Raw genomic sequence first — 57,671 nt, 5'->3', positions numbered from 1 at the left:
CAATGCGCCTGCATCGTGGGCGATATCGGCCAAGGCCGGAATCGGGTCGACTCGTCCGTATTCGGTCGTCCCCGCAATTCCGACGACCAGCACCGTGTCCTCGTCCACCATTCCGGTTACCGAATCCGGGTTCGCCCGCCGGTTTGCATCTACCTCGGCGAGTCGCAGTTCAACCCCGAGCACGTCCGCCGCCTTCTGAAAGCTGAAATGCGCGCTTTTCGGCGCGACGACGTTCGGTGTGTCCGTTGTCGCAAGATTTCGCGCTGACCGAACCGCCTGAATGTTGGCTTCGGTGCCACCGCTGGCGATGTAGCCGTGTGGATTTTCCAATCCGGTCATCTCGCCCAGCATCCCGACTGCTTCGTCTTCCAGCGCGGAAACGGCCGGATATGTCGTCGGATCGCCCGGATTCGACGCCAGAAATCGTTCCGCGGCGTCACGTGCCGCCGGATGGGGTTCGGTACACATCGAGGAAAGGACCCGGCGGAATGATTGGGGCGCAGCCACCTGCATGTCCGAAAATTCGATGCGCCGGGTTTATCCGTTCCGTTCTACGACGACTCCGAGCTGCTGTCGGTTCCGTCGCTGTGACCGACACCCAAACCCATCGCAGTAACGGTGTTTCCGTTCGAATCGAGAACGGCCATCGAATACGACCCGTCGATACGTTCGACGGCTACAGCAGCCGGTTCGGCGGCGAGGACGGGAGCGCTACCGTCGGCTGGGTAGTATATGTACAACCGTTCTCCCGGTTTAAAGGGCCGGTCGAATTCGCGAACGTGCGTTTTGCCGTCGTGTTCGATCCGTACCGTCGAACCGGCGGAGAGCGTCTCCCCGCCAGCATGTTCGAGTTCGATGGCGTGCTTTGTGGTTTCGACCTCGATGTTCGCAGCGGTAGCGGCACGCGCTTTCTCAGCCCACTCCGGACGTTCGACGGAAGTAACTGCGGTGAGCGTTAGTTCGAAGTCCTGTTCGAGACGCATCCGGTCGGTTTCGACCGTTCGATGGAACTCGCGAACGCGACCGGAAGAATCGACAACGAGCGTCGCATCGAAGTTAGTCACGTTCTCGAACTGTGTCTCATCCGTGGGTTCAGTCGCACTGAGGGTGACGAGCGACTGACCATCGGAACGGTCCGTGTTCACGACTTCGAATTCACCCGAACCCAATATCGCCTCGAGTATCCGTGTCAACGTTCCGACCGAGGCAAGTTCGTGACGAAGCGGTTCGGTTTGCATTCGCTCGGTGTACCGGACCTGTTCATCGGTATCCTGTTTCGTGAGTAAGACCGTGTCGTTCGCCCAGAGATGTGCTTGATACCGTTTCTGCGATGAATCGCTCGCGTATTCGGCGTATCTCTCGAAGGACGTTCGACCCTCGGCGACGGTACCCCACTGGCTCACAACGGTGGCTTTCTCACCGTCAGTTTCGGAGACACTCCGGTACTCGAACTCGTACCCAGTCTTCGACAACGCTGGTTCGTGAGCGAAGAGGAGATTGCTCGAATTGATCTGTCCGTCGTCGGAGATACCGGACGGCAAGGTAGATTCTTGTTGCGTCGTAGTTTCGGTCAATGGCGTTCCGAATTCGGTCGTTCCCGTCGCCGGTGATGAAGTGCCGGTATTTTCGACCGGACTCCCAACGCACCCTGCGACGAGGAGCATCGCGGTGAGAAGGACAAAAGCTGGTCGGGGACTCATACACACATCTTTTATCAGATATTATTTATAAATTTACGTACCATCGGGGTACATCGGTCTGACGATAACGGAGGGTAGAAACAGCAAAAAAACGGAAGCCGAAGCGGTTATCGAACCGAATCGAGCATGAGTTTTTGCTCGACGCGCTTTACTTCGTGTTGCACGTCACGTACCGCGTCGATGTTCGCCGAAATGGACGAGACGCCGCGGTTGACCAGGAATCGAACCATCTCCGGTTTCGATCCGGCCTGGCCGCAGATGCTGGTGTTGATGTCGTGGTCACGACAGCAGTCGATGGTCTGGCCGATGAGTTCGAGAACGGCGGGGTGGAGTTCGTCGAATCGCCCCGCGACGTTCTCGTTGTTGCGGTCAACGGCGAGCGTGTACTGGGTGAGGTCGTTCGTGCCGAAACTGGCGAAGTCGATGCCCGCGTTAGCCATCTCGTCGATTTGAAGCGCGCTGGCAGGAGTCTCGATCATCACACCCCACGTGCGTTTGTCGGGGTCGATTCCCGACTCTGCCATCAACCCCTTGGCACGAAGCACGTCCTCCGCGTCGTTGACGAGGGGGAGCATGAGTTCGACGTTGTCGTAGCCCATCTCGTACAGTTCGCGGAAGGCGTCGAGTTCGTGCTGGAACACGTCCGGTTTGTCGAGGCTTCTGCGGATGCCCCGCCATCCGAGCATCGGGTTGTGCTCCTTCGGTTCGTTATCGCCACCTTGCAGTTGGCGGAACTCGTCGGTCGGTGCGTCGAGCGTTCGGACGCGAACCGGTCGCGGATAGAACTCCTCCGCGACGCCGCGGATGCCCTCCACGATTTCCTCGACGTAGGCATCGACGCCGTGGTCTTCGATGTATTTCGCGGGCGTCTTGTTGGTCGATAGGATCATGTGCTCCATTCGGAGCAGGCCGACACCGTCGGCACCGGTCGCGGCGGCGCGTTCCGCGGCTTCCGGAATGGAGACGTTGACTTTGACTTCCGTCGCCGTCATCGGTTTGACGGGCGTCTTCGGACGAGCGTCCTCGATAGGCTCGCGCTCTTGCCCTTGTTCCTTCTCGGGTTTGCCCTCGCGGACTGTCCCTTTGTCGCCGTCGAGCGTGACGACTTGGCCGTCTTCGAGTCGCTCGGTTGCGTTGCTGGAACCGACGACGGCGGGAACACCGAGTTCCCGCGAGACGATGGCGGCGTGGCTGGTCATCCCGCCTTCGTCCGTGATGATTCCTGCGGCGCGTTTCATCGCGGGCACCATGTCGGGCGTCGTCATTTCCGTGACGATGATGTCGCCGTCGCCGACCTTGTCGAGTTGGTCGAGTTTCGTGACGATTCGTGCCGGGCCGCTTGCGATACCAGGGCTTGCACCCAGTCCGTTCACGATGATTTCACGGCTGCTGCCCTTCTCGGTCTGTATCGCGCCGCTTCCGTCGGCAACACCCTCGGCGGTATCCGATTCGATGGATCCGTTGTCGTCGATGGTCGTGATGGGACGCGATTGCAGCATGAAAACGTCGGTACCGACGATCGCCCATTCGACGTCCTGTGGGGTACCGTAGTGGGACTCGACTTCCTCACCGAGTTCCACGAGTCGGTCGATGTCGTTCTCCGAGAGCACACGTGCGTTCCGTTTGTCGTCGGAAACGTCGCGTTCGACCGTTTCGCCGGTCTCCGCGTCCTTCGTGTGCATTATCTTCTTGTCGGCGATCGTGACGTCCTCCGTCGCGTTCGACGCGCGGTCGACGACGTAGTTGTCCGGGGAAACAGACCCCGACACGACGGCTTCACCGAGTCCCCATGCGGCCTCGATGATGATTTTCTTATCGCCGGTCGAGGGATGGCTCGTGAACATGACGCCACTCTTTTCGGCGTCCACCATGCGCTGCACCACGACCGCGATATCCACGATTTCGTGGTCGAACCCTTTCTCCTGCCGATAGTAGATCGCCCGCTGGGTGAACAGCGACGCCCAACACTGTTTCACGCGATCGACGAGGTCGTCGCGAGTAATGTTGAGAAACGTTTCCTGCTGCCCAGCGAACGACGCGTCGGGAAGGTCTTCGGCCGTCGCGGAGGAACGAACGGCAACGAACGCCTTTCCGTCGTCGAGATCGTCGTATGCATCGAGGATTCCCTGTCGGATGTCGTCGGGAATCTCCGTTCCGAGAATGAGTTCTTCCGCTCGCGATTCCGCTTCTGCCAGTGCTGCAGAATCCTCGGTATCGACATCGACAGCCTTGAACAACTCGTCCGCGATGCCGGTCTCCTCGATGAACTTCCGGTAGGTCCCGGCAGTCACGACGAATCCCGGCGGGACAGGCAGGTCCGCCCCGGTAAGCTCACCGAGCGACGCACCTTTGCCACCGACCAGTTCGAGGTCGTCTGCACTGATTTCATCCAGCCAGAGTACAACCATTGCGTATGGGTGGAGACAAGCACACACATAAAGAATGTTCCGACCAGTTCCTCGTGGAATAGTAACTCAGAGATGGAATATTCTTTCGAACGGTCGCAAAAGCCGATCCCGCTTCGATCATCGAAGGGTACGTTACAGTTCGATGATACCGTCGTCCGCCGCTTCGGGGACGACCAACCGACCGTCGAATGCCGTCGTTGCCCGGCCACCGACCCGTACACCGTTTTCGCTTACACGCACGCGGACGAGGCCCGGCCGGTCAACGAAATGGCCCTGTTCGAGTCTGAGTTCCTCGGGAAATTCGTCGAACGCGTCCGTCTCACGCAGATACGCACCGACCGCCCCGCTGGCGGTTCCGGTGACGGGATCTTCCGGAATCCCCGCCAGCGGGGCGAACATCCGTCCGTGGAGTGTCGTTTCGAGACCGATTGCGTCGAACGTGAAGGCGTAGAGTCCGACCGCACCGACTTCTTCACACAGGGTTTCGACTGCGGACATCTCCGGTGCCGCCGCGCTCACGTGTTCGAGGAAGTTGATGGGTACCATCAGGAAGGGGAGTCCGGTCGAAGCCACCGCCATCGGAATATCCGCACCGACATCCTGCAGGGCAGCCGGGTCGATCCCCAGCACATCGCCCAGCCGGTCGTACTCCAGCTCGACCGTCTCGATTTCCAGGTCATCTTGGGTCATCCAGACGGTGCCGTCGTCCTCCACGTCGATATCCAGTACGCCGACGTTCGTTTCGAGGGTATGCGTTCCGGGCGAGATGACCCCGTCATCGAACAGATGGACGTGCGAGGCGATGGTCGCGTGCCCACAGAGGTCCACCTCCGTCGTCGGGGTAAAGTACCGAACCTTGCGGTCCGCGTCGTCGCTCTCGGAGAAAAACGCCGTCTCGCTGACGGAGAGTTCGCGGGCGATAGCTTGCATCTGGTCGTCGGTCAGGCCGTCGGCGTCCGGGACGACTCCCGCCGCGTTACCGGCCAGCGGTTCGTCGGTGAACGCATCCACGAGGAGGGTTCGAAGCGTTTGCATACCGGGTTCGTTTCTCGCGGTCGGGTTTAACTCCCGGGTCGAAGCGCGCGGGATCGGTCGATGGCGATGTGGTGATTCTTGCGACCCAGCGCCGTGTTTCATCATCCAACCTCGAACGCCGCGTTTCAGCGACCCATTTCGAATCGTATCGAATCACGCCGCGAACTGAAAAACCAGAATCTCACCGATTACTCGTTCAGAACGTATCCACCTTCGACGTTTACATCGAAGGAATCACCGACCGATTCGGGAATCGTAACCGTCACGCGCACGTTTCGGACGAACCGATTTCCGCGGACGTGTGTTTCGCTCAGTTCGAACGTCGTCCGGTCACCGTCCACTGCGAGCCACGCAGTTCCCTTGGCGCTCCCGGACACCCGTGCGGTCGCCGATGCCTGCTGCCCCGACGTGGGCGACCCGGCCACGGAAAACGACACCAGCGAGAGCTGTGGACTGCCCACCGCGACGGAAACGGTTTCGGATAGCGTCTCACGATAGGTGAACGAACCATCTTCTCCGCCGTCGTCATCGTCCCTATCTCCGTCGTCTCCACCGCTTCCACCGTCTCCGCCTTCGCCCGACTCCTCGGCCAGCAGTTCGACGCCCAACTCCGATTCGACGTTGGCGATCTTGTTGAAGATCGTCTGGCGCGACGACCCTGCAAAGAGCAGACCGACGAGTTCACCGGACGAATCGAGGAAGACGGGCGACCCGCTATCGCCGCCTTTCGACATCGCACCCGCGATGCACTGGTCGCGGAGCGTCAGCGTCCCGGCGTCGCCGAACTTCACCCGGACGCTCGCACTGGTCGCCTTGACCTGACTCCGTGTGACCCCGGTCGTTCGTCCGGTTTTCGCGACCGTCTTTCCCTTCATCGAGCGATAGTCCTCGCGTCGAACGGTCGTGGGCCACGAATCGTCCAGTTCGTGGTACTCCGCCGAGTCCTGTTCCGGGTCGGCCGACCGGGCCGACACGTCAACCACCGCGCCGTCCTCGACGGTGACGTAGCCGAGCAGTTCGCCGGTCTTGTCGTCCGGGAGGCCCCCGCCGTCTCGCGGGGACGGTTGGACGATCGGTTCGCCGAACTCGGCGTCGTTGATTCGAGCGTAAACGTGGTTGTTCGAGAGCCGAACGAGGTCGCCCTCGGAAACGTCGGCGCTCCAGTTCGCCGTTTTCGTGTCCGTCACGCGGGCCGGATACGGTCCGGCGGTGGCCGCCGTCTCCTTCGCGTTTATTTCGCTGACACCAGCGACCACCGGACGGTGCCGGTCGTGACGGTTCGCCTGTGCTTCGGGGACGGGTTCGGCGTGCGAGAGCGCGTCGAACCCGTCGCGCTCCTCGTCGAACCCCGCGTCTTCGACCTCGAGGTTGACGTCGGTGACGCGCTTTTTTACGTTGTCCTCGTCGGCGAGTTCGCTGTCCGGAAGCTTTTGGGAGACGAAAACGGTGAGTGTGTTCGTCTCGTCGTCGTATTCGACGCCAAGGACGTTTTTGCAATCGAGAAGGTCTTCGAAGTCTTCAGTATGAGTCATGGCAGTCAGAGGGGGTGTTGTTTCACGGTCCGATACAGTAATAATAATACGAGAGCGGTAATAGCGTTGGTGGCCAGCATCGGCAGGAGGCAGTTTCGAAGCGGTTGAAACGCACCTGTAAACCGTTAAGTGGCACGCGCCGCGACTCTCGGGTAGAATGAGCGACCTGCCGGACGACTTCAAATGCACGATTACCAACTGGGACTACATCTACGGTCTCTGTCGCGACGTGAGCGAGCAGGTGAAAGTCTCCGACTTCGAACCGGACGTTATCGTCGCGCTCGCCCGCGGCGGTTGGTTCGCCGGACGGTGCATCTGTGACTTCCTCGGCCTGGACGACCTGACGAGCCTCAAGATGGAACATTACGTCGGGACGGCCCAGAAAACGGGGGAGCCCGAAGTCCGCTATCCGATGCCGGAAGGAAGCGTCGAGGGCAAAGACGTGCTCATCATCGACGACATCGCGGACACCGGAGGTTCCATCAAACACGCCGAGGAGTACGTGACTGACCGGGACGCCGGTGAAGTCAGGACGGCAACGCTACAACTGCTACAGACCAGCGAGTTCGAACCAGATTACGTCGGCGAGCAGCTCGAAGAGTGGGCCTGGATCGTCTATCCGTGGAACTTCATCGAGGACATGATAGACATCACCAGCGGTGCGCTGGACAGGGCGGACGAGGACGTGTTCTCGAAGGACGACGTTCGCCACTACCTCAGCGAATACCACGACGTCGAACGTATCCAGATGGAAATCGCGCAGCCTGATCGACTGGACGAGGTGCTCACGGAGATGGTTCGGCGCGGTCTGCTGTCGCGCAAAGACGGCGAATGGCGACTGCTGGAGAAAGCGACTGGCGGACAGTAGATGGTTCGAACGACGGGACGAACCCGCATCGTTTAGGTGACTCCCGAATCGATTTTTTCGTATGATCGGTTTCATCGGCGGAAGCGGCATCTACGAAGCACTCCCACTCGAAAATACCCGCGAAAAAGAAGTAACGACGCCGTTCGGCGAACCGAGCGCGCCGGTCACTATCGGCGAAATCGCCGGAAAGGAAGTCGCGTTTCTGCCCCGGCACGGCCCGAAACACCAGCGAACGCCCACGGAAGCACCGTATCGGGCGAACATCTACGCCTTGAAAGAACTCGGCGTTGAACGGATCCTGGCCAGCAACGCAGTCGGCAGCCTGCGCGAGGAACTGCCGCCACAGACCCTCGTGATTCCCGATCAGATTTTCGACCGGACGAAACACCGGACGCCGACGTTCTTCGGCAGCGGGATGGTCGTTCACATGCCCTTCGCGGACCCGTACTGCCCACACATGGTCGAACACCTCTCGGAATCGAGCGACGAAGCGACCGATGCGGACCACCACTCGGGTGGAACCTACGTCTGCATCGAGGGACCCCAGTACTCGACGCGTGCGGAGAGCGAGTTCTACCGCGACCAAGGCTTCGAGATCATCGGTATGACGGCGATTCCGGAGGCAAAACTCGCCCGCGAAGCGGAGATGTGCTACGCAACGGTGGCTGGCGTCACCGACTACGACGTGTGGAAATCGGACAGCGAAGTCACGTTGGAGGAAGTGCTCGAAAACGCCGCGGAGAACGAGGATGCCATCAAGGAAGTCGTCGAGCACGCGATTCGGGAGCTACCGGACGAGCGCGACTGTGACTGTGGCAACGCTCTGGAAGGCACCATCAACACCCCGACGGAAGCGATTCCGGAAGAGAAGCGTGAGGAAGTCGAACTGCTCGCCGGACAGTACCTCGACTGAACCAACGCGTCAGTTCGCGTCTTCGACCGTTTCCGCAGTCGCATCGGAATACGCGCCGCTCGATCCGTCGCGGAGGTCCGCCTCGATGGCTTCGAGCGAGCGACCCTTCGTCTCCGGTACTTTCGTGTAGACGAACAGCAACGCGAGGACGCTCAGTCCGGCGTAGAGGCCGAACGTTCCCGACTGGCCGACTGCACCGACGAGCGAAAGGAACGTGAAGGAAACGGCGAGATTCGACGCCCAGTTCGCCACAGTGACGACGCCCATCGCCGAGCCACGGACCTGCAAGGGGTAAATTTCGGAGATGAGCAACCAGAACACCGGTCCCATCCCGATGGCGAAAAAGCCGACGTAGAGCATCAAACTCCCGACCGCGACCCAACCGACGAGTCCGGAGAGGCCGGGAAGGACGAACGCCGCCGCGAGGCCGGTGAGTGCGAGCGTCATCCCGGTCAGGCCGACGAGGAGGAGCGGTCGTCGTCCAACCCTGTCGATGAGTAGAACTGCCACGATGGTCATCGTGACGTTGACCAGACCGACGCCGACCGTAGCCAGAATCGACGCCGAAGCTTCGAAACCGGTCGATTCGAAAATCGTGGGCGCGTAGTAGATGACGGTGTTGATACCCGTAATCTGTTGAAGGACAGCGAGTCCGACACCAACCACGAGCGCGGGACGAACCCACGACTGAAGAAGGGTCGAAAGGCCGTCCTCCTCGACCTCTTCGGTACGGCGAATGTCACGGAGTTCGCGTTCGATTTGTTCGTCCGTTCGCGTTCGCGAGAGCACGGAGCGCGCGTCTTCGTTTCTCCCCCGTTCGATGAGCCAGCGCGGACTTTCCGGCATAAACAGCATACCGACGCCGAGGACCATCGCCGGAACGACGCCCGCACCGAGCATCCACCGCCACCCGCCCGGTCCCGCGAAAGCGTAGTTGACGAGGTACGCGAGCAGGATGCCGGTCGTTACGGCGAGTTGGTTGAGAGAGACGAGCGAGCCGCGAATCTTCGGCGGCGCGATCTCCGAGATGTACAGCGGGCCAGCCATCGACGCGACGCCGATCGCCACGCCGACGACGAATCTTCCCGCGACGAGCCACGGGACATTCGGTGCGAGACCCATCAGTAATGATCCGACGAAGAAAACGCCCGCACCGGTAATCATGAGTCGTCTGCGACCCAATCTGTCGGCGAGTCGGCCACCGACCGCAGCCCCCAGAATCGCGCCGACGAGCGTCGCGCTGACGACGACTTCCTGCATGGCCGGTGAGAGCTCGAAAGTGCGTTTGATGTACAAGAGCGCTCCCGAGATGACGCCCGTATCGAAGCCGAACAACAACCCGTTCAATGCGGCGATAGTGGCGGTGATGTAGACGAACCGGTTCGTATTCGTGTTCGAATCCGTGCTAGTTTCCAACTGTATAGCCTCCGGACTAGATTCAACACGACCAAACGCAACATTCCTTCGGTTCAAACCCATTAATATCGACTATTATTATAGAATACTCCAAACAAATCCCGGGCAGGTCGATTTTAGATGGTGTGGTTCGAAGCCGTGGCAAACACGCACGGTACGAAGCCTCCATAGCATCGAATCCACCACAGGGGGATTTTTAGCCGAAGTCCGACCAAGAACAACCATGAACGACGGAACGTTGACGATGACGCCGGGACCGACCGCGGTTCCGGACGACGTTCGGGAGGCGATGGCGCGCCCACCGATGAACCCGGACGTGGACCCTGATTTCGCATCGTACTACGAAACCCTATTGGATAAGCTGGCGAGGATATACGAAACCGACGACGAGATGGTCGTTCTCGGTGGCGAGGGAATTTTGGGACTGGAGGCCGCCGTCACCTCGCTGGTCGCTCCCGGTGACGACGTGCTTTGCCTCGGAAACGGACTGTACGGCGACGGATTCTCGGACTTCGTGGAGATGGCGGGCGGAAATCCGGTTTCGCACAGCATCGACTACACCGACGGGTTCGACCCCGACGAAATCGCATCACTTGTCGCCAAAAACGAGTTCACCGCCGCAACGATGGTTCACTGTGAGACACCGACTGGACTGCTGAACGATTTCGACGGGATTTTGCCGACGTTACAGGAGGCGGGCGTCCTGACTATCGTGGACGCGGTGTCGTCGCTCGGCGGAACGTCGGTTCCAGTCGAACACATCGACGTCTGTCTCGGTGGGTCCCAGAAATGTTTCAGTTCGCCGCCCGGCCTGACGACCATCTCGGTGAGCGACTCGGCGTGGGAGAAAGTCGAGACCACCGAACAGCACTCGTTTTACACCAGCCTCGAACCGTGGCACGACCCCGATTTCTCCTTTCTCCCATACACCCACCTCGTCTCGAATTTGTACGCGTTGGAGGCCTCGATTGACCGAATTCTGGACGAGGGGCTGACGTCGGTTTTCGCTCGCCACGAGGACGCCGCGGAATTCTGTCGCAGGCGAGGGAACGAGTTGGGACTGGGCTCGTTCCCCGAAACCGAGTCGCTCTGCTCACCGACGGTCACTGCCTTCGAAATCGAAGGGAGTGCAACGACACTCCAACGACGACTTCAAGACGACCACGACGTTCTCGTCGCGACTGGACTCGGCGAGATGGCGGACGACATTCTTCGCGTCGGGCACATGGGCTACAACGCTCGGGAGTCGCGGGTCGAAAGAACGATGGACGCGCTCGAATCGGCGCTCGGGTAACCGATATTCGACTACGCGGTCAATCCGCGAGCAGTTCCGGCGGTTGCTCTTCTTCCGCATCGCGAGCGTCCTGCACCCAGAGGTCACCGAAGAGGTCGTCCTGGTCGAGCGTGAGAAAACTGCGATGAGCGAGAAACAGCAGTGCGAGATAGGTTTCGACCCTGCTGGGGCCGACACCCTCGATTTCGGCGTAGAGCACTTCCGTTCTCCCTGCTTCATACTGTGTAACGAGTGCCGATTGCACGTCGTCGATGACCGCCTCGATGTCTTCGTCGTGAGTCGTGCCGGTCACCTCCGATTCGGTCGGTTCGTCGTCGAATCGCATGTCGTCACCCGAGTGGTAGTCCAAGGTTTGTGTTCCCCGGCGGAACCCCTGCGGGGAGTCGCTGGTGTCGTAGGTTCGCGATTCCTTCCACCACGACCCGCGCTCGCGTTCACGCAGGTCACGGACGAGTTCGTCCAACGTTTCGGGATTACCACGAGCGTGTTTCCGGTCGAGTCGGCGTTCCATCTCGTCTTCGAGCGACGCGACGGGGTCGAACCCGCCGTCGTCCATGGAGGCGTCCATCGCCATGGGTGCTTCCCACGGGTCGAGTTCCTCCTCCTCGGGTTCGTCGTCGGCGAGCAATGCGTCGCTTTTCATCCGGAGGAGAACGCTGGCGTAAAAGAGCGCCCGCCCCGACGTTCGAAGGTCGGCCTCGTCCAGGCGTGCGAGGAACTTGTCCGTTACGTCAACGATGTCGATGTCCCACGGTTCGATTTCGCCGTCCTCGGCGAGCTGAACGAGCAGTTCGACGGGTTCGTCTTCGTCGTCGTCCGCCGTGTGTTCGTCGGGGACAAGTGCATCCACGTCCTCTCGACCGTCGCTCGCTCGCCCACGCTTGCGTTCGTCGTGACCCGCGATATCGAGGGGAATGTCGCCGTCAGTCATCGGCGGGCACCTCCTGTTCACCGTCCAGTCGGATACCGGTGACACTACTCACGTTGTTGCCCTGCATCGTCACGCCGATCGCGCGCTCGGACCGTTCGAGCATCGCGGAGCGATGCGAGACGACGACGAACTGGGCATCCCCCGCGAGTTCGTCGACCATCTCGCCGACGCGCTCGGCGTTGACAGCGTCGAGGAAGGCGTCAACCTCGTCCAGCGCGTAGAACGGTGCGGGATTGTATCGCTGGATGGCAAAGATAAACGCGAGCGCGGTGAGCGACTTCTCGCCGCCGCTCATCGCGTCGAGTCGCTGCACCGGCTTGTCGCCGGGTTGGGCCTTCATCGTCAGGCCGCCATCGAACGGGTCGTCCTCGTTTTCGAGAAACAGTTCACCCGACCCGGCCGAGAGGCGGGTGAAGATATCTCGGAACTGGGAGTCGATGGCATCGAACGCCTCCATGAACGTCTCCTTCTTCTGTGATTCGTAGGAATCGATTCGTTCGCGGATGCCATCTCGTTCCTCGACGAGCGTCGCCTTGCGTTCCTTCAAGTCGTCCAGCTCGTTTTCGACCTCGTCGTACTCGTCGATGGCGAGCATGTTGACTGGTTCGAGCGCCTCCATTTGGCGTTCGAGACGGTCGATGTTGGTTCGGACTTCGTCGTGGTCGGGAACGTCCTCGGGGTCGTACTCGCCGACCTCCTCACGGAGTTCGGCCACGTCCTCTTCGAGACGATTCGCGCTTCGCTTGAGGCTTCCGAGCCGATTCTCGACCGCTTCGACCTGCGATTGTTGTTCGTCCCGTTTCCGTTTCGCTTGGCCGAGTTCCTCCTTCAGGTCGGAACGTTCCTCCTTGAGTTCGGCGAGTTCATCTTCGAGTTCGGAGACCGCCGCTCGCTTCGCTTCGAGCGTCTCCTCGCGGTCCTCGATGTTCGATTCGAACTCCTCGATGCGCTCTTCCTGTTCAGCCTTGCGATTCTGTGCGGATTCGATATCGTCGTGCAGGTCGTCGATGGCGTCTTCGGCGTACTGCTTTTCCAGTTGCAGTTCGTTCAATCTGCCATCCAAGGAGTCCATTCGATCCGTTAGCTCGTCGATTTCGGCCTCGATTTCGTCGGCCTTGCTCGACAATTCGGGTATCTTCGAGTCCGCGAGTTCGGATTCGAGGTCCGCGATGTCGTCCTCGATGTCCGCAATCGTCCCCTCGTGGGACGAGATCTCTCCTTCGAGTTCCTGCATCCGGTCGTTCACCGACTCGCGTTCTTCCTGTACGTCTTCGATTTCGTCCTGGAGCGACTCGATGGTCTCCTCGATGGATTCGAGTTCGTCCTCCTTTCGTTCGATGTCGGTCTCGATAGCGCGGACTTGGTCGGTCGCGTCGGTCTGTCGGTCGCGAGCGTCGTCCAGCCTGTCTTCGACGCCGTGGATGGACTCTCGAATCGACTGGCGTTCTTCTTCCAGCTCGTTGATTTGGCGGGCGACGCGTTCCAGTTGACCCTTTCCGGACGCGGAAAACGAATAGCGCGAGCCACTGGTCGAACCACCGGTCATCGCGCCGCTCTTTTCGACCAGTTCACCCGACAGCGTGACGAGGCGGAAGTCGCCCATCAGTTCGCGGGCGGTTTCCATGTCCTCCACGACCAAGGTGTCGCCGACGACGTAGGAGAACACGCCGGAATACTCCGAATCGAAGTCGATGAGGTTGTACGCGAAATCGACCACACCGGGCATGTCGGGAACCGACGGCAGTCGTCGGTCACGCATCTTCGTAATCGGGAGGAACGTCGCACGGCCCGCGTTTCGGTTCTTCAAGTATTCGATACAGCGCTGACCGACGCCGTCATCGTCCACGACGACCTGCGACATCCGGCCACCGGCCGCAGTCTCACAGGCGGTGGCATACTGCTGTCCGACGCTTCCGAGTTGGGCAATCGTCCCGTGAACACCGTCGAGACCACCGTTCAGGATGGTCGAAACGGCACGTCCGTACGAGGAGTCGCCGCTTTCTTCGGCGCGGGCGTCGAGTTTGGCGTAGTCTTGCTGTTTCGACTGTAACTCGTTTTCGACCGAGTCGAGGTCGGATTGGAGTTCACGTTTTTCGGCCTTCAAATCGGCGACCACGTCGCCGATTTGCTCGGCGTTCCGTTCGGCTTTCAGCAGTTCGTCGGCGAGATCGTCCAGTTCGGTTTCGATCTGCGGGATTCGTTCGCGGGACGAATCGAGTTCGTTCTGTTTTTGATTTACCGCATCGGAGCGCCGCCGAGCCTCGTCCAACAGCCGGTCTTTCTCGCGCTGGAGTTCGTTTTTCTCACTCCTTTCGTCCTCGAGGGCGTCCTTCTTCTCGGCGAGGTCGGATTTCACCTCGTCGTACTCGGTATCGACGTTCTCGATTTCTTCCTCGATTTCGGCGAGTTTCGCTTCCTTCGTGCCGATTTCGCCTTTCACCGAGGCTTTCTCGATTTTGATGTCGCGGATGTCGCCGTCCAAATCGTCCACCGTCTCTTGCTTGCGGTCGATTTCGACGAACGCCTGTCGCCGATTGTTTTCGGCGTCCTGAATCTTCTCCTCGGCGGATTCGATCTTGTCTTCGAGCCGCGAAATCTCGCCCTTGACCTCCTCGATTTCGCTTTTGATGGCGAGTTGTTCGTCCTCGCCTTTGCGCTCGATTTCCGTATTGAGTTCCTCTAACTGATCTTCGAGTCGGACGACTTTGCCCTCTCTCTCGTCCAGTTCGCGCTGGAGGGAGACAAGCTCCTCCTTGCGGTCCTCGATATCGTCGCGAGTCGCATCGAGGTCCGCCCGTTTCTCCTCGAGTTCCGCGGCTTTCAGGTAGCCCTCGTACTCCTCTTTTTCCTCGCGGAGGCCTTTGTATTCGAGTGCCGTTTCGCGTTCGTCACGCAGTTGATCGAGTCGGTCTTCTTTCTCCTCGATTCTGAGTTCGGCCTCCTCGACGCGGTCCTTGACGACCTCGAGTTCCTCCAACGCGGCGTCCTTTTTCGCGTCGAACTCCGCGACACCGGCGATTTCGTCGATGATTTCGCGGCGCTCGAACGGCGTCATGTTGATGATGCCAGTTACATCGCCTTGCATGACGACGTTGTATCCTTCCGGCGTCACACCGGCCTGTGCGAGCAGGTCCTGAATGTCGGAGAGGTTGACCGACCGTCCGTTCAGGTAGTAGTACGAGTAGTAGTTGTCCTCGGTCTGTTTTACCCTGCGCTTGATGGTGATTTCGTTGGTGTCACCGACATTGTCCGTCCCGGCGGCGTTGACGACCTGTGTTCGGTCGAGGGTTCCGTCCGAATTGTCCAGAACGACCTCGACGGAGGCTTCGAGCGGGCCGTTTTTCGTGCCCTCGCCCTCGTCGTAGCCGGGATTGTAAATCAGATCGGTGAGTTTCTCGGCACGGATGCCTCTCGTTCTGGCGAGTCCGAGCGCGAAAAGGATGCTGTCGATGATGTTGCTCTTTCCGGACCCGTTCGGGCCGGTAACCACGGTGAAATCCTCGTAAAACGGGATTTCGGTCTTCCGGCCGAAGCTCTTGAATTTGTCGAGGACGAGCTTTTTGATGTGCATGGGTTGCTCGTGGAAGAGGGTACTCCCTACGCCACGATGATGTCGTCGCCCAGTTCGGACGTACCCTCGTCGGTATCGTCTGTTTCGTCCTTAGACTCCTCGGTTTTAGCCTCTTCGACCTCGTTCGATTCCTGTTCGGCCTCCAATTCGCGGAGTCGCTGATTGGCGTCCACGAGCTCCTCGGTCAGTCCACGAATCGTCGCGTCGAGTTCTTCCACCCGCGACTCCAGGTTGGCGATTCGGTCGCGCTGGCTAGTCATATCACGTATGCGTTACGGTTTCCCCATAAATGTGCGTCAGACATGCGGCAGACGGCGAGTCGATACCGGACGAAATGTGCCAAATATCAACAGTTACCGACGGAAGGGAAGAGATGAAAAAGACGTGACGTCAATCCATTTCATCCAGTACTCTCACGCTCCGTGGATTTCGAACCACGAAGTCGGGCGTCCACCTTCTGGGACGCGGGAAGCGAGATGCGAACCATAGAACGTCACGGCGACGAATCGGCCGTCGCCGGTACCTACGGCAACCTCCTGACACTCGTTTTGGACTGGTACGACGCCCGCTTCGATATCGACTTCTGGAACGGGGAACTGACGACGCCGGACATCAACGAACCACAGGCTGAAGACCAGGAGATTGTTGGGATCGACCGACGAGATTCGAATCCGAAGCGAGTTCGAGTTCGGGATTCAGGACTCGAATTAACACTGAAAACAGATACACAAAACATATTATCACTGACGATTCGAAACGAACGAGAGATGGAGAGAGACGACTGGACACGTCGTTCGACCCTTCGGTACTGCGGTTTAGGAATCGCCGGACTCGGTGGGTGTGTGTCGGGGCAGCGCGACTCGAGAAGCACACCGGGCAACGAATCGGCCACGACGACGAGTGGGACAGCGACGAAAACGACGGAAAGTAGTCCTGCAACGAAAGCGGAAAAACCGGCGGGGTCGTCCGACACACACCCGGTTTTGCTGGCGATCAGCAGCTATGCGAGCAGCGATCAAACGGCGACGATTACGGTGACGAATGGAGATTCGCCCGTGCTGGACGAAACCGTCACCGTCCCCGTCAACGACGCAGTCACGTTCGAGGATGCGCTGGCCGTTCCGAACGAGGGGTCCGTGTCGTACGAAATCAGCGTCTCGATACGAGACGGAGCGAGGACGACGAAAGCGTTCACGATCAAGAGCAGTCACGACATCCACGCGATTTCGGCGGTTATCATGTCCGCGGACACCATCCGGTGGGGAACGAGCGGCCACTGAACCGCCGCGCTTCGACCCATCCCGTAGGATTTTAACACGTACCGAACCAACCAGTGAGCAATGACTGCTCAGGCTGTCCAGGAGGGCGAACACGTGGCCGTCATCGGCCTCGAAATCCACGTCCAACTGGAGACGGACACGAAGATCTTCTGCGGCTGCTCGACGGATCAAGACGACCCCGAACCCAACACCTACACCTGTCCGGTCTGTCTCGGGCTACCGGGCGCACTCCCGGTGTTGAACGAGTCGGCCGTCGAGTTCGCGGTGAAGGTCGGCAAAGCCATCGACGCCGACATCCCGGAAGAGACGCGGTTTCACCGGAAAAACTACTTCTATCCCGACCTGCCGAAGGGGTTTCAAATCACCCAGTACGACGCCCCCATTTGCCAGAACGGGAAACTGGAGTTCCGACACAAGGGCGAGACCCGAATCGTCGGCATCCACCGCGCCCACCTCGAAGAGGACCCCGGCAGTCTCCGTCACGTCCGCGACGGGAGCGGGAACATCGACACACGAACGACCGGCATCGACCGAGCGGACTACACGCTGGTCAACTACAACCGCGCCGGAACGCCGTTGATGGAAATCGTCACCGATCCTGACTTCCGGAAACCCGGCGAGGCAGTCGCCTTCCTCGAAAAGCTGGAGGAGGTGCTCGAATATCTCGGCATCTTCGACTCGACGCGAGACGGCAGTCTCCGTGTGGACGCGAACCTCTCGCTCGTTCCCGCAGAGGACGTAAACGAGGACGGTTCCATTTCGAACGAGGTGCTGACGGACGCGAACCGGACTGAAGTGAAAAACATCTCCAGTCACAAGGGTGCCGAGAGCGCACTCGCCTACGAGGAGAGCCGTCAGCGAAACCTCCTCCGGCGCGGTAAGGCAGTCGAACAGGAGACGCGCCACTTCAACGAAACCCACGGTTCGACCGTTTCGATGCGGTCGAAGGAGGAGGAGAAGGACTACCGTTACTTCGCCGAAGCCGACCTTCCGCCCCTTCGAGTGAGCGACTGGAAGCAGAAACTCGAAATCCCGGAATTGCCGGACGCCCGTCGGGAACGGTTCCGCGAGGAGTACGACCTGAGCAAGGAGGCCGCGAGCAAACTCACCTCCAGCAAGCAGGTGGCTGACTTCTACGAAGAGGTGGCCGAGGAGTTCGACCCGGACCTCGCCGCCGCATGGGTCGCCGACAGCCTCCTCGGCGAACTCAACTACCGCGACATGGAAATCACGGACGTCGAAGACAGGTTGGGCGAGTTCAAAACGCTCATCCGACTCGTCGCCGAGGACGAGATTACGGCGAAGAACGCGGAAGAGACCGTTCTCCGCGAGATGCTGGACGAGGGCGACGACCCGAAGACCGTCATCGACCGCGAGGGACTCGGCAAGGCCGATTCGGGCGAAGTCGAACAGGCAGTCGAGGAAGCCATCGAGGAAAACCCGGACACGGTGGAGGACTACCACGCCGGAGAGGGTGGTGCCATCAACTTCCTCGTCGGTCAAGTCATGCAGAAAACCGGCGGCAGTGCCGACCCAGGGTCCGTGAACGGCATGCTCCGCGAACGACTGGACGAGTAATCAGCGTTGCCTGAGGAGGACGGTACCCCGCACTACGAACCGATCGAGAAATCGTGATGTTTCTGTTTCGCGCTCGCATCTGATTGCGATCCCGACCGATAGACGCAGAAATGATGGTTTTCCACTCATGAGGAGTACATTCGAGTTTTTGACAGACATTGAACCGTCAGTGGTCGTGACCGAGATATTACTACAGTTCTAGAAAAGATATATTAACTAATAAATTAGTGGAACAGATGTACCATGCCATCAAGACGAGACATGCTCAAAAAACTCGGTGCAACAGGAACGACAGCGATTGTCGCCTCCGGACTATCGGGCTCCGCCGCCGCCGCGGGTGCCATCCCGTCACATTACCTCGACCAGTATCAGGCGACCGGGGCCAACTACGGTATTGACTGGACGTATCTCGCGGGCGTCGGCTGGATAGAAACCCAGCACGGTCAGTACGAACCGGGATGTGACGAATCGTCGGCAGGCGCACGCGGCCCGATGCAGTTCATGCCCTCGACGTGGGATTATTACGGCCTCGACGGCGACGGTGACGGCTATGCGAACATCTGTGACTATCAGGACGCGATTCCGGCCGCAGCCTACTATCTCACCGACAACGGCGCACCCGAGGATTGGGACGACGCACTGTACGCGTACAACCATAGCTGGTCGTACGTCAACGACGTGAAGGCTGCTGCTGCGGACTATCGCAGCCAGTACGGCGGTGGCGGCGGTGGTGGGTTCGTCGACGGTGACCGAGTCACGCCAACGGCCAATCTGAACACGCGCGAACAACCCGGTACCGACCAACCCATCGTGGCCACGATTTCGCCCGGAGAGGTCGGCGAAATCATGAACGGGCCGACGGACAAAGACGGATACACGTGGTGGGGCGTCCACTGGCTCGATCGAAACGTGTGGGGCTGGTCGGTCGAACGGTACCTCACCAACGCATAGACGACCGGCTTACCGTACTGTTTTACGCGTCGAGACTCGCCGTTTCGCAGTCAGTCCGCAGTTGCCTGCCTTTGTTCTTCTTCCAACACGCCCTGTCGCCAGTGGCCGAGGCTGAACCAGAGGACACCCACGACGAACGACCCGAGAGCCGAAATCGACCACGCCCACCACAGACCACCGACTCCCCACGTCATCCCCGAAAGGGCTATCGGACCGAACTGGAGCGTCCACCCGTAAGCGAGCAACAGCGCGACAGGTATCCTGAGCACCCATCGCGAGAGGAACGAAAGCGCCATCGCGACACGGGTATCCCCAGCACCGCGGAATCCACCCTGAATTACCATCAGCCCGCCAAAGAACGACAGAAACGGTCCGATAATCCGAAGGAAGCTGATTCCTTCTTCGACCACCGCAGGGTCGTTCGTGAACACGCGCATAGCGATACCAGGGAAGGCGACCATCAACCCACCCGCGGCAAAGAGGATACCCAACGTTCCGACGGTCGCTTTCCACGTTACTTCGGCGGCCCTGTCGGGCGATTTCGCGCCGAGATTTTGTCCAACGCCCGTCGCGGTGGCCTGTCCGACCGCGCCCGAAATCGTCCAAGAAACGGACATCAGTCGAACGCCGACGCCGTACGCGGCGGTCGGCACTGGACCAAATCTGGCGACAAGGGCCGCCATCGCCACGGCGGCAAAACTACGGGCGGCACCGTCGATAGTCGCGGGATAGCCGATACTGATGAGGCGTTTCAATACCGGCCAATCGGGTGTGAGGTCCTCGGGACGGAGCTGAATCCCCCAATTACCTCTGAGAAGCACGTACACGCCGACGATGGCCGCAAACACGCGGGCTATGAGTGTGGCGACCGCCGCCCCCTGCGTTCCCATACCGTCAATCGGTCCAAATCCGAGAATGAGAATCGGGTCCAAAACCACGTTCAGTCCCGCCGAGAGAACCATCAACCACATCGCGGTTCGGGTATCGCCCGCCCCGCGGAGCACGGCGCGAAAGACGAAAAAGAGGAACGTGAATGGGATAGAAAAAAACAGCACTTCGATGTACTGCAACGCCTGAACGTAGACCGCTCCCTCCGCACCGACGAGTGTGAGCAGTGGGTGACGAAAGGCGTACCCGACGGACGAAAGGGCGATACCGACGATTACCGTGAGGAGCGTCGTCTGTGCCACGACGTTGTCCGCGGCCCGGTCGTCGCCAGCGCCGATATGTTGCGAGACGAGGGCGACGGAACCGGCAGTCAGTCCCATCGCGAGCGAGACGAACAGCCACGAGGTCGGAAACATGAGCGAGACCGCGGCGACGGCGGCGGTGCCGACGCGACCGACCCAGAACATATCCGCGAGATTGTAGAACGTTTGGAGGAGATTCCCGACAACGAGCGGCCACGCCAGACTCGCCAGTTTCGGCGAAACGGACCCGGTGGTCATATCGACGCGACTCTCGGTTTGTCGGGACACGTGTTTCATCACATTAGTCGAATGAACTCTTAAACGCACGTGTTACGCCCGATCTCTGCCGGGTTTTGCGACGGGGTGTCGAGCTTTCGACACGCCCAGCGATGGCCACGTTATCCGGTCCGATTCCGAAATTCGAAGCGAATTGGATGGTCTGGAAGCATCCCGCCCTCGCCGGATTTCGCGGAGGGGATATGGTGAACTATATGAACGGAGCGTCGGGGGGTTCGACAGGGAACGTAAGAACAGCGACAGTTCCGCCGTCGTTCGCATCCTCGAACCAAACATCGCCATCGTATCGGTCCATCATCACACGGACGAAGTAGAGACCGAAACCGATAGAGCCGGATGACGCCGACGTGACGTTTCGGTCGAACACCTCCGATTTCATCCCATCGGGAATACCCGGGCCATCGTCTTCGATCTCGACTCGGACGATTTCATCCGATCCCCACGCCCGAACAGTGAGCGTTGGAAACGACTGGTCGTTGTGCTCGACCGCGTTCAGGAGGACGTTTTCCAGTACTTCACCGAGGAGTTCGTTACCCGATATGAACAAGTCGTGTTCGATATCAGCCTCGACTTCGACGTTTGGATACGTCGTCCGTATCTTCGTCGCTTTTCGGGACAGGGTTTCCGAGAGCGAAAGCGTCGTCAGCGGCATTGACTCCGCATCCGTAATCGTCCGACTGGCCGACCGCACTTTCTGTGTCAACTTCCCGATATCCTCGCTCCATTCACGTACGGTTTCGAGATGCGGCTTGCCATCCGTCCCCACGTGTTCGTCGAGCAGTTCGAGATTACCGTTAATGACCGTGATTCCGTTCAAAATATCGTGACGGAGGACACCGTTGAAGAACTCGATTTGCTCGTTTCGCTTCTCGACCATCGCTTGACTTTCGCGTAGTTCCGTCTCTCGCCGCGCACGGTCCAGTGCTGATTCAGTCGTCGTCGCCAGAATCTCGGCAAACCGTCGGTCGTTATCGGTGAACGCCCGCTTTTTCGGGTCGCTTCCGACACCGAGGACGCCATGTTCTCCGAGCGGGAACAACAGCAAACACCCGACTGAAAAACGATTGTACCACGTTTCAGAGAGTTCAGTTGGGGATTCGTGGACGCCCGGAACACCGGACTCGAATACGTCCCACATGGAGTCATCCGCTCGATGAAAAGTTATCTCACCATCGGTGCTGTCGGCAAGCACACCCGTCATGGCGACGGTTTGGAGAATTGTCTCGCTTTCGTCGGGGAAAACGATAGCCGAGTAGGGATGATCCAATACCTCGTCCGCAGTTTCGACTGCGATCTGTGCGATTTCTTCCTCGTGTTTGGAGTCCATCAATCGACGCGTTGCCGACTGGAGGGCGCGGAGCGTCTCTTCGCGGTGCTTTCGATCGGTTATTTCTCGAAGAACGAGGATGTCGCCACGTCGAATACCGTGATGGTCGTATATCGGAGTCAAGCGCGGGTCGTACACCGCGGTTTCCGCGACAGGGTCGTCAACGAAACCACTGGACGTGACGTCATCGGAACCATCGACAGCCCGGTTAGTCGTGCCGCCATCCGCTTGGGGTCGTGACGGTGAGAAGGATTTCCCCATCCAAACGGCATCGAGCAGGCCAGGAAGGACGGACTCGACGTCCTCCCCGATGGCGTTCTGTGAATCAAACAGCGCCACTGCCATCGGGTTGTATTCGACGATTTGACCGTCAGAAACGACGATAACTGGATCTTCCATCTCCGACAGCACGACTTCCGAGGCCAGCGGTGTTACGTCGAGAAAGTCGTATCTGAAAAGCGCGAGGGCGATGAACATGCCGCCGCCAGCGAAAAAGATGGGGGTCAAATCGAGAACCGCGTTTGAAGCGACAAACATCGACGCGCCGGTTCCGACGAGCGGAAACAGGCCCGCGAGGACGACCACGACCGTTTGTCTTCGATACAGTCGATCCGCTTGTGCGAGGAATACGATGAGGAACGTGAATCCGGAGACGATGACCACGAACAGATAGGCGAGATGGAAGTAGAACGTCGGTCCATGGGAAACTGATAGGGTCGTCAGGCCGCCAATCGATACCAGTGTCGCGCTCTCGTTGACAAACCCGTGTTCGGGGGTGAGGAGCGACACGGCGGTGTACATCACTGGTTCCGCCCAAATAAGTGGCATCGTGGCCGGAGTCAACCAATCGTCCCGACCGGTGTACTCCAGTGTGAAACTCAGCCACAGGATGGGAACTGTTGACGCACAGATCCCGATCAACGAACCCCAGAGAATGGCCTGTGAGCGTGCCGAAGCCGTAAAAAAGAGCAGGGAGAGAAAACACCAGCCGGAAATAACGAGCATGAGCGACGCAAACGATGCGGAACCCGGGACGTCCCGGTTCGACCACCCGTGTCGCGCGAGCACAAAACTGACGGCGCCACCGACGGTCGTCCCACAGAGTACGATACCGCCCGCAGGTGTGAAGGGACCAAACATAGCGCAGGGTGTGTGTCCGTACGAGTCACCATTACATAGCCATTTCTTTCATTATCACCATAGATAATCGAAACGCGACGGCGCTCAAAACCCCCGTCCGTGGGGATGGTTTCCGCTCGGCGAAACGTTTACCAGCACGATACCCGTAGCCGAGGGCGATGACCGACGCGAACCGGGGTGGTGTGTGAGTGGAACTCATAATCACCGAGAAGGACAACGCGGCGCGCCGAATCGCCGACATTCTATCCGGCGAGAGTGCCGACGCCGACCGACAAAACGGCGTCAACGTCTACAAATGGGGCGGCAAACGATGTATCGGCCTGTCAGGTCACGTCGTCGGGGTTGATTTTCCCCCGGAGTACAACGACTGGCGTGACGTGGAACCGGTCGAACTCATCGATGCTGACATCGAGAAACAGCCGACCAAGGAGAACATCGTTCGAACGCTACGCCTATTGGCACGCGACGCAGACCGCGTGACGATTGCGACAGACTACGACCGCGAGGGCGAGCTCATCGGGAAAGAAGCGTGGGAGCTCGTTCGCGAAGTGAACGAGGACGTGCCCGTCAACAGGGTTCGATTCTCCTCCATTACGCAAAACGAAGTCACCTCAGCCTTCGAAAATCCCGACGAACTCGACTTCGACCTCGCGGCGGCAGGCGAAGCACGGCAGATAATCGACCTCATCTGGGGTGCCGCGCTGACCCGTTTCCTCTCGCTTTCGTCCCGACAACTCGGCAACGATTTCATCAGCGTGGGTCGGGTACAGAGTCCGACGCTGAAGCTCATCGTGGACCGAGAACGGGAGATCCAAGCGTTCGACCCGGAGGATTACTGGGAACTGTTCGCCGACCTCAAGAAGGCCGAAGAGGAGTTCGAAGCCCAATACTTCTACCGCGACGAGGACGGCAACGAAGCCGAGCGAGTATGGGACGAAGAGGCGGCGAAAGAAGCGTACGAAACGCTTCGTGAGGCGACCCAAGCGACGGTTGAGCGCGTCTCACGGCGGACGCGAACCGACGATCCGCCGGCGCCATTCAACACGACGCAGTTCATCCGCGCGGCAGGCAGTTTGGGTCATTCGGCCCAACGCGCGATGAGCATCGCGGAGGACCTCTACACGGCCGGATATATCACCTACCCGCGTACCGACAACACGGTTTATCCGGACGATTTGGATCCCGAGGAGCTGCTCGATACGTTCGTCGGGAACTACCATTTCAGCGACGATGCGGAGCGTTTGCTGGACCGGGAGGACGACATCGAACCGACCGAAGGTGACGAAGAAACCACCGACCACCCGCCAATTCACCCGACCGAGGACGTTCCAACGAAAGGCGAACTGAGCGACGACGAGTGGGAGATCTACGAACTCGTCGTTCGGCGCTTTTTCGCCACCGTCGCCGAGAGTGCGAGATGGGAACACCTCAAGGTGGTCGCCATGGTGTCGGAACTGTCGCTCAAGGCAAACGGAAAACGGTTGCTCGAAGAGGGATACCACGCGGTTTATCCGTACTTCAACACCAGCGAGAACTACGTACCGAACGTCGAAGAAGGCGAACACGTGGACGTGACGGACACACGAATCGAGGACAAGGAAACCCAACCACCGCGACGGTACGGTCAGTCACGACTCATCGAGAAGATGGAGAAGATGGGGATCGGGACGAAATCGACCCGCCACAACACGATTCAGAAACTGTACGACCGTGGTTATCTCGAAAGCGACCCGCCACGACCGACGCGCCTCGCACAGTCGGTCGTGTCGGCCGCGGAGGATTACGCCGACCTCGTCGTGAGCGAGAGTATGACCCGTGAGTTGGAACAGGACATGACCGCCATCGCCGAAGGCGAAGCGGAATTGGACGACGTGGCGGACTCCTCCCGCGAAATCCTCGCGACCGTGTTCGACGAGCTAGAAGAATCGCGCGAGGAAATCGGGAAACAGTTGAAGCAGTCGCTGAAGGCGGACAAAACCCTCGGGCCGTGCCCGGACTGTGGCGAGGACCTCCTCGTGCGGCAGAGTCGCAGAGGGTCACACTTCGTCGGCTGTGACGGCTATCCGGACTGCACCTACACGCTTCCGCTCCCGAACAAGGGCAAACCGCTCATCCTGGAGGAGACATGCGACGACCACGACCTCCGAGAGGTGAAGATACTCGCCGGACGGGGAACCTTCGTCCACGGCTGTCCGCTGTGCAAGGCGGAGGCGGCCGAAGAAGCCGAGGACCGAGTTATCGGTGACTGCCCGGACTGTGGCGAGGAACACGGTGGAGAGCTTGCCATCAAGCAACTCCAAACCGGCTCTCGCCTCGTCGGTTGTACGCGCTATCCGGAGTGTGAATATTCGCTCCCGCTGCCGCGACGTGGCGACATCGAGGTGACCGACGAGACCTGTGACGAACACGACCTGCCGGAACTCGTCGTGGACAACGGCGACGAACCGTGGGAACTCGGCTGTCCGATCTGCAATTACGAGGAGTTCAAACAAAGCGAGGAAAAGAGCGGCCTCGAAGTCATCGACGGCATCGGCGCGAAAACCGCCGAAAAGCTCGCCGAAATCGGCATCGAGAACATCGAGGATTTGAAAAACGCCGAAGTCGAGTCCGTCGCGGACCAAGTCAACGGAGTGAGCGAAGACAGACTGCGCGGGTGGCAGGCGAAGGCGGATTGAGGAACGACCTCGATCTCCGGGTTTTTGTTGGTAACGAGCAGAACCCGAGAAGAGCATCCGGTCGCGAACGAGGAGACGCAATATATTTCCTCGTTCGGGATCGGCCGGTGACACAACCGCCGAGAATCGGCAACCGACACGGCCACCAGAAATCAGCCATCGACACGACCGGAGCGAGCCAGGTCGCTCACCACGAGCGAGGAGCAAGCGACGAGCGAGCGGGCCGACAACCGAGCGGAGCGACGCGAAGTGAGGGAGGAGTGCTTTTAGTCCAGCTTTTGCCGGGAGACCAGCAGAGGCCAGCGTCATGATGATGCTGGCCTCTGCCCTCGACTGAAGCAAAAGGTGGTAGTGCGTTCCGAAGCAGTTTTAGCCGACAGTTTTGAAAGGAAGGCTAATGACTGCGCCTTGGGACGACTGGAACCACATCATCAAACTCGACCCGGACAAGAGCCTCGCGGGTGACGATACCTTCGAGGACGTCTGTGAGACCGGCACGGACGCCATCGAAATCGGCGGGACGCTCGACATGACGCGGGAAAAGATGCAATCGGTCATCGACGCCTGCGCGAAATACGACGTCGCGCTCTATCAGGAACCGAGCAATCCAGCGGTCGTCGTGGACGATGACGCGCTCGATGGCTATCTCGTTCCGATCGTGCTCAATGCGGGGGATATCGCGTGGATGACCGGCTTCCACAAGGAGTGGGTGAAGACGAGCGACGTCGATTGGGAAACGACGACGACGGAAGCGTACATCGTCATGAATCCGGAAGCGAGCGTCGCCGAACTCACCGACGCTGACTGTGACCAGTCGGCCGAAGACGTCGCGGCATATGCCGAAATCGCCGAGCAGATGTACGGCCAGGAGATCGTCTACATCGAGTACTCCGGAACCTTCGGCGACCCGAAAGTCGTCGCCGCGGCACAGGAAAAACTGGACGAGGCGACACTGTTCTACGGCGGTGGCATTCACGATTACGAGTCTGCGCACACGATGGCCCAGCACGCGGACACCATCATCGTCGGGGACCTCGTCCACGACGAGGGGGTCGAAGCCGTTCGTGAGACGGTCGAAGGGGCGAGAGACGCGAAGAAGGCGCATCTAGAATCGGCGTAACCTCCGAAGCGATCGCTGAGTTTTCGGTCATCTGTGTCGACGAACGTGAGCGACAGCGTCGGTGATGACTGCTATTTCGGGAGCGATAGCCGACGGAATCCCCTACGACGTTCAAGAATACATGAACGAAATATTCATGAATTCATGAAACGAGTATCCATACGGAAAAGCATATGTCGGCACTCGAAACAAACAGACTCACGAAGTACTACGGTGAGACGCGAGGTATCGAACACCTAGACCTCACCGTCGAGGTGGGCGAAGTCTTCGGTTTCCTCGGCCCGAACGGGGCCGGAAAGACGACGACGATTCGGACACTACTGGGGTTCATCGCTCCCACTGAAGGTGATGCGACGATTCTCGGCCGAGATGTCGCGAGCGAAACCGACCTCATCGAAGCCAAACGTCGAATCGGTTACCTCCCTAGCGATCCCGGGTTCGACGAGGGAACGACCGGAGAACGGTTTCTGGACTATCAGGCGTCGTTGAAGGGTGACGAGCGACGCGCCGAACTGCTCGAACTGTTCGACCCCCCCATCGACCGAAAGATCGAGGAGTACTCGCGCGGAAACAAGCAGAAACTCGCCATCATCTCGGCGTTCATGCACGACCCCGACCTCGTGATCATGGACGAACCGACGTCGGGACTCGACCCGCTGATGCAGGACCGGTTCTACGATTTCGTCCAGGCAGAGCAGGGGACGGGAACGACGGTTTTCTTCTCCAGTCACATCCTGAGCGAAGTCCGCAAGGTATGTGACAGGGTCGGCATCATCCGCGACGGACGACTCGTCACGACCGAAGACGTGGAGACGCTGCTCGATAGAAGTGGCAAGCGCGTCAGAGTGCGAACAGCGAAACCTGTCGAACCGAGCGACTTCGACTTTGCGGGAGTTCACGACCTCAGCGTGGACGGCGAGGTTCGATTCACCTTTACCGGGGAGTACGACACGCTCATCGACCAGCTCGACCAGTATCAGTTAATAGATCTAGACGTGGAAGAAGCGCCGCTCGACGAAGTGTTCATGCGGTTCTACGGCGAGGAAGCGCATGTTTGAAATCGCTCGATACGAGGGGAAAAGGCGTGTTCGAGGGTCGCTGGCGCTTGGCGGACTGCTCGCCCTGATGTCGCTCCTGTTTATCGGATTTTTCCCCTCGGTGACGAACTCCGGCGTCGATTTGGACGCCTATCTCGAGAGTATGCCACCTGCACTACAGGCGACGTTCGGGGAGGCCTCGCTGACGACGATAGAGGGTTTTCTGGCGATCGAAATGTATCAGTTTTTCTGGCTCCTGCTTCTCGGCGTCTACGTCGCCTACGTCGCGGGAGCACTCATCGCGGGGGACGAGGAGCGCGGCCGGATGGACATCCTCCTCGCCACACCAATCAGCCGAACGACCGTGGTCATCGAGAAGTTCTGCTCGCTCGGCACGCCGATACTGGTGGTGAACGTCGCCGTACCGGTCGCCGTCTTCCTCGGCGTCGTACTGGTCGGCGAATCGATCGACGTGACCGACTTGGTGATGGTCCATCTGCTGTCGATTCCGTACCTACTTGCCTGCGGTGCGATCGGACTCCTTCTATCCGTCGTCGCAGGAAAAACGGACCTCGCACAGCGTGGTGGACTCGGTGCGGTGTTCGGTCTGTTCTTACTCGACTCGATCGGCGAGTCGGCGGGGATGGATTGGGTCGGCGGACTGAGTCCGACCCAATACTACGACCCGACTGCGATCCTCGTGAGCGGTGAATACGATTGGACCGGCGTAGCCGTGTTACTCATCGGAACTGTGATACTCGTGTCAGTGAGCGTGTACCTTTTCCAACGGAGGGACGTCCGATGAGAGGGTTCGACGAAGAGGAGCGCGAACGGATCCGTCACGAGCTGATCGAAGCGGGTCGTGATCTGTTCGCTCAGTACGGCCTCCGGAAAACGACGATTGCCGACCTCACGGATGCTGTCGGTATCGCAAACGGGACGTTTTACCAGTTTTTCGACTCGAAGGAGTCACTGTATTTCGAAGTCATCCAAGCGGAAGGTCACGAAGTCGCGGACGAGTTGGTCGCAAACTCGCTCGGGGCGGAGGCGGATCCGGAACGAGCGATTCGGAAATTCCTCGGTGGGTTGGTGGAGACGATGGAGGAAAACCAGCTGTTTCGGCAGTTGTTGGCGGGCGACGAATTGGAGGGGATGATGCGCGCGATGGACGACGTTCCGGAGGGGGAAATGGAGATACGGCGTGCTGACTCGTTGGCGTACGTAGTGCCGTACATCGAGAAGTGGCAAGCGGAAGGGGACGTTCGCGATGGCGACCCCGTCGCCATCGCCGGCACGATGGGCGCGGTGAAGTTCATCCCGCCGTATCGTGAACAGTTCGGTGAGGAGTACTATCCCGCCGTCCGCGACATGCTCATCGAGACCATCGCTGCGGGATTGACGCGCCAGGACTGACACATCCGAGTTGACACGACGGACGGAGTGAAACGAACGCGTTTAAGGCCGCCCCGGAAGAACTGCGGCGTATGCAGAACCGAACCTACACTGCGGATGCCGAACCCGGTGACACCGTCACGGTGGCCGGCTGGGTACACGAAATCCGTGACCTCGGTGGAATCGCATTCATCATCGTCCGCGACACGACGGGCAAGATTCAGGTCAAGTTCGAGAAGGACGAGATGGACGACGACCTCGTCGAAACCGGACTCGGCGTCAACCGAGAGAGCGTCGTTCAGATAACGGGCGACGTGAAAGAGGAACCCCGCGCTCCGACGGACGTCGAAATCGTCCCGACGGACGTGGAGGTCATCGCGTCCGCGGAACCCGAACTGCCGCTCGACCCCAGTGGAAAGGTCGATGCCGACCTCTCGACCCGACTCGACAACCGGACCCTCGACGCACGAAAAGGCGACGTGGAAGCCGTGTTCAAGATTCGCGGCGAAGTGCTTCGCGCCGTCCGCGAGCAGTTCCGAGAACTCGGATGCAGCGAAATCAACACGCCAAAAATAGTGGCAACCGGGACGGAAGGTGGAACGGAACTGTTCCCCATCACCTACTTCGGCGAGGAGGCGTTCATGAACCAGTCCCCACAGCTGTTCAAACAGCTGATGGTCGGCAGCGGATTGGAACGCGTGTTCGAAATCGGTCCGATCTTCCGTGCAGAAGAGCACAACACGCCGCGCCACCTGAACGAAGCGACCAGCATCGACTTCGAGAGCGCGTTCTACAACCACGAAGAAGCGATGGACGCGTGTGAATCGGTCGTCAAAGCGGCATATGAGGCCGTCGCCGAGAACTGCCAGGACGAACTCGACGCACTCGATGTCGATTTCGAAGTACCGGACGGCGACTTCCCACGGCTGACCTACGAGGAGGCAATCGAACGAATCAACGCGACCGGTGAACTGGACGAGATGCTCGTCTGGGGCGACGACCTACCGACCGAGGGTGAGAAGGCACTCGGCGAAGATGTCGGAACGCACTACTTCATCACCGACTGGCCGAGCGAGATCAAACCGTTCTACATCAAGGACCACGACGACGACGAGGAGCTCTCGACCGGGTTCGACATGATGCATCCACGCATGGAACTCGTCTCGGGTGGGCAACGTGAACACCGCTACGAGAAACTCGTGGACGGCTTCGAACAGCAAGGTCTCGACCCCGAGGCCTTCGATTACTACACGAAGATGTTCAAATACGGCATGCCGCCACACGCCGGTTGGGGTCTCGGTGGCGAGCGTCTCATCATGACGATGCTCGGACTGGACAACATCCGCGAGGCCGTGTTGTTCCCACGAGACCGACAGCGATTGAGTCCGTAGATAAATCCGCGTTCCGCGCGATATCGGCTTTTTTCCGCATTCGACCAACCGACCACACCACTGCCGAGTGACGACGACGAATTTTAAGGGTTATACGCTGTCGCCCGAAAACGACGGTATGAGCGACGAGGCAGGTCGTGCGTTCGTTCCCGGACACGTCACGGGGTTTTTCAGCATCCACGAGGCGGACGACCCCAAACAAGCCGGGTCGCGTGGGGCAGGGCTGACGCTTTCGGAGGGCGTGACTGTGACCGTCGAACCCGCAGCGGAGGCGAGTATCGAGTTGAACGGTGAGTTCGCCGCAGTCGAGGCCGGGAGACGCGTCCTCGACGAATTGGACGTTACAGCACAGGTGTCCGCCGAAACCGACCTTCCACTCGGTGCAGGATTCGGCGTTTCGGGCGCACTCGCACTCGGGACGGCGTTCGCCGCCAACGATGCGTTCGACCGGGGACGGTCGGAAAACGAACTGGTGACGCTCGCCCACAGCGCGGAGGTCAAAGCAGGAACCGGTCTCGGAGACGTGGTAGCCCAAGCACGCGGTGGCGTCCCCATCCGCCTCGAACCCGGCGCGCCGGAGTACAATCGCCTCGACGGAATCCCGACACGAGCACGCATCGAATACGCGTCACTCGGCGAACTCTCAACTGCGGAAGTGCTCTCGGGAAGCACCGACCGACTCTCTCGGGCGGGTGTCGATGCACTCGTCGCGCTGGTGAACGAACCGACGCTCGATTCGTTCATGCGTCAATCCCGTGCGTTCGCCGAGGAAACCGGCTTACTCACCGACGAGGTCCGAGCGGTAATCGAGGATGTTCACGATGTCGGTGGACAGGCCTCGATGGCCATGCTGGGTGAAACCGTATTCGCACTCGATACCGGTCTCTCCGACGCCGGTTACGACGCTATGGCGTGCGAAACGCATCACGCTGGAGCAACACTGCTCGAATAATCCGCCTTGTCCGAACCGACAGACAACCCCGCTCCAAAGCGCCATCTCGGAACTGCCGCTGGTAGCGAGTCATCGAAAAGCGAACTGTTTTTTCGGTCTCACTGCGGAAAACGACCATGACCGACGAGGTGGAGATTCCCGAGGACCATCCCCGTTACCAATCACTTCTCACGCGCCACCGCATCGAAGCGGGCGTCGAAAAGGGTATCACGAGCAGGCAAGGTCTCATCGCGGAGGGTCGAGGGGAGTCCTTCGATTATCTGCTCGGGGAGGAAACGCTCCCGAGCGCGGACGAAGCAGAGCGGGCCGCGGCCGCACAGTTACTTCTCGCTGAGCACGCCGTCCTCTCGGTCAACGGAAACGTCGCAGCGCTCGTTCCCGGCGAAATCGTGGACCTCGCCGATTCGACCGGTGCGGACATCGAGGTCAACCTGTTCAACCGCACGGACGAACGAATGCAAGCCATCGCCGATCACCTGCACGAACATGGTGCCGAGGATGTGAAGGGACTCACCGCGGATGCCCGAATTCCCGGATTGGAACACGAACGCGCGAAGGTAGACGAAGACGGAATTTTCACCGCGGACGTGGTGCTCGTTCCGCTGGAGGACGGCGACCGAGCGGAAGCGCTCGCCGAGATGGGAAAGACGGAACTCGTCATCGACCTCAATCCGCTCTCGCGGTCCCCGCGAACCGCCGCGGTTCCGATTATCGACAACATCATCCGAGCAGTGCCGAACATGACCGCCCACGCACGCGCCTTGGCCGATGTGTCCCGTGAGGAACTAGAAACCATCGTTAACGAGTTTGATCGGCAAGAAGCGCTGGACGACGCTGAAAGCGCTATCCGGGATCTGTAACGACGGGAGGATCGTCGAGGGAGCGGAATAGACGTCGATTTCGAAGACGATGGTAGTGAAGCGGTTGCAGGCAACGAGGTCGATGTTGAGACGGTGAACGCTACAGTCGTTACGCATAATGCGCTTACCGACTGCGACTACGGCAGTCCGGTCTCGATATTCGAATCAAACGAGAGGTGTTCCGTAGCGAATCGACTTTCCAAAACAGGAACCACTTCAGAGTGGCAGTTGTTCCTTGGCGAACCGCTTCAGCAGCGGTATGTCCTCCCAGTGGAGGAGTTCCAGAATACCTCGAATCTTTCCGGCGTTCGCGTTGCTTCGTACGTCACTGCCGATTCGTTTCAGGTCCCGCACCAATGTGTCGTAGCGCTCGTTTTCGGCGAGGTACAGTAGTTGGGTCATGAGCAGTCGAGTCCGCATCTGTGGAGCGACATCGCCGTGCCAGAGTTTGTTGTAGATGGACATCTTGTCGGCAGACGTGTCGGACTCGCCAGTCATGAAGCATCGGTCAGCAGTTATCGCCGCGGCGCGACCGGATTTCATCCCGGTGTGAATACCCTCTCCCCAAAGCGGGTCGATGGTCGGAACGGTATCCCCAACTGCCATGAAGTTGTCCGTGCTGAGGCTTCCCGGCATCTGGATGTGAGCCGACCCGCGATGCTGCTTTCCGGGGATTCGTTCTGCGCTCTCGAATCGTGGGTCGTTGTCGAGCCAATACTGCATGTAATCGTCGATACCCATCCCATCCTTCGCGTAATCGTGATGGCTCTCGTTCTGGATATAACAGAGGCCCACCTTCGCAGTATCTTCACCGGTGTGGAAAATCCACGAATAGCCACCCGGTGCGAGTTCGTGGTCGAGTCGGAGCATCATCGCGTCGGTGAGGTCTGCGTACCCATCGCAATCCATATCGACGCCGTCCAGTTCGTACTCGACGCCGATGGCCTGGTTTTCCCGCTTGAGATTGCTCACACCGAGACTCTTCGCGAGAGGGGCGCTCGGTCCGGTTGCATCGACGATGATGTCGCCGTACACTTCCTGATTCCCGCTGTGGCGAACGCCCACGATCTCGTTTCCTTCCATGATGGGCTTCGAAACACGCGACTCGAACCAGTATTCCGCACCTTCCTCGCGGCCATCCTCGACCAAAAACCGCTTGAAATCCGCGAATTCGAGAACTGCGCCGGGCTGTTCCTGAACGAAATGCTCGTTCGGTGATTCGAGAACGACGTTGTCTGTGTAGTTCATGACCACGTCGTCCGGAATTCCGAACGCGGCCATCATCGAGGAAAACGTCCCCGCCGTGGATTTATTGCTCTGTTTCGGGAACTCGTCTTCCCCCTCGACTTCGAGGACGACCACGTCGTGTCCCCGTTGAGCCAAATCCCGCGCACACTGTGCCCCGGCGGGACCGGCACCGGCAACGATGACGTCGAAATGCTCAGTCATACAATCGCCTCGGTGACGGAGAGATATGTCGTTTCCTTTTCGGGTTCGAACGTTCGAATCGGCACATCAAAACCGACCGAATCGCGGGGGGTCGTCACACGAACTCGGTCGATGTCGGAGGGCGCAGTGAAAACGGTCGCCGAGGTGAACTGGCATCCCACCCCACCGACGGCATTGTCGCATGTTTCCGCAGTCATCTTTACACGGTGTTACTGGCCATCTCATAAAAAACAGGCACAAACGCCGCGAGAACGAGGGAATCAGTCGGAGCCGGAGGGACAGAAAACGCCCTCGTTTTCTGGTTCGTCGTTCGTCGTCGGAAACGCGACGGAACTGTTTCGCAAACCACGAGGGTGACGATGCGTCGGGACGAAAAAAGCGAAATCGAACGTCAGGTTCCGCCGGTCAGTAGAACTCGCGCACGAGGTCCATTGCGTCCTCGGGTGCGCCGTCCGGAATCTCGGACATGTTGCCCTCGATGCCGTGCAGTTCGCTGTACGGAACGCTGTTCTCGTCCTGATAGATGACGCCCTGGTACTCCTTGTCGGCGTCGAGGATCTTCTCTTTGGCCGCGTCGTAGTTCGACGAGTCGTGGTCCTCGTCGGCGAGGTCCACGATCGCATCGCGGAAGTAGTCGTAGGTGTCCACGTCGTTGAACGTGACACACGGCGAGAAGACGTTCACGAAGCCGAAACCGTCGTGCTCGATGGCCTTCTGAACGATTTCCGCGTGGCGACGCGCGTCGGTCGAGAACGACTGTGCGATGAACGTTGCACCTGCCGAGAGCGCGAGGGCGAGCGGGTTGACCGGCGGCTGTTTCGGTCCTTCCGGCGTCGTGCTCGTCTCGAAGTCCTCGCGGCTGGTCGGCGAGGCTTGCCCCTTCGTCAGGCCGTAAATACGGTTGTCCATGACCACGTAGGACATGTCCACGTTGCGGCGAACCGCGTGGATGAAGTGTCCAGCACCGATGGAGTAACCATCACCGTCGCCACCCGCGACCATCACTTCGAGGTCCGGGTTGGCGAGTTTGACGCCCGTTCCAACGGGAAGCGCACGTCCGTGAACGCCGTGAATGGCGTAGGAGTGCATGAACGTCCCGATCTTACCGGAACAGCCGATACCGGCGACCACGAACGTGTTGTCCGGGTCGTTACCGGTTTCGGCGAGTGCCTTCATCATCCCGTTCATCGTCCCGAAGTCCCCACAACCGGGGCACCACGTGGGTTGCTTGTCCGACTTGAAGTCAGTGAATCGAACGTCCGAGCTCATGCTTCTACCTCCTGTCCGAGTTTTGCTTTGATTTCGTCAGCCAGTTCGTCCGCCTTGAACCGGATTCCGTTGTATTTGTTGATTCGATCGACGCGGGTGAGCGTGTCGTGTTCGATGACGTTCGCGAACTGTCCCGTCTCGTTACACTCGACCACGATGACCTTGTCCGCTGCTTCGATGTCCTCGGTCAGGTCGGGACGTGGGAAGATGTACGGAACCGAGAGGAATCGAACGCTCACGTCGTCCTCTTCGAGGAAGTCGAGCGCTTCGCGCATCGGCCCTTCGTTCGACCCCCACGAGATGACGAGCGTGTCCGAGTCCGAGTCGCCGAACTCGCGTGGACTCCAGTCTTCTTCCTCCTGTGCCGTCTCTACCTTACGGTTTCGCTTGTCTACCTGCTCGACACGCGTGTCGGTGTCCTCCGTACGACGACCGAGCGAGTTGTGTTCGAGACCGGTGGACATGTGCGCGCCGCCGGTCGTGCCGGGGAGTGCGCGCGGGCTGATACCGTCCGCGGTCGGGAAGTGCGGTTGGAAACGGTCCTGTTCGTCCGTCCATGCGTCGATGTCGTTTTCGTCCACGATCTTGCCGCGGTCGATTTCGACTTCGTCCATGTCGAACTCCTCAGGGGAGAACGTCTGTTCCGTCACCGCCATCGCGAGGTCGGCCAGCAGGAAGACCGGCGTCTGGTACTTCTCGGCGAAGTTGAACGCTTCGACGGTCTTCTGGAAACATTCCGAAACGGTCGTCGGCGCGACGACGAACCGTGGAATCTCACCGTGTCCACCGTACAGCGTCATGTTCAGGTCGCCCTGCTCCTGTTTGGTCGGCATCCCGGTCGATGGACCGGATCGCATCACGTCCACGATGACGAGCGGCGTTTCGCTCTGTGCGACGAGGCCGAACGTCTCGGTCATCAGGTCGATACCCGGACCGGACGTGGCCGTCATCGACCGTGCACCCGCGCGTGCCGCGCCGAGCGCCATGTTGATGGCGGACAGTTCGTCCTCTGCCTGCACCACGGTCCCACCGAAGTGCTGGATACGGCCCATCAGATACTCCATCACGTTGGTCGCAGGGGTGATGGGGTAACCGGAGTAGAACCGGCATCCGGCGGCGATTGCGCCCATACCGATCGCTTCGTCCCCGTTGAGGAGGACGTAGTCGTTGTCCGTCGTCTCGATATCGTAGGCGAAGTCGTGGTCGTACTCCTCCTGGACGTTCTCCTGTCCGAGACGGGCGGCTTCCTTGTTGTTCTCGACGATGGCCTCACCCTTGGCACCGAACTTCTTGTCCAGTGCGCTGTCGAGATTCTCGATCGGGAACTGTGCCACTTCGCAGGCCGCACCGAGAGCGACGGTGTTCTGCATGATGGCACCGCCAGCATCTTCGGCGAGGCGTTTGAGTGGCACGGACAGCCCGATCATCTCGCCGGGGATATCCACGTCTTCCATTTCGGTGCGCTCCCCGTCGTAGATGATGACGCTGTCCTCGTGCAGTTCGTCGAGGTTCTCGTCTATCGTCCGCTGGGTGAGCGCCACGAGGATGTCCAATCGGTCCACGACGCTCTCGACTTGGTCCGTAGACGACCGGATTTTGTACGCGGTGTACCCTCCTCGGATGCGGGAGGCGAAGTCCTTCGACGTGAAGACGTGTCGTCCCGCGCGGGAGAGAGCCTGCGCAAAGATTTTCCCGGTCGAATCGATTCCATCGCCGGCTTCGCCGCCGATGGCCCAGTTCAGGTCTTGCATCACTGCTACGCTACCCGGTGGCAAATCAAAAGCCTTCTGAAGAAGACCCAGCGGGAAGGGAAAGAATTTGGCCGTAAGCGTCAAACGATAATACATGGATGGCACCGAAATCACGGTGCGGTCGGTACAAACTGTCGGCAAAAACACGATTGCTCTCGAACTGAAGTCGCCACCGGGGTTCGACGCGCAACCGGGACAGTTCGTGCAGGTTCGCGGTGAGGTCGACGGCGACGAGGTCACGCGCCACTATACGCTTTCATCACCCGACACCGACGAAACGTTCGAAATCACGGTCGGTATCGACCCCGATGGGGATTTGAGTCCATGGCTCGCCGAACTGGATTCGGGTGAGACGGTCGAAATCGCGGGACCGTATGGACGATCGTACTATGAAGGCGAACCCAGCGTCGTCGTGCTCGCCGGAGGTCCGGGTGTCGGCCCCGCTGTCGGCATCGCGGAACGTGCGATTGCCGACGGCGGTTCCGCCATCGTCGTCTATCAGGACGACGAGCCGGCACACGAAGACCGTCTTCGGGAACTCGAAACCACGGGAGCGACGGTGCTCATAACTGACGACGCGCTGAGAGACGAGGACGTAAAGGACGTCCTCTCGACAGCAGAGGGTCAAGTGTTCGTCTACGGGTTTGACGATTTTATCGAGGACGCAAACGAAGCGTTGCAGGCAGCGGGGCACGATCCGGCCGATACGAAAAGCGAGAATTTCGGCTGAATCGGGGAAAGCACCACCCTTTTATTACGCCGTGAAAATAACCCACACCAATGGGTCTCAGGTGTTCGCTGCTGGGGCACGATTACGGCGAGTCCGAAATCGAGCGCGAGCGAGAAGAACAAGGCAACGAAGTGGTAGTAACGGTCCGAGAGTTTCAAGAATGTAATCGGTGTGGCGATCAGCAGGTCGTCAGCGAGAACAAGGAGGTGACGGCAATCGAGGAACCGGAACCGACACCGGAACCGATAGCGAGTCGAGAACGGTCCAATTCGGAACCGGCCTCGGATCCGGAACACACCGGCGCGGGAGCAGTGGTCGAACCGGTGGGCACACCATCGTCCGCCGGTGTAGAATCGACACCGGAACCCGTCAGCTTCAACGACGACGACTTCGAACCGCCACGGAGTGCGGAAGAAGACGACGGAGTCATTCTCGACGACGACGATGACGACGACAACGACGAAGAAACGGGTCGTAGCCACGGCGAGTGGCCGGATCCGGAAGACACGAACGTCGATACTGCAGGGAATGGAGCGACGAACTGGCCCGACACGGGAATGGAAGACGAAGGCTTCAGCGCCGAACCTGGAGACAGTGGTCGCACCGAGGTGAACTTCGGCGGCGGACTGACGCCCGAAAGCGCGCCAAAAGCGGACGACGGAGCGGAAGTCGTGGAGGCCGAACCGCGTGAGGAGACCGGCTTCGTCAGAACCACGCGACCCGATCCGCAGACGGAAACGGGATTCACTCGTGCGCGCGAGGCCCCGAAACCGGATCAAGCCTCGGACTCGGATCCCGATGCTGACCTCATCTGTCCCGAATGTGGGGAGTTCGGGGGAGCAGCGACTGGGTCGTCGCTCCGTGCAGGGGACATCTGCCCCGAGTGTCGGCGGGGATATCTAAGTGAACAAGAGTAAACGTGACGCGAAAAGAGTAAACATCCACCCACCCAATCAGGGAGCAACCCATGAAAGAATACAAAATGCGACGCGGTGAGCACCTCGAAGACCGAATGCCCGACCTGAAAGCGAGTATCGAAGACTACTTCGGACCGGTCACGGGAACCGACGAGTTCAACGGGCACGAACTCTACGTGGTCGAAGAACCCGACAACCCGGTGTTCGAGCGTATCATCGCAGGCGCGGCATCGTACAGTGGCAAGAAAGACAAACTGGCGGTCGACTTCCAGGAACGCCCTGCCGAGGACGTCATCGCGGAGGGGAACGCAGACGCCGCCGCCGACGCAGTCAGCAAGAAAAACGAGTTCCTCCTCGAAGCAACCGGGCGAGACGCCAAAGCACGTCGCGACTCGCTGAAGCGCACTGTCGAAGACAAAGCAGATACGCCGGATAACGTCTAATTACGCCCGAGTTTTGTCCGACTGATACTGACGCCCGTTGGCGTCACGATAAGTTGGTCGTCACCTTTCTGGACGATATCGCCGTTGACCTCACGAGCGACCTGCTGGAGTTCGTCCGTAATTCGCTCGACAGTGGTATCACCGGTTCGGAGGCGGGTGATATCGGCGATAACGATGTCACCGTCGTAGACCGCATCCTTGATCGAAATGACGTCCTGTTGGTCCCCAATCTCAGCGATATGAACGCTGACGCGTGTTTCGTCGGGTGCGGCTTCGAAATCATCCAAATCGAGTTCGATGTAATCCCCAGTGCTTCCTGACGGACCTTCACCGAGAATCTTATCCATGAATCCCATAGCATGATGGGGCAAGCGAACGAGTATAGTTCTTACGTCAGACGCCGTGAGCGGCGTGTCCGACGATGGACGGATCATCACCGCCGAAAACCGACTGTCGTACAGGTAGAATGGATATTGTGGAAGTTACGACCGTATTTCGGGTGTGGAAGTCTTTTTTCCAGTATTCTATGAGTAGTGTCCTAACGAAGGGGCATAAAAAAGGAGCCGACACAGTTTTAGCTCAATCTATTTTTATAGAAAATTATATATTATATGAGAAAATAGTATTCGTAGTATGGCAGAGAAAAACAACCGTACGTCACGACGAGACATACTCAAACTCTCCGGAACGGCACTCGCGGCGATGAGTGGAGTTTCACTGATGGGAAGCGCAAACGCGGACGTTCCGTGCTACGACTGTGACGGTAGCGGCGGTGGCAGCGGTGGCGGTGGTGGTGGCACTGGAAGCCCACCGGCGGCACCGAGAACGGGACACTACACCGTCAACAACGGCGAAGTGGAGTTAGACGGGTGGACGAACGAAGACGGTGGCGATGCGTGGTTCGAATGGGGGGAAGTCGGAGATGGATTCCCGCACGACACCGAACTCCGCCGGGTCGATGCCTACGAAACCTTCACTGGACATCCAGTGGGGGAACAGAGCGGTGTTACGTACGAATACCGTGCCGTTCTCACCAATGCCTACGGAAAGACGGAAGCGCCCGCACGACAGTTCAGCTTCTGAACGCGAAATCGACGGTCATTTCTTTTGTAACTGTTCGGGAAACGGTCCACAACACCATCTAGGTTCGTCGAGACAAACGGGTGGGTTTATGGCTGAAAGCGACGCACCTGCGGGTATGCAGGTCAAATCTCGTCATCACCTTCGAAGCGACGAGGTCCGAGAAATAGAGGAAGCGCTCGCAAATACGGTCGGCGTCGAACTCGATGCGGACGCCTACGAACTCGTGGAACTGGAAGGGACGGAGTTCGACCTCGTCCTCGTCGACGGTAACCCCACCGTCGTCTACGTCGGCGATGAACCGTTCCTGACGGTACAGGGTGCAAACGACTATCCGCCGACGAGCCAAATCGTCACGGTAGATGCTGGCGCCGTGTCGTTCGTCAGCGACGGCGCGGACGTGATGCGCCCCGGAATCGTCGAAGCGGACGACGACATTGAACCGGGCGATCTCGTCGCTATCGTCGAAGAAACCCATGGCAAAGTGCTCGCCATCGGACGTGCCAAAACGGCAGGTGACGATATGGTCGGGGACTCCGGAAAGGTCGTCGAGTCGGTTCATTACGTCGGCGACGATCTCTTCGAGTTCACTATCTGACAAAAAGGCGAAGTGGGAGCGCGACGAAGAATATCGTATGTGGGGTTCCCGGCGGAACCGGGAGAAAAAGTCAGTCGTCTGTATTGCCTGTGGCGATGCCGTCCTCCGTAATGCGGCTCGCGAATACGACAAGGAGGGGAATCGCTGGGACCGAAGCGGAAAATCGTTCGAGCACCTCTGTAAGGCGTGCCACGGTGAACTCTGTCATCAACCGCGAGACGAACTGGAAGCACTCCTCATCGAAATCGATGCTGGCACTGTCGAACAGATGGAGTTTTTCACTCGATACGAAACCGCTATTCGAAACCGCTACGGGCCATTGGAAGAGCGAGACGGCTGACCAGTCGATACGACTAACTTCCCGACTCCCTTAGAAGCGGCCATGACGAGCGACGCGCAGGCTGAGGCAGGAACTGCCGAGGGACAGGGGCCGGTCGAAATTTCGCCGGAACTCGCCGAGCGACTCGATACGAGGCGAAAGGAACTGTTCGAGAAGTTCGAGATCCGAGACGAGTTCCCAAAGGCCGTGATGACCGAGGCAGAGAAACGAACCGAGGGAATTCAGCAGGAGATTCAGGACGAAGTCGAAGAGCGCAAAGACCTGCGTGACATGACGACGTGGACGACCGACCCGATCGACGCACAGGACTTCGACGACGCGATCTCCGTCGAAGAGCGCGAGGACGAGTACGTTCTCTGGGTCCACATCGCCGACGTGACGCACTACGTCAATCCGGAGACGAACATGTGGGAGGAAGCAGTCAAACGGGGGAACACGGTCTATCTACCGTCCTATACGATACACATGCTTCCGCCGATGCTGGCGGAGACGGTCTGTTCTTTGGTGCCCAACGAGGACCGTCTCGCACACACCGTCGAGATGCACCTCGATAAGGAGAACCTCTCCTACGAAACCATCGAGATTTACAAATCCGTCATCCGGAGCGACGAGCGGTTGACCTACGCACAAGCGGAGGATCGAATCGACGACGAGGACGCGCCGCTCCACGAGGAATGTAAACTGTCGTTCGAGCTCGCAGACCAGATGCACGAGCAGCGAAAGGAAGACGGGAGTCTCGTCCTCAACCCGCGACGAGACCGCGCACACACACTCATCGAGGAATCGATGCTGAAAGCCAACAAAGCGGTCACGCACGAGCTGATGTGGGGCCGTGGCGTGGAGGCGATGTACCGCGTTCACCCACAACCAACGCCTGACGAGTGGAGCAAAGCGCTCCAGGAGATTCAGAACTTGGACGGGGTCTCGATTCCGGGAAGCACGTGGGACGATCCACGAAAGGCGGTCAACGCCACGCTCGAAGAAGCACCGGCTCGACAGCTCGACAAGATTCAGTGGGCAGTGATGAAAGTAATGCCACGTGCACGATACATGAGTGACCCGTTCGGCGGTCACCACGCACTGAACTTCGAGATCTACGGGCACTTCACCAGTCCGATTCGCCGCCTCTCCGACCTCATCAATCACTGGATCGTCTACACGAACGACGTGCCGGAAGACCTTGTCGCACTGTGTGATCGAGCCAGCGACAAGCAGGCCGACGCAGAAGCCTGTGAGCGGGAGTACAAACAGTATCTGGAAGAGGTCGGACTGAACCCGAACGCGGTCAACAACCGCGGTATCCAAGTCGTCGAAGAAGACGACTGAGTGTTCGAACAGATGTCCATGTTCCCCGACTCGCGCAACGTCCGCTCGCCGAACTGTTCACGTTGTCCCCAACTCGTTTCGTGTCGAAATCGCATCTCGTGGGGGACCGGGCCGCTCGATGCGGACGTGATGGTCATCGGGGAAGCACCCGGCTACGGAAACCCCAATGCAGAGCGGTGGCAGGGTGGTAACTGGACGGGAATGGCGTATACGACGCGTCACTCGGGACGGAAGGTCCGCTCGCTGTTTTCGGACCTCGGGTACGACGCCTACTTTACGAACGCAGTGAAATGCTTCCCCGAGGGGGACGATGGTTCGAACCGCGAACCACATCACGACGAACTCGAGAACTGTTTCGCTCACCTGAAAGCGGAGATGCAACAGGTGGATCCCGCAGTTGTCGTGCCAACGGGCAAGCACGCCACGAAAATCCTGTTCGAGTTCGAATCCATCGCGGTCGACAGCTTCCTCGACCGTGTGCTGTCACCCGTCGAATGCGATCGTCTCGGTGTGACGGCGTTACCACTGCTACACCCGTCTTACGACAACATCTGGCTCAGTCGACTAGGATACGATCGAACGGAGTACGTCAGCGCCATCGATGATCTACTCGCATTGCACAGCTGATTACTCGTCAGCGGGAGTGTGTTCGGACGCCCCCGAAGCGGTGCTCTGATCGTCGTTTACGTGGATCCAACCATCACTTTCGTAGGTGATTCGATAGCCACGATACGTGAAGACAGCACTACCACCGCGTCGAAACGTACCATCAACTCGCGGTTGGAAGAGCGAGTCCAGTGCGTCTGGATCGACAGCGTCGTACAGTTGCGGCCGAATTTCGTCCGGTGACGAACCTTCGTATTCCGCAATCGCGGTGATGACGGCGGTGCTCGGACGTTCACCGTCCTCCAATCGGTATGAAGTTCGCTCCATTCCGGTAGTAGTAGGAACGATTCGTCAGCAGATAAGTATGACGGATGAATCTGTTCGAATCGGATTTGAAGCACAAAATCCTGCCACTTTCGAAGATATTTGCCAACTATTACTTGTTGACTTCGTCCTGGCCGAAATGATCGAACGGTTGAACATGCTCGCTTTTCACGAGTACTTCCTCCACCACGTCCAACCCGAGTTCGTCGAGCGACTTTCCGATCTCGGTCACGCCGTCTCGGCTCGGTGCAACTGCCTCGACGTGAACGTTTTCGACGCCAGCCATGATCTCCTTTACGTTGATCACGCCATCCGCTTCGAGGGCTCGTTCCGCGAGTTCATCCCGGACCGGTATCGGCGCGGTACAGATGAAGAGGACACGAAGCGGGAACTCCGCGTTGTGGTAGTCGATTTGCGGATGATATCCCTTGATGATGTCCTCCTCTTCGAGTCGTTGTAGCCGATTGCCGACTGTGCTGGCTGAGACGCCGACTGCGTTACCCATCTCCGTCGTGGTCGTGTTACGCGCGTCCTCCTGTAACAGGTGCAGGATTCCGCGGTCAACGTTATCGAGTGGTTCGTCGCTCATTGTTGGTGATTACTGAAATCGTCATTCTCTGTTTGTGGTTCTTGAAAAAGTCGGCATGCGTTCGAGATGACAAACTTTCGTGGGAGGCATGGCCGAAACACGGCGAGAGGCCAGCTCGCCACCAGAGCCTCCGGCACCGTCGAACACTTGCCGGGTCCGTCACACCCGGGCTCCGGGCGTATTTCATACGTAGACCGCTACCCCCTTCATTATATCCCGGATAAGACTCGGAAGCTGTAGAAGAACTGAATGAAACGATAGGAAAAACCATGATAACCACACTGGAGATATCAGCGTTTTCAAGGGCTGTAATGAGGGAATTACCCGTGAAACGGTTGTCGTGAAGGCGAGTAGAAAGCAACCATACTCGTTACCCGCTCGCCCACGCATGTTCGGATTGATTACGATGCGCGTTGACCGGTTCCCCCGTCCGGGGACGACCGGCTTGTCACGTGAGAGCGGGCAGTACCGTCTTTCTGAATTCGTTTCACGAAGGAGGGCTGCTCTTTCTCGGCGACGTCCATGGGTCACAGGGGGACTCGAAACTGACGATGATCGCGAATGAAACCTCGGCCGAGGTGACGCTCAGCGTCGAAATCGTAGCGAAGGACAGGGTTCCCAGTGTGCTTCGCATCGAAACGCCAGACAAACTCGTGCAGGTCGATGCGATGAACGACGCTGGTACCCTCCAAAACACGCTAGAGAACTGCTTTATCGGGATGATGAAGTGGCTCATCGAGGATTACGAGTTCAGCCAACGGGAAGCGTATCTCCACCTGTCGATCAATCCCGGTGTCGAGTGTCACGTCTATCAGTTCATCCCTGAGCTCGGGTTCGTTACCTGTGGCGTGGAGTTTCCGGTTTCGAGCCTCGAACCGACCACATGAAATCTCGATGGAAGTGAACTCGCCGGGACTGAGAATGCGGGATGTTCGCGAAGGTCTGCAAGTTCACTGATCCTGAAATGAAGTGAAACGAAAGAAATGGACTCGCCGGGATTTGAACCCGGGGCCTCTTCCTTGCGAAGGAAGCGATCTGCCACTGATCTACGAGCCCTCGAACTATTGTACCGCTCGGTCGTTACTTGTAGCTTGTGTTTCGGTGCGGAGGATGTGAAGCCGTCCCGCAACCAACCCGACTGCGAACCCGGTGAAATGAGCGATCAAGGCGACACCGGGGGTGGCAGTCGTCAGGGTGGCGAGAAACGCGAGAGCAAGCATTGCCACGATCTGTGCTCTGCGCGAAAGACGGAGTTTACCGAGCACCGCGTCGGCCATCGGGTTACCGGCGAGCAGGTACCCGAACAGGCCGAACACCGCGCCGCTTGCGCCAAGGACGGGATGCGCAGGACCCACGAGGCCGTCTACCCATACCTGCGAAACGCCCGCGAGGATACCGACCGCGAGAAAATAGGCGTGAAATCGGAACGTCGTCGTCACACGCTCGATCAGCAACCCCGCGAACAAGAGAGCGATCGCGTTGGACACGAGATGCGGTAGATTGGCATGTGCGTAGACGCTGAGCGGAAGGGCCCACGGCCGAAGCGCCACCGGCGGCGCCAGCGTGAACAGGCTCGCCGCCAACGGCAGACTGACGAGTCGGATCACCGACTGGAGGGCGAACACGACACAGAAAACGACGAGCGTCTGCACCGTCGGGGAGCGCGCGAGTCGCATACCGTACAGTGGTCACTCGAACTACAAAAACGAATCCCCGGCGCTACCGCTGGGCAGTGTGAGAAATGAAGAAGTTTGGGTCGAGGATTAGTCCTCGAGGACGATTTCGATGCTAACGTCGTTTGGAACCTGGATGCGCATCAACTGTCGCAGCGCGCGTTCATCGGCGTCGAGGTCGATGAGACGCTTGTGGACGCGCATTTCCCAGTGTTCCCATGTCGCGGTTCCCTCTCCGTCAGGGGACTTGCGGGTGGGGATCTCCAGCGTCTTCGTCGGGAGTGGAATCGGACCGCTCAGGGAGACGCCGGTTTTCTCGGCAATCTCACGGACATCGTCGCAGATGTCGTCGAGGTCCGAGGGGTTGGCTCCTGCGAGTCGGACTCGTGCCTGTTGCATCGTTTATTTCTCGTTGACTTCGAGGACTTGACCGGCCGCAACGGTCTGGCCCATGTCACGGATGGCGAAGGAACCGAGTTCTGGAATTTCGCCAGCTGGCTCGATGCTGAGTGGCTTTTGTGGTCGAACCGTGACCTTTGCCGCATCGCCGGATTTGATGAAGTCCGGGTTCTCCTCAGCGACTTCACCGGTGGATGGGTTGATCTTCGCATCGATGGACTCGATGGTACATGCGACCTGTGCCGTGTGGGCGTGGAAGACCGGCGTGTAACCTGCCGTGATGACGCTCGGGTGCTGCATCACGACGATACGGGCCGTGAACGTGTCGGCCACCTTCGGTGGGTTGTCGGCGGGACCACACACGTCACCGCGACGGATGTCGTCCTTACCGATACCGCGCACGTTGAAACCGACGTTGTCGCCGGGTTCTGCCTTTGGCACCTCTTCGTGGTGCATCTCGACGGTCTTGACTTCGCCGCCGACGTCGCTCGGCTGGAACGAAACGTTGTCGCCCGTGTTGAGCGTCCCCGTTTCGATACGTCCGACAGGCACCGTACCGATGCCGGAAATCGTGTAGACGTCCTGAATCGGCAGACGGAGGTCTGCGTCCGTTGGTGGCTCCGGTGCCTCGAGGTTGTTGAGCGCCTCGAGCAGCGTCGGGCCGTCGTACCAGGCCGTGTTGTCCGACTGCTCGGAGACGTTGTCACCCTCGAACGCCGAGGTCGGGACGAACGTCGCGTCGTCGGACTTGAAGTTGACCTGCTTCAGGAGCTTCGAAACTTCGTCCTTGACTTCCTTGTACTTGCCCTCATCGTAGTCAACGACGTCCATCTTGTTGACGGCGATGATGAGTTCGTTGATACCCAGCGTCTTCGAGAGGAAGACGTGCTCCTGGGTCTGGGGCGCGACACCGTCGTCAGCGGCGACGACGAGCACTGCGTTGTCCGCCTGCGATGCGCCCGTGATCATGTTCTTCACGAAGTCGCGGTGGCCCGGACAGTCGACGATAGTGAAGTAGTATTCGTCGGTGTCGAATTCCTGGTGGGCGATGTCGATCGTGACACCACGTTCTCGCTCCTCCGCGAGGTTGTCCATCACGTAGGCGAACTCGAAGCCGCCTTTACCCTTCTCTTCCGCTTCTTCGCGGTGCTGTTCGATTACGTGCTCCGGGACGCTCCCTGTCTCGAAGAGGAGTCGCCCGACCATCGTACTCTTACCGTGGTCGACGTGGCCGATGACGGCCAAGTTCTGGTGTGGTTTGTCACTCATTGGTATCTCACGCGCAGATGCGCTCTGGAGGAATTATTTGGCAGAAGCGGTTAAAACCATTTCGATACGTCGTGCGGGGCATCTGGCCGCCGTCTGGCGGTTAGTGAGAACAATTGACACAGAGAACGTATGAAAGGAATCAGACCATTCGGATTTATTCTTCCCGCTCGAGCGTCGTTACATCCGACAACACTGCGGAAGCAGTCTCAGGTCCTCCCGCCCCTCGACCACTGATATTGAGCTGCCCCGCGTGCTTTGTCTCGAACTGAACGATGTTGCGCGTGCCGGACACCGCCAACGTTCCGTGTTCAGGGACGAGACGCGGGCCGACGCGAACGCCATCGCGCGCGACTTCGCCCACGAGTCGAATCGTCCAGCCGTCTTCACTGGCCAGTTCGAGCGCACTCCCCGGCAAATCACGGATACCGGCGACCACCGCGTCGTCGATGGAGTAGTTACCGTCGAAGAGCACGTTCGCCAGGATAACGCATTTCAGTGCCGCATCGGTGCCGTCGACGTCGAACGAGGGGTCAGCCTCCGCCACACCCAGGTCTTGTGCTTCCGCGAGCACGTGTTCGTAGCTCAACCCCTCGGCGGCCATTCGTGAAAGGACGAAGTTCGCGGTTCCGTTCAATACGCCGCGGACAGCTGTGACGTTCGTTGCGCCGACATCAGAAATCGTTGAGAGAACTGGAATAGCGCCGCCGACCGTCGCTTCGAACAGCACGCGACCCTCGCTCCGCGCTTCCAGTGCCTGTAGTTCCTCGTATCGCTCGGCGACCGGCCCTTTGTTCGCCAGTACGACATGATGGTCGGATTCGAGTGCGGCGCGCGCATGGCCGAATCCCGGTTGTGCGTCGCCAAGGGTGGTCGGGGTCGCTTCCACCAGCACGTCGTACTCGCTGTCGAAAACCGCATCATGGGAAAACGTTCCAATCGTTTCATCGTCGGTTTTTCGCGCCAAGACGGCATCTACGTCGATACCATCTTCATCGACGATAGCACTGCTGGAATCCGCGAGTGCCGTTACGGTGTGCCCGTACTCACCTGCGAGTTCCACGACCGACCGGCCGACTGCGCCCGCACCGAGCACCGCGAGTCTCATGCGATACCCTCCCCCTCGGTCAGGGGTGCAATGACCCGCAATTCCTTTTCCTCAGCGACGGCCGTTACCGTGTCGAGAACGTCGGCCGTCTCGGTAGCGTCGGTGGCGAGTCGAAGCCGTGCGCTCGAAACGTCACTGGTTCCTTCCGGAGCCGAGAGCGAGATATCGACTACGGACGTGTTCGACTCGCTGGTAATCCGAGAGAGGGTGTCGGAAACGTCCGTATCGATGATGTGACCGGTGAGAACGACGGTTATCTCTTCGTCGTATCGCTCCGCGCCTGCACGGATGACGTTCACGCTCGCTTCTCGCAGTGCGGAAACGATGGTGTCGAACCGGTCAGGAGGGCATTCTAAGTCCACTTCGACCGGAATGTGGCCACGCGGTGTGAGCGATCCGCGTTCGTGGAACACACTGAGTAAGTTACCGCCATATTCGGCAATCGGTTCGAGGGCATGAAGCAGTTCACCCGGTTCGTCGGCGAGTTCCAACCGAACCGTGTATGCCTGCACGTGCCCGTCGTGGTCAGCCATGATAGCAGGATTGGGGCGTGGGGGGCAATAAACCTTCACACGGTCACAAAATTCTCCAATACGGGGACTGCAACGGGATGAAACGGACCCAAAACGGTTTGCAACCAGAATTAGTCATCACCTATGCTACTCGTTAACGAGCTCGTAGTAATATCCCTTGGGACTGAACGAGAAACTGGTGATAGACGATGCGATTCACGGATGCAGTTGGCGCAAACAGTGACAGTATAGCAAAGGACCACGTCTGTGCGTTTTGCCAGACGGCCTTCGACAGCCGTAACCAAATCTGCCCGGTGTGCGACGCGGAAATCGTGCACCGAGGAGAGCGGTAATATAGTACAACCACCGGCGAGCTTCGACTCAATTTTGCACGGTTATACTCGGTAAATAAAGGAAGATATCGATCGGTGTTGATCATCCAACTGCTCCGCTCTGTATTCGAACACCTGCTGGATGCAGTGGGACGACGCCACCGTTCGTCGGAGGGGCCTCCGTAGTACGCACACGACCGCGAAAGTCGGCACTCCCGGTAGCAGAACTGATGAAAAATACGCCGGTAAAACGGTGGCTATCGGTTAGAAGTAATCGATAGCCTGGGGCAGTTCCTGCTTCATACCTTTGCGTTCTCGGATTTCCATGATGGTCTCGGGTTGGAGGTTGTCCGCCATGACACGGAACCCGGCGTTCTCCGTGTTCCACGACGCACGACCTTCCGTCGCACTGCGGATGTCCGAGGAGAACCCGATCATCTCGTCGACGGGCGCGATCCCTTCGACGACCATCAGGTCCCCTTCTTGGTACATGTCGTCCACGCGGCCACGGCGGCCCTGAATCTCGCCGGACGCAGCACCCATGTGCTCGTTCGGCACGTCGATGCGCACGTTCTGGATCGGTTCGAGGAGCTTCACGTGACCGTGAATGAGTGCGTTGTGCACTGCTTGGCGGACCGCCGGGATGACCTGTGCCGGACCACGGTGGATGGTGTCCTCGTGGAGACGCGCGTCGTTGAGTTTGATGAGCGTCCCTTCGACGGGTTCGCCAGCGAGCGGACCGTCGTCAAGCGCCTCCGAGAGGCCCTCGATGACGAGTTCCATCGTCTCGTTCAGGTGCTGGATACCTTTCGTGTTGTCGATGAGAATGTTCGTTCCGTGGATGTGTTCCACGTTCTGGCTGGTATCCTTGTCCATGCCGGCTTCTTGGAGCACTTCACGGCGTTCCTGCTCGGGCATGTCCATCGAGATGTCACCGAGTTTCAGCTTCCCAACGATTTCGTCCGACAGCGGTTCGACCGTGAGGTAGAACCGGTTGTGGCGGTTCGGGGAGATACCTTCGACTTCGGTGGTTGCACCCTGGACCTTCTCGCGGAAGACGACGATAGGCTCACCAGTCGTCACCGGAATACCCTGGTTGCGCTCGATACGCTGGGTGATGACTTCGAGGTGGAGTTCACCCTGTCCGCTGATGAGGTGTTCCCCCGTGTCCTCGTTGATGTCGATTTGGATGGTCGGATCCTCTTTGGAGACCTGTCGAAGCGTCTCGATGAGTTTCGGCAGGTCGTCCATGTTCTTTGCCTCGACGGATTTCGTGATGACGGGTTCGCTGATGTGTTCGATGGACTCGAACGGCGTCATCTCCACGCTCGACACCGTCGAACCGGCGATAGCGTCTTTCAGACCGGTGACGGCGGCGATGTTTCCGGCGGGAACGCGCTCGACTTCCTCGCGTTCGCCACCCATGTAGATACCGACGCTCTGCACGCGGTTCGTTCCGACGGTTCCCGAGATGTAGAGGTCTTGTCCTTTCTCCAGTGTCCCGGAGAAGACACGACCGGCGGAGATTTCGCCAGCGTGCGGGTCGATACCGATGTCGGTGACCATCAGGACGACTTCGCCGTCCGGGTCCACGAGCCGCATCTGTTCGGCAAGTTCCGAATCATCGTCACCACGCCAGACACGCGGGATACGACGGGGTTGAGCCTCGATGGGGTCCGGGAAGTGTTCACAGACCATGTCGAGGATGACGTCCGACAGCGGCGTCTTCTCGTGCAGCTCTTGGCGGTTGTCGTTGCGTTCGAGCTCCATGATGTCCCCGAAGTCCATTCCCGTCGCTTGCATCGACGGCATGGAGACACCCCACTTGTAGAGTGCCGACCCGAACCCGACGGTTCCGTCTTCGACGGAGACGGTCCAATCGTCCACGTCGTCCATGTCATCGGTCATGCCGCGAATCAGCTCGTTTACGTCGTCGATGACGTTGAGCAGGCGGCGTTGCATCTCCTCGGGACCCTCTTGGAGTTCCGAGATGAGTCGATCCACCTTGTTGATGAACAGGGTCGGCTTAACGCCCTCGCGGAGTGCCTGTCGGACGACGGTCTCCGTCTGTGGCATCGCGCCCTCGACGGCGTCCACGACGACGAGCGCACCGTCGACGGCACGCATCGCACGAGTGACGTCGCCACCGAAATCGACGTGACCAGGTGTGTCGATGAGATTGATGAGGTGGTCTTTACCTTCGTACTCGTGAGTCATCGAGACGTTGGCCGCGTCGATGGTGATACCGCGTTCCTGTTCGTCCTCCTCCGTGTCCATCATCAACTGGGTGGCTTCGCCTTGGTCGGCGATCATGCCCGCACCAGCGAGAAGGTTATCCGTAAGCGTCGTTTTACCGTGGTCGACGTGGGCGGCAATCGCAATGTTCCGGATCTGCTCCGGTTTGTCCATAAGCCGCTCGCACTGTTCGACGATCTTCTTTCGTCTGCCCATATTGGGTATTCCTACCTGTACGAGGTTGAAAAGCGTAGTGTTTTGCCGCCCGGATATCACCCCGAAATGGCGCATTACCCTGCCAAACAGTCACATACGGCACAAGAGTAATACCCGTTCAAGCCGTGTCAACGACATGCATGGATGTTCGAGTACACGGTTCTACACCCCCGACCCCATTTCTCAGCGCCTCCAGCCTCTTCGAAACCGAACACGACCTCGAGAGACCGGTTCACGTCCGTGTTCGCGACGACCCTGACGAGCGAACGTGGACCTCCCATCCCGGAGAGTACCACATCCTCAACATCTCGCGACAGGCCGCGACCAGTGCGATGGCCCGCGAACTCGCACTCCACGAGTATTCGCACATGGCCCGCAACGAACAGTCGCATCCATCGCATACGCAATCGACCGCGGAAGTACTTTTCCTCGCCTTCGCCGGGCGGTCGGTCGAGCGTCGAAAGCTCACCCACTGTTATCAGATTGCGAACCACATGAAGGACATATACGCCGACGACATCACCCTCCGGGTCGGCCCGAGCGAAAAACTCGTCGCGTTTCTCGAATCGGAACTAGCCGCCGCGATTGCGGACCGCCCGACACACTCCCGTGGCAGGCGAATGACCGCCACCACCGACCCGGAGATGACGGCGGTGAACGCCGCGTTCGCCCTCGCCTTGGTCGAACGCCACGACCTGGTCGCCCGTGACCACCAACTCTACGACCTCGCCCGCACCGCCTCCCGCGACGCCCCGACCGTAGACGTACAAGGGTTCAAATATCGGTTCCTCTCGCTCGCGGACGACCCCGACGAGAGCGAGTACCGAAAGGCGCTCGTCGATGCCGCACGGGAGTACGTCCTTGGCGGCGGCGATGGCGGGCAGGCCGCGGACTGAAGAAGGATTTTCGAAGAAGCCAGTCATCGACACAAATCACGATGGCGCGACGAGTACGGCGCGGTAGCGAGGCGTATTTGGAGTCGACACCAGCGAGCGATAGCTCTGTAACCGTTTGAGTAACCGGCTGTCGGTTTTGCACCGCTAAGGGAGTGACCCGTATCCAAGCGCCGTCGCTGTAAAGAGCGAAAACAAGGGAAAACCGGATCCAAGAAGAGAGAGAAGAAACTTAGCGTGCCGCAGCGGCGACGCGCTCTTTCTCTTCTTTCTGGTTGATAGCGTAGGTCTGGACGTCGTAGTCCGCGGCACCGATGAGCTGTTGTGCCAGCGCTTCCTCGGCGTCCGTCGGGGTCTTGAACGAGGACCCGTGAGTGCCTTCCGCGATGAACTTGAGCGACTGGTCAACACGGCGCTGAGGTGCGACGTCGACCGCTTTCGGGACGGAGATGCCACCGTATTTCAGGCGAACGGTCTCCTCACGTGGAGCGGCGTTCTCGACCGCTTGAACGAGCACCTGCACCGGGTTCTCCTCGGTGCGCTCGTGGATGATGTCGAACGCGGAGCGGACGATCTTCATCGTCTGCTGTTTCTTGCCCGTGTTCTCCTCCGTCTGCATGAGACGGTTGATGAGTCGTTCGACGATGCTGACCTCGCTCTTCTGGAACTGCTTTCCAGCGTGACGACCCATCGTATGAGCGACGGGCGTGACGGAGATGTAGCGCTCCGTGCTCGGGTCGGAGAATTCGATGTTCGTCACGTCCCACGTGCCGAACAGTTCCGCGGCGGCACCTTCGTCTTCCGTACCAACGTGTGCGTCGGGTTCCGGTTGTTCTTCGTCTGCACTCATGATTTATCGCACCGGTTTCTCCGCGTTTCCGCGAACCAGTTCTTCCAGGCTCACGCCGTTGACTTTCTCTACCTTGTAGTTGACGCCGGAAAGGTCACCCATTGCGCGACCTTTCGCACCGCCGATACCCGCGATGGTAACCTCGTCGTGTTCGTCGATGAACGAGATCGCACCGTCGCCGGGACAGAACGCCGTCACCTGCTTACCGTTCTTGATAAGCTGGACACGGACACATTTTCGAATCGCGGAGTTGGGCTGTTTCGCTTCGATGCCCACCTTCTCCAGCACGATACCTCGGCCTTGCGGCGCGCCTTCGAGAGGATCGGATTTCTCACCGAGACCACGCTCTCGTCGGGCGTAATCGGAGTCAGACCACCGGTGGTTCTGGCGGTCTTTCTTCAGCTTCCGAGCCGCGTACTTACCGTTCGCCATATGACGTGGACTATCCGATGGAGCTACTTAAGCGTCCCCTTTTACGAACGGCGAAACGCCTGCAGGTCGCTCGAAAGGGGTCGATAAAGGGATTTGAGCGCGTTTCATCGATTCTAAGCGGAGCCAACGGGTTCGTTCGCCGATTTTCGCTCGGATCGATAAGCTATGACAAGGCGAAACCGAACGACGCTGAACGATATAACGTAAAGAAGACCGGGAACGTCGGTTCAACCGTTCGATTCTGACGACCGAATCAGGTCAACTGGATGTCGGTCACGTCGAAGTGGCGCTCGGCCAATAGCTTCGCGGTTTCGATGTTGCGACCGCCGGAACCGATGGCGACACCGGTGTCCGCCTGTGCGACCTCCGCATAGGCCACCGTGTCGTCGTTTTCGCTGATGGTGACGTGACGGACTTCGGCCGGTGCGAGCGCGTTCGCGACGAACGTCGCCGCCGTGTTCGCATCCTCGACCAGTTCCACGTCCGCGCCGAGATGTTCTTCGACGGTTTGGACGTTCTTCCCACCCGGTCCGATGGCTTGGCCCATCTCGCCGGGTTTGACGACGAAGACGACTCGTTTCTCCGCCTCGTCTTCGTCGTCCTCGTCACCGAGCACGACGCAGTCGTGGGCGGTGGCCCCCGTCTCGTCCTCGAAGAGGGCGATGTACTGGCGTGCCGTATCCGAGAGCGTGACCGTCATCAGTCGGAGGGTTCCGCGCCGCGACTGACCGAACCCATTCGGAGGTCAACGTCACCGGTTCCGAGTTTGATCGGCTTCCCGACGATGACGTTCTCGATGACACCGTTCAGGTCATCGACTTCGCCGTGGATTGCAGCATCGAGCAGGTGATTCACCGTCACCTCGAATGCCGCACGTGCGAGCACGGATTCCTTGCTTCCGGAGATACCGTGTCGACCGATGGATTCGATCGTCCCACGGTTGGTCATGATGTCCGACACGAGCATCAGGTGACGAACGTTCACGTCGTCGAGACCCTGTTCTTCGAGGGTGTCCATCGTCTCCTCGATGATGGCCTCGCGGGCCGCCTCGACGCCGAGGTTGCGGTAAATTTCGTGGATGTTGTTCGACGTGGTGCGTGAGGCGTCCACGCCCTCGATTTCGATGACGTCACCGAACGCCGACCCTTCGGTGTAGAGGACGAACTCCTCACCGTCGTCGGTCTGCTCCTTTCGGATGACGACGCGTGTAATGTCCTCGATACCTTTGAAGACGATTTCGCGGAGTTCCTCGACCAGTTGGAGGAGCTTGCGGTAACTCGGCTGGTCGGGGCCGAACTCGATGACCGTCCCCTGCTGGTTCGTCGTGACGCCGAGGCTATCCTCGATGATGCCCGCGACTTCGTCGGGCGTTATCATCCGCTCTTTGAGCGTATCCTCGTTCAGGTTGATGGAGACGATCATGTCGGCGACGTTGGTCGAGATGTCACCCAGCGCCAAAATTTTCGTCGCCTCGATCTGCCAGACGACTTCGTGGGCGCGTTCGCGATTGTCGGCGTATTCGTCCTCCAAGAACACCGTCATCATCGGCGTGTCCGGCGTCTTTCGGGCGTCCACGAGTTCGATGAGTCGTGGGAGACCCTGTGTCACGTCGATTTCCGCCACACCCGCGTAGTGGAACGTGTTCATCGTCATCTGCGTTCCCGGTTCCCCGATGGACTGGGCGCTCACCGTTCCGACCGGGTCGAGCGGGTCGACTCGCGTATTGAAGTAGCGAGTTTCGACCGCGCGTGCGATTTCGTCGGTCTGTTCGACGGTGACACCATCGCGTGTTTCGATGGTCTCGTACACTTCGTCTTTGAGGCGTCGTGGGAGTTCCGTATCCTCCACGATGGCCTCCATGTCGTCCGTAACTTCAGTCATCTGATTCCACCTGCCGTGCGTCGGCGTGTTCGGAGAGGTTCGTCGGCGGTTGCCGCTCGCCGAGGAATTCGAGCTTGCGGTTCTCGCTGTCGAACTCCTCATCTATGATTCGGTCTGCGATACTTTCGACGTCGATCGGGTTCTCCTCGTCCGAGGACACCCGAACCGGCGAGGTGCCGTCCTCGCCGAACTCGAACTGGACGATGGTGTCGCTGGTATCGCGCACCGTTCCGTCGTACTGCGTTTCGAGTTCGGACAGCGCGTTAATCAGACGGCGCTGGAGGTATCCGGACTTGGAGGTACGGACTGCCGTGTCCACGAGCCCCTCTCGACCACCCATTGCGTGGAAGAAGAACTCGAGCGGACTCAGGCCGCCGGTGTAGGAGTGTTCCACGAATCCATGGGCGTCAGCGGACAGGTCGTCCGCCTGAAAGTGGCTCAGGGTACGGTCTTCGTACCCGCGATTAATTCGCTCGCCCCGAACTGCCTGCTGACCGACACAACCGGCCATCTGGGTCAGGTTCAGGAGCGACCCACGAGCACCCGATTCGGCCATGATCACTGCCGGGTTCTCGTCGGCGAAGTGGTCCTCCGCGATGTCACCGGCGGAGTCACGTGCCTTGCCGAGCGTCTGCATGATCTTCATTTCGAGCGTCTCGTCCACCGTTCGTCCCGGCAGGGATTCGAGTTCGCCGTTCTCGTACGTCGTGATGAGGTTTTGAACGCGGTCGTATGCGTTGTCGATCGCCTCGTCGATCTGCTCTTGGGCCGCCGTCGGAATCGTCTCGTCGTCGATACCGATGGAGAAGCCGAAGTGCATGATGGCACGCATCGCCAGCGTCGCGACTTCGTTGATGAAGTGACGCGCGCGGGTTTCGCCGTACACCTTGCAGATGGTGTCGACGATTTCCCCGCCGAACGCACCGACTGCATCCTCGTCGATGGTCCCGCTGACGAGTTGGCCGTTTTCGATGACGACGGTGTCGCCAGCCGAACTGGAGAACTCCAGTTCGAGTCCGTCGGGGAGCAGTTCCGAGAACAACGTCCGGCCGGTCCAGTACGGCGTGCCGTCGTCTTCCTCGCCGTCGGGTTCCGGCAGTTCGTCGATTCGAGTCGCACGGAGCAGGTCGAGCGCCTGCGTCTCGTTGAAGTGCGGGTTCTCGTGTGTGAGGAGGTACGTTCCCGAGATGTGGTCCTGAATCGCGCCGATGATGTTCTCACCGAAGCGCGGGGACAGGATTTGTTCCTGCACGCGCATGAGCACGCGCGCCTCCGCGCGTGCTTCCTCGTTTTGGAGGGCGTGCATGTTCATCTCGTCCCCGTCGAAGTCCGCGTTGTATGGCGGACAGACGACAGTGTTCAGACGGAACGTCTTGTACGGCATTACGACCACTTCGTGGGCCATGATCGACATCCGGTGCAGGGACGGCTGTCGGTTGAAGATGACGATGTCGCCGTCCACCAGATGGCGGTTGACTTCCCAGCCCGGTTCCACCTTCTCCGACAGTTCCTCGCAGTTCTTTTCGGTGACCTTCAGTCGCCGTCCGTCGGGTCGTTTGACGTAGTTCGCGCCGGGATGCCCCTCCGGGCCGTT

The 57,671-nt window shown here is 59.3% G+C and carries 53 protein-coding genes and 1 tRNA gene (2 of these 54 cut by a window edge); 24 read left to right on the top strand and 30 right to left on the bottom strand.

Annotated elements, in window-relative coordinates:
* The 5 genes from mfnA to OOF89_RS08770 all read right to left on the bottom strand — a co-directional run.
* A protein-coding gene (gene mfnA / locus OOF89_RS08790) for a tyrosine decarboxylase MfnA (protein ID WP_266075262.1) crosses the window boundary here: on the bottom strand, positions 1 to 513 show its 5' end (the start). The gene continues 540 nt to the left of window position 1, outside the view; the window shows 513 of its 1,053 coding nt (coding positions 1-513); it begins with the start codon at positions 511 to 513; the stop codon falls past the left edge of the window.
* Positions 514 to 551: 38 nt separating this feature from the next.
* The gene (locus OOF89_RS08785; RefSeq protein ID WP_266075260.1) at positions 552 to 1,700 is read right to left on the bottom strand and encodes a hypothetical protein; all 1,149 of its coding nucleotides are present in this window, start codon (positions 1,698 to 1,700) and stop codon (positions 552 to 554) included.
* Between the two features lie 107 nt (positions 1,701 to 1,807).
* Positions 1,808 to 4,108: a pyruvate, water dikinase gene (gene ppsA, locus OOF89_RS08780; protein ID WP_266075258.1), complete on the bottom strand. Its 2,301-nt coding sequence runs from the start codon at positions 4,106 to 4,108 to the stop codon at positions 1,808 to 1,810.
* A 132-nt stretch (positions 4,109 to 4,240) separates the two neighbouring features.
* Positions 4,241 to 5,143, bottom strand: a complete 903-nt coding sequence (locus tag OOF89_RS08775) for a PhzF family phenazine biosynthesis protein (protein WP_266075256.1) — start codon at positions 5,141 to 5,143, stop codon at positions 4,241 to 4,243.
* A gap of 188 nt (positions 5,144 to 5,331) precedes the next feature.
* Positions 5,332 to 6,675 (bottom strand): chymotrypsin family serine protease, encoded by a 1,344-nt coding sequence (locus tag OOF89_RS08770; protein ID WP_266075254.1) that lies wholly within the window; start codon positions 6,673 to 6,675, stop codon positions 5,332 to 5,334.
* Positions 6,676 to 6,832: 157 nt separating this feature from the next.
* On the opposite strand from OOF89_RS08770, the gene OOF89_RS08765 reads away from it, so the two are divergent.
* Both OOF89_RS08765 and mtnP read left to right on the top strand, forming a co-directional pair.
* Positions 6,833 to 7,543, top strand: a complete 711-nt coding sequence (locus tag OOF89_RS08765) for a phosphoribosyltransferase (protein ID WP_266075252.1) — start codon at positions 6,833 to 6,835, stop codon at positions 7,541 to 7,543.
* Positions 7,544 to 7,604: 61 nt separating this feature from the next.
* Positions 7,605 to 8,456, top strand: a complete 852-nt coding sequence (mtnP, locus tag OOF89_RS08760; RefSeq protein ID WP_266075250.1) for an S-methyl-5'-thioadenosine phosphorylase — start codon at positions 7,605 to 7,607, stop codon at positions 8,454 to 8,456.
* A gap of 9 nt (positions 8,457 to 8,465) precedes the next feature.
* Here the strand turns inward: mtnP and OOF89_RS08755 are convergent, their stop codons facing one another.
* Entirely contained in the window at positions 8,466 to 9,872 is a 1,407-nt protein-coding gene (locus OOF89_RS08755; protein WP_266075248.1) for a sugar porter family MFS transporter, read from the bottom strand.
* Between the two features lie 223 nt (positions 9,873 to 10,095).
* Here OOF89_RS08755 and OOF89_RS08750 point away from each other — a divergent pair, with 223 nt between their 5' ends.
* Complete coding sequence (locus OOF89_RS08750) at positions 10,096 to 11,166, top strand: pyridoxal-phosphate-dependent aminotransferase family protein (RefSeq protein ID WP_266075246.1); 1,071 nt, start codon at positions 10,096 to 10,098, stop codon at positions 11,164 to 11,166.
* 19 nt (positions 11,167 to 11,185) lie between these two features.
* Here OOF89_RS08750 and OOF89_RS08745 read toward each other — a convergent pair whose 3' ends face one another.
* From OOF89_RS08745 to OOF89_RS08735, 3 genes are read right to left on the bottom strand one after another with little or no spacing between them, the layout of a single operon-like run.
* The gene (locus OOF89_RS08745; protein WP_266075244.1) at positions 11,186 to 12,097 is read right to left on the bottom strand and encodes a segregation/condensation protein A; all 912 of its coding nucleotides are present in this window, start codon (positions 12,095 to 12,097) and stop codon (positions 11,186 to 11,188) included.
* Positions 12,090 to 15,668, bottom strand: coding sequence for a chromosome segregation protein SMC (gene smc / locus OOF89_RS08740; protein WP_266075242.1), 3,579 nt, complete (start codon positions 15,666 to 15,668; stop codon positions 12,090 to 12,092). The genes OOF89_RS08745 and smc overlap by 8 nt, the downstream gene beginning before the upstream one ends.
* Positions 15,669 to 15,694: 26 nt before the next feature.
* Entirely contained in the window at positions 15,695 to 15,928 is a 234-nt protein-coding gene (locus OOF89_RS08735; RefSeq protein WP_266075240.1) for a DUF7518 family protein, read from the bottom strand.
* Between the two features lie 162 nt (positions 15,929 to 16,090).
* On the opposite strand from OOF89_RS08735, the gene OOF89_RS08730 reads away from it, so the two are divergent.
* From OOF89_RS08730 to OOF89_RS08720, 3 genes are all read left to right on the top strand, one after another.
* Positions 16,091 to 16,948: a hypothetical protein gene (locus OOF89_RS08730; RefSeq protein ID WP_266075238.1), complete on the top strand. Its 858-nt coding sequence runs from the start codon at positions 16,091 to 16,093 to the stop codon at positions 16,946 to 16,948.
* Between the two features lie 60 nt (positions 16,949 to 17,008).
* Positions 17,009 to 18,526: an Asp-tRNA(Asn)/Glu-tRNA(Gln) amidotransferase subunit GatB gene (gene gatB / locus OOF89_RS08725; protein ID WP_266075236.1), complete on the top strand. Its 1,518-nt coding sequence runs from the start codon at positions 17,009 to 17,011 to the stop codon at positions 18,524 to 18,526.
* 243 nt (positions 18,527 to 18,769) lie between these two features.
* Positions 18,770 to 19,477 (top strand): lytic transglycosylase domain-containing protein, encoded by a 708-nt coding sequence (locus OOF89_RS08720; RefSeq protein ID WP_266075234.1) that lies wholly within the window; start codon positions 18,770 to 18,772, stop codon positions 19,475 to 19,477.
* Between the two features lie 50 nt (positions 19,478 to 19,527).
* Here the strand turns inward: OOF89_RS08720 and OOF89_RS08715 are convergent, their stop codons facing one another.
* Positions 19,528 to 20,925, bottom strand: a complete 1,398-nt coding sequence (locus OOF89_RS08715; protein ID WP_407661602.1) for an MATE family efflux transporter — start codon at positions 20,923 to 20,925, stop codon at positions 19,528 to 19,530.
* A gap of 229 nt (positions 20,926 to 21,154) precedes the next feature.
* Positions 21,155 to 23,431, bottom strand: coding sequence for a histidine kinase N-terminal 7TM domain-containing protein (locus tag OOF89_RS08710; protein ID WP_266075230.1), 2,277 nt, complete (start codon positions 23,429 to 23,431; stop codon positions 21,155 to 21,157).
* 188 nt (positions 23,432 to 23,619) lie between these two features.
* Between OOF89_RS08710 and OOF89_RS08705 the strand changes: the two genes are divergently transcribed.
* The 8 genes from OOF89_RS08705 (at position 23,620) to OOF89_RS08670 (ending at position 32,858) form a co-directional block, all read left to right on the top strand.
* Positions 23,620 to 26,106 carry a DNA topoisomerase I gene (locus OOF89_RS08705; protein ID WP_266075228.1) on the top strand — a complete coding sequence of 829 codons (2,487 nt, stop codon included), beginning with the start codon at positions 23,620 to 23,622 and terminating at the stop codon, positions 26,104 to 26,106.
* A gap of 397 nt (positions 26,107 to 26,503) precedes the next feature.
* Positions 26,504 to 27,226: a phosphoglycerol geranylgeranyltransferase gene (locus tag OOF89_RS08700; protein WP_266075226.1), complete on the top strand. Its 723-nt coding sequence runs from the start codon at positions 26,504 to 26,506 to the stop codon at positions 27,224 to 27,226.
* Positions 27,227 to 27,399: 173 nt separating this feature from the next.
* Positions 27,400 to 28,284 carry an ABC transporter ATP-binding protein gene (locus OOF89_RS08695; RefSeq protein ID WP_266075224.1) on the top strand — a complete coding sequence of 295 codons (885 nt, stop codon included), beginning with the start codon at positions 27,400 to 27,402 and terminating at the stop codon, positions 28,282 to 28,284.
* On the top strand, positions 28,277 to 29,068 hold the full coding sequence (locus OOF89_RS08690) for an ABC transporter permease subunit (RefSeq protein ID WP_266075222.1): 792 nt from the start codon (positions 28,277 to 28,279) through the stop codon (positions 29,066 to 29,068). Before OOF89_RS08695 ends, OOF89_RS08690 begins: the two co-directional genes overlap by 8 nt.
* Positions 29,065 to 29,676, top strand: a complete 612-nt coding sequence (locus OOF89_RS08685) for a TetR/AcrR family transcriptional regulator (protein ID WP_266075220.1) — start codon at positions 29,065 to 29,067, stop codon at positions 29,674 to 29,676. Before OOF89_RS08690 ends, OOF89_RS08685 begins: the two co-directional genes overlap by 4 nt.
* Positions 29,677 to 29,747: 71 nt before the next feature.
* Positions 29,748 to 31,046: an aspartate--tRNA(Asn) ligase gene (aspS, locus tag OOF89_RS08680; protein ID WP_266075219.1), complete on the top strand. Its 1,299-nt coding sequence runs from the start codon at positions 29,748 to 29,750 to the stop codon at positions 31,044 to 31,046.
* A gap of 118 nt (positions 31,047 to 31,164) precedes the next feature.
* The gene (locus OOF89_RS08675) at positions 31,165 to 31,998 is read left to right on the top strand and encodes a pantoate kinase (protein WP_266075216.1); all 834 of its coding nucleotides are present in this window, start codon (positions 31,165 to 31,167) and stop codon (positions 31,996 to 31,998) included.
* A 116-nt stretch (positions 31,999 to 32,114) separates the two neighbouring features.
* Positions 32,115 to 32,858 (top strand): 4-phosphopantoate--beta-alanine ligase, encoded by a 744-nt coding sequence (locus tag OOF89_RS08670; protein WP_266075214.1) that lies wholly within the window; start codon positions 32,115 to 32,117, stop codon positions 32,856 to 32,858.
* A 216-nt stretch (positions 32,859 to 33,074) separates the two neighbouring features.
* Here the strand turns inward: OOF89_RS08670 and OOF89_RS08665 are convergent, their stop codons facing one another.
* The 4 genes from OOF89_RS08665 to OOF89_RS08650 form a co-directional block, all read right to left on the bottom strand.
* On the bottom strand, positions 33,075 to 34,307 hold the full coding sequence (locus tag OOF89_RS08665) for a digeranylgeranylglycerophospholipid reductase (RefSeq protein WP_266075212.1): 1,233 nt from the start codon (positions 34,305 to 34,307) through the stop codon (positions 33,075 to 33,077).
* Positions 34,304 to 34,504 (bottom strand): hypothetical protein, encoded by a 201-nt coding sequence (locus OOF89_RS08660; RefSeq protein ID WP_266075210.1) that lies wholly within the window; start codon positions 34,502 to 34,504, stop codon positions 34,304 to 34,306. The genes OOF89_RS08665 and OOF89_RS08660 overlap by 4 nt, the downstream gene beginning before the upstream one ends.
* A 208-nt stretch (positions 34,505 to 34,712) precedes the next feature.
* Entirely contained in the window at positions 34,713 to 35,576 is an 864-nt protein-coding gene (locus tag OOF89_RS08655; RefSeq protein ID WP_266075208.1) for a 2-oxoacid:ferredoxin oxidoreductase subunit beta, read from the bottom strand.
* Complete coding sequence (locus OOF89_RS08650; protein WP_266075206.1) at positions 35,573 to 37,330, bottom strand: 2-oxoacid:acceptor oxidoreductase subunit alpha; 1,758 nt, start codon at positions 37,328 to 37,330, stop codon at positions 35,573 to 35,575. The genes OOF89_RS08655 and OOF89_RS08650 overlap by 4 nt, the downstream gene beginning before the upstream one ends.
* Before the next feature lie 91 nt (positions 37,331 to 37,421).
* On the opposite strand from OOF89_RS08650, the gene OOF89_RS08645 reads away from it, so the two are divergent.
* The 3 genes from OOF89_RS08645 to OOF89_RS08635 are packed head-to-tail and all read left to right on the top strand — an operon-like array spanning position 37,422 to position 39,417.
* Positions 37,422 to 38,057: an FAD-dependent oxidoreductase gene (locus OOF89_RS08645; protein ID WP_266075204.1), complete on the top strand. Its 636-nt coding sequence runs from the start codon at positions 37,422 to 37,424 to the stop codon at positions 38,055 to 38,057.
* A 50-nt stretch (positions 38,058 to 38,107) separates the two neighbouring features.
* Positions 38,108 to 38,974, top strand: coding sequence for a DUF7093 family protein (locus tag OOF89_RS08640; RefSeq protein ID WP_266075202.1), 867 nt, complete (start codon positions 38,108 to 38,110; stop codon positions 38,972 to 38,974).
* Positions 38,975 to 39,024: 50 nt separating this feature from the next.
* Entirely contained in the window at positions 39,025 to 39,417 is a 393-nt protein-coding gene (locus tag OOF89_RS08635) for a DUF5611 family protein (protein WP_266075200.1), read from the top strand.
* On the opposite strand, the gene OOF89_RS08630 is transcribed toward OOF89_RS08635, so the two are convergent.
* Positions 39,414 to 39,773, bottom strand: a complete 360-nt coding sequence (locus OOF89_RS08630) for a cell division protein SepF (protein WP_266075198.1) — start codon at positions 39,771 to 39,773, stop codon at positions 39,414 to 39,416. The two genes, OOF89_RS08635 and OOF89_RS08630, sit on opposite strands and share 4 nt — an antisense overlap.
* Positions 39,774 to 40,050: 277 nt before the next feature.
* Here OOF89_RS08630 and OOF89_RS08625 point away from each other — a divergent pair, with 277 nt between their 5' ends.
* The 5 genes from OOF89_RS08625 to OOF89_RS08605 all read left to right on the top strand — a co-directional run bounded on the left by OOF89_RS08625 (position 40,051) and on the right by OOF89_RS08605 (position 43,388).
* Positions 40,051 to 40,500: a hypothetical protein gene (locus OOF89_RS08625; RefSeq protein WP_266075196.1), complete on the top strand. Its 450-nt coding sequence runs from the start codon at positions 40,051 to 40,053 to the stop codon at positions 40,498 to 40,500.
* A gap of 115 nt (positions 40,501 to 40,615) precedes the next feature.
* The gene (locus OOF89_RS08620; protein ID WP_266079721.1) at positions 40,616 to 41,095 is read left to right on the top strand and encodes an RNA-binding protein; all 480 of its coding nucleotides are present in this window, start codon (positions 40,616 to 40,618) and stop codon (positions 41,093 to 41,095) included.
* 37 nt (positions 41,096 to 41,132) lie between these two features.
* The gene (locus OOF89_RS08615) at positions 41,133 to 41,435 is read left to right on the top strand and encodes a DUF7562 family protein (protein WP_266075194.1); all 303 of its coding nucleotides are present in this window, start codon (positions 41,133 to 41,135) and stop codon (positions 41,433 to 41,435) included.
* A 42-nt stretch (positions 41,436 to 41,477) separates the two neighbouring features.
* Positions 41,478 to 42,761, top strand: coding sequence for a ribonuclease catalytic domain-containing protein (locus OOF89_RS08610; RefSeq protein WP_266075192.1), 1,284 nt, complete (start codon positions 41,478 to 41,480; stop codon positions 42,759 to 42,761).
* Positions 42,762 to 42,779: 18 nt separating this feature from the next.
* The gene (locus OOF89_RS08605) at positions 42,780 to 43,388 is read left to right on the top strand and encodes a uracil-DNA glycosylase (protein WP_407661601.1); all 609 of its coding nucleotides are present in this window, start codon (positions 42,780 to 42,782) and stop codon (positions 43,386 to 43,388) included.
* Here the strand turns inward: OOF89_RS08605 and OOF89_RS08600 are convergent, their stop codons facing one another.
* Both OOF89_RS08600 and OOF89_RS08595 read right to left on the bottom strand, forming a co-directional pair.
* Positions 43,389 to 43,694 (bottom strand): HalOD1 output domain-containing protein, encoded by a 306-nt coding sequence (locus OOF89_RS08600; protein WP_266075188.1) that lies wholly within the window; start codon positions 43,692 to 43,694, stop codon positions 43,389 to 43,391.
* Positions 43,695 to 43,803: 109 nt separating this feature from the next.
* A complete protein-coding gene (locus OOF89_RS08595) occupies positions 43,804 to 44,280 on the bottom strand; it encodes an Lrp/AsnC family transcriptional regulator (protein WP_266075186.1) in 477 nt (158 codons plus the stop codon).
* A 452-nt stretch (positions 44,281 to 44,732) separates the two neighbouring features.
* Between OOF89_RS08595 and OOF89_RS08590 the strand changes: the two genes are divergently transcribed.
* A complete protein-coding gene (locus OOF89_RS08590; RefSeq protein WP_266075184.1) occupies positions 44,733 to 45,167 on the top strand; it encodes an acetamidase/formamidase family protein in 435 nt (144 codons plus the stop codon).
* Positions 45,168 to 45,264: 97 nt separating this feature from the next.
* Here the strand turns inward: OOF89_RS08590 and OOF89_RS08585 are convergent.
* The 7 genes from OOF89_RS08585 to OOF89_RS08555 form a co-directional block, all read right to left on the bottom strand.
* Positions 45,265 to 45,336, bottom strand: a tRNA-Ala gene (locus OOF89_RS08585).
* Positions 45,337 to 45,341: 5 nt separating this feature from the next.
* Positions 45,342 to 45,956 carry a rhomboid family intramembrane serine protease gene (locus OOF89_RS08580; protein ID WP_266075182.1) on the bottom strand — a complete coding sequence of 205 codons (615 nt, stop codon included), beginning with the start codon at positions 45,954 to 45,956 and terminating at the stop codon, positions 45,342 to 45,344.
* Positions 45,957 to 46,043: 87 nt separating this feature from the next.
* The gene (gene rpsJ, locus OOF89_RS08575; RefSeq protein ID WP_007979652.1) at positions 46,044 to 46,352 is read right to left on the bottom strand and encodes a 30S ribosomal protein S10; all 309 of its coding nucleotides are present in this window, start codon (positions 46,350 to 46,352) and stop codon (positions 46,044 to 46,046) included.
* Positions 46,353 to 46,355: 3 nt separating this feature from the next.
* Complete coding sequence (tuf, locus tag OOF89_RS08570) at positions 46,356 to 47,621, bottom strand: translation elongation factor EF-1 subunit alpha (RefSeq protein WP_266075177.1); 1,266 nt, start codon at positions 47,619 to 47,621, stop codon at positions 46,356 to 46,358.
* Between the two features lie 154 nt (positions 47,622 to 47,775).
* Positions 47,776 to 48,726: a homoserine dehydrogenase gene (locus OOF89_RS08565; RefSeq protein WP_266075175.1), complete on the bottom strand. Its 951-nt coding sequence runs from the start codon at positions 48,724 to 48,726 to the stop codon at positions 47,776 to 47,778.
* Positions 48,723 to 49,259: an amino acid-binding protein gene (locus tag OOF89_RS08560; RefSeq protein WP_266075173.1), complete on the bottom strand. Its 537-nt coding sequence runs from the start codon at positions 49,257 to 49,259 to the stop codon at positions 48,723 to 48,725. The genes OOF89_RS08565 and OOF89_RS08560 overlap by 4 nt, the downstream gene beginning before the upstream one ends.
* Before the next feature lie 575 nt (positions 49,260 to 49,834).
* On the bottom strand, positions 49,835 to 52,021 hold the full coding sequence (locus OOF89_RS08555; protein ID WP_266075171.1) for an elongation factor EF-2: 2,187 nt from the start codon (positions 52,019 to 52,021) through the stop codon (positions 49,835 to 49,837).
* A 140-nt stretch (positions 52,022 to 52,161) separates the two neighbouring features.
* Here OOF89_RS08555 and OOF89_RS08550 point away from each other — a divergent pair, with 140 nt between their 5' ends.
* The gene (locus OOF89_RS08550; RefSeq protein WP_266075169.1) at positions 52,162 to 52,917 is read left to right on the top strand and encodes a DUF5781 family protein; all 756 of its coding nucleotides are present in this window, start codon (positions 52,162 to 52,164) and stop codon (positions 52,915 to 52,917) included.
* Positions 52,918 to 53,146: 229 nt separating this feature from the next.
* On the opposite strand, the gene OOF89_RS08545 is transcribed toward OOF89_RS08550, so the two are convergent.
* From OOF89_RS08545 to OOF89_RS08525, 5 genes are all read right to left on the bottom strand, one after another.
* Entirely contained in the window at positions 53,147 to 53,764 is a 618-nt protein-coding gene (locus OOF89_RS08545) for a 30S ribosomal protein S7 (protein WP_266075167.1), read from the bottom strand.
* 3 nt (positions 53,765 to 53,767) lie between these two features.
* On the bottom strand, positions 53,768 to 54,196 hold the full coding sequence (locus OOF89_RS08540) for a 30S ribosomal protein S12 (RefSeq protein WP_134669528.1): 429 nt from the start codon (positions 54,194 to 54,196) through the stop codon (positions 53,768 to 53,770).
* A gap of 253 nt (positions 54,197 to 54,449) precedes the next feature.
* The gene (locus OOF89_RS08535) at positions 54,450 to 54,896 is read right to left on the bottom strand and encodes a NusA-like transcription termination signal-binding factor (protein WP_266075162.1); all 447 of its coding nucleotides are present in this window, start codon (positions 54,894 to 54,896) and stop codon (positions 54,450 to 54,452) included.
* On the bottom strand, positions 54,896 to 56,077 hold the full coding sequence (gene rpoA2, locus OOF89_RS08530) for a DNA-directed RNA polymerase subunit A'' (protein WP_266075161.1): 1,182 nt from the start codon (positions 56,075 to 56,077) through the stop codon (positions 54,896 to 54,898). The genes OOF89_RS08535 and rpoA2 overlap by 1 nt, the downstream gene beginning before the upstream one ends.
* A protein-coding gene (locus OOF89_RS08525) for a DNA-directed RNA polymerase subunit A' (RefSeq protein WP_266075160.1) crosses the window boundary here: on the bottom strand, positions 56,070 to 57,671 show its 3' portion. Its footprint extends 1,329 nt past the window's final position; only the last 1,602 of its 2,931 coding nucleotides appear in the window; its start codon lies beyond the right edge, outside the window; the stop codon is at positions 56,070 to 56,072. Before OOF89_RS08525 ends, rpoA2 begins: the two co-directional genes overlap by 8 nt.

This window comes from Haladaptatus caseinilyticus, from assembly GCF_026248685.1.
Classification (GTDB): Archaea; Halobacteriota; Halobacteria; order Halobacteriales; family Haladaptataceae; genus Haladaptatus; species Haladaptatus caseinilyticus.
Note: the sequence above shows the minus strand (reverse complement) of the source record. Positions and strands in the feature narration are given on the sequence as shown.

Coding starts and splice junctions, on each gene's coding strand:
- OOF89_RS08785 (WP_266075260.1), bottom strand. CDS start 1,700: ATGAGTCCCCGACCAGCTTTTGTCCTTCTCACCGCGATGCTCCTCGTC.
- ppsA (WP_266075258.1), bottom strand. CDS start 4,108: ATGGTTGTACTCTGGCTGGATGAAATCAGTGCAGACGACCTCGAACTG.
- OOF89_RS08775 (WP_266075256.1), bottom strand. CDS start 5,143: ATGCAAACGCTTCGAACCCTCCTCGTGGATGCGTTCACCGACGAACCG.
- OOF89_RS08770 (WP_266075254.1), bottom strand. CDS start 6,675: ATGACTCATACTGAAGACTTCGAAGACCTTCTCGATTGCAAAAACGTC.
- OOF89_RS08765 (WP_266075252.1), top strand. CDS start 6,833: ATGAGCGACCTGCCGGACGACTTCAAATGCACGATTACCAACTGGGAC.
- mtnP (WP_266075250.1), top strand. CDS start 7,605: ATGATCGGTTTCATCGGCGGAAGCGGCATCTACGAAGCACTCCCACTC.
- OOF89_RS08750 (WP_266075246.1), top strand. CDS start 10,096: ATGAACGACGGAACGTTGACGATGACGCCGGGACCGACCGCGGTTCCG.
- OOF89_RS08745 (WP_266075244.1), bottom strand. CDS start 12,097: ATGACTGACGGCGACATTCCCCTCGATATCGCGGGTCACGACGAACGC.
- smc (WP_266075242.1), bottom strand. CDS start 15,668: ATGCACATCAAAAAGCTCGTCCTCGACAAATTCAAGAGCTTCGGCCGG.
- OOF89_RS08735 (WP_266075240.1), bottom strand. CDS start 15,928: ATGACTAGCCAGCGCGACCGAATCGCCAACCTGGAGTCGCGGGTGGAA.
- gatB (WP_266075236.1), top strand. CDS start 17,009: ATGACTGCTCAGGCTGTCCAGGAGGGCGAACACGTGGCCGTCATCGGC.
- OOF89_RS08720 (WP_266075234.1), top strand. CDS start 18,770: ATGCCATCAAGACGAGACATGCTCAAAAAACTCGGTGCAACAGGAACG.
- OOF89_RS08715 (WP_407661602.1), bottom strand. CDS start 20,925: ATGACCACCGGGTCCGTTTCGCCGAAACTGGCGAGTCTGGCGTGGCCG.
- OOF89_RS08710 (WP_266075230.1), bottom strand. CDS start 23,431: ATGTTTGGTCCCTTCACACCTGCGGGCGGTATCGTACTCTGTGGGACG.
- OOF89_RS08700 (WP_266075226.1), top strand. CDS start 26,504: ATGACTGCGCCTTGGGACGACTGGAACCACATCATCAAACTCGACCCG.
- OOF89_RS08695 (WP_266075224.1), top strand. CDS start 27,400: ATGTCGGCACTCGAAACAAACAGACTCACGAAGTACTACGGTGAGACG.
- OOF89_RS08690 (WP_266075222.1), top strand. CDS start 28,277: ATGTTTGAAATCGCTCGATACGAGGGGAAAAGGCGTGTTCGAGGGTCG.
- OOF89_RS08685 (WP_266075220.1), top strand. CDS start 29,065: ATGAGAGGGTTCGACGAAGAGGAGCGCGAACGGATCCGTCACGAGCTG.
- aspS (WP_266075219.1), top strand. CDS start 29,748: ATGCAGAACCGAACCTACACTGCGGATGCCGAACCCGGTGACACCGTC.
- OOF89_RS08675 (WP_266075216.1), top strand. CDS start 31,165: ATGAGCGACGAGGCAGGTCGTGCGTTCGTTCCCGGACACGTCACGGGG.
- OOF89_RS08670 (WP_266075214.1), top strand. CDS start 32,115: ATGACCGACGAGGTGGAGATTCCCGAGGACCATCCCCGTTACCAATCA.
- OOF89_RS08665 (WP_266075212.1), bottom strand. CDS start 34,307: ATGACTGAGCATTTCGACGTCATCGTTGCCGGTGCCGGTCCCGCCGGG.
- OOF89_RS08660 (WP_266075210.1), bottom strand. CDS start 34,504: ATGACTGCGGAAACATGCGACAATGCCGTCGGTGGGGTGGGATGCCAG.
- OOF89_RS08655 (WP_266075208.1), bottom strand. CDS start 35,576: ATGAGCTCGGACGTTCGATTCACTGACTTCAAGTCGGACAAGCAACCC.
- OOF89_RS08645 (WP_266075204.1), top strand. CDS start 37,422: ATGGATGGCACCGAAATCACGGTGCGGTCGGTACAAACTGTCGGCAAA.
- OOF89_RS08640 (WP_266075202.1), top strand. CDS start 38,108: ATGGGTCTCAGGTGTTCGCTGCTGGGGCACGATTACGGCGAGTCCGAA.
- OOF89_RS08635 (WP_266075200.1), top strand. CDS start 39,025: ATGAAAGAATACAAAATGCGACGCGGTGAGCACCTCGAAGACCGAATG.
- OOF89_RS08630 (WP_266075198.1), bottom strand. CDS start 39,773: ATGGGATTCATGGATAAGATTCTCGGTGAAGGTCCGTCAGGAAGCACT.
- OOF89_RS08625 (WP_266075196.1), top strand. CDS start 40,051: ATGGCAGAGAAAAACAACCGTACGTCACGACGAGACATACTCAAACTC.
- OOF89_RS08620 (WP_266079721.1), top strand. CDS start 40,616: ATGCAGGTCAAATCTCGTCATCACCTTCGAAGCGACGAGGTCCGAGAA.
- OOF89_RS08615 (WP_266075194.1), top strand. CDS start 41,133: ATGTGGGGTTCCCGGCGGAACCGGGAGAAAAAGTCAGTCGTCTGTATT.
- OOF89_RS08610 (WP_266075192.1), top strand. CDS start 41,478: ATGACGAGCGACGCGCAGGCTGAGGCAGGAACTGCCGAGGGACAGGGG.
- OOF89_RS08605 (WP_407661601.1), top strand. CDS start 42,780: ATGTTCCCCGACTCGCGCAACGTCCGCTCGCCGAACTGTTCACGTTGT.
- OOF89_RS08600 (WP_266075188.1), bottom strand. CDS start 43,694: ATGGAGCGAACTTCATACCGATTGGAGGACGGTGAACGTCCGAGCACC.
- OOF89_RS08595 (WP_266075186.1), bottom strand. CDS start 44,280: ATGAGCGACGAACCACTCGATAACGTTGACCGCGGAATCCTGCACCTG.
- OOF89_RS08580 (WP_266075182.1), bottom strand. CDS start 45,956: ATGCGACTCGCGCGCTCCCCGACGGTGCAGACGCTCGTCGTTTTCTGT.
- rpsJ (WP_007979652.1), bottom strand. CDS start 46,352: ATGCAACAGGCACGAGTCCGACTCGCAGGAGCCAACCCCTCGGACCTC.
- tuf (WP_266075177.1), bottom strand. CDS start 47,621: ATGAGTGACAAACCACACCAGAACTTGGCCGTCATCGGCCACGTCGAC.
- OOF89_RS08565 (WP_266075175.1), bottom strand. CDS start 48,726: ATGAGACTCGCGGTGCTCGGTGCGGGCGCAGTCGGCCGGTCGGTCGTG.
- OOF89_RS08560 (WP_266075173.1), bottom strand. CDS start 49,259: ATGGCTGACCACGACGGGCACGTGCAGGCATACACGGTTCGGTTGGAA.
- OOF89_RS08555 (WP_266075171.1), bottom strand. CDS start 52,021: ATGGGCAGACGAAAGAAGATCGTCGAACAGTGCGAGCGGCTTATGGAC.
- OOF89_RS08550 (WP_266075169.1), top strand. CDS start 52,162: ATGGATGTTCGAGTACACGGTTCTACACCCCCGACCCCATTTCTCAGC.
- OOF89_RS08545 (WP_266075167.1), bottom strand. CDS start 53,764: ATGAGTGCAGACGAAGAACAACCGGAACCCGACGCACACGTTGGTACG.
- OOF89_RS08540 (WP_134669528.1), bottom strand. CDS start 54,196: ATGGCGAACGGTAAGTACGCGGCTCGGAAGCTGAAGAAAGACCGCCAG.
- OOF89_RS08535 (WP_266075162.1), bottom strand. CDS start 54,896: ATGACGGTCACGCTCTCGGATACGGCACGCCAGTACATCGCCCTCTTC.
- rpoA2 (WP_266075161.1), bottom strand. CDS start 56,077: ATGACTGAAGTTACGGACGACATGGAGGCCATCGTGGAGGATACGGAA.